The 56261-nt window shown below is 71.1% G+C and carries 50 protein-coding genes and 1 pseudogene (1 of these 51 running past the window's edge); 20 read left to right on the top strand and 31 right to left on the bottom strand.

What is annotated here, in order from left to right; genetic code table 11:
- On the bottom strand, positions 1-405 hold the 5' portion of the coding sequence (locus tag ACZ4NB_RS00255) for a dienelactone hydrolase family protein (protein ID WP_467657260.1). It extends 318 nt beyond the left edge of the window; the window shows 405 of its 723 coding nt (coding positions 1-405); its start codon is at positions 403-405; the stop codon falls past the left edge of the window.
- Positions 406-826: 421 nt separating this feature from the next.
- On the opposite strand from ACZ4NB_RS00255, the gene ACZ4NB_RS00250 reads away from it, so the two are divergent.
- On the top strand, positions 827-1174 hold the full coding sequence (locus ACZ4NB_RS00250; protein ID WP_467657258.1) for an Ig domain-containing protein: 348 nt from the start codon (positions 827-829) through the stop codon (positions 1172-1174).
- A 54-nt stretch (positions 1175-1228) separates the two neighbouring features.
- Here ACZ4NB_RS00250 and ACZ4NB_RS00245 read toward each other — a convergent pair whose 3' ends face one another.
- Positions 1229-1624, bottom strand: coding sequence for a hypothetical protein (locus ACZ4NB_RS00245; protein WP_467657256.1), 396 nt, complete (start codon positions 1622-1624; stop codon positions 1229-1231).
- A 346-nt stretch (positions 1625-1970) separates the two neighbouring features.
- Here ACZ4NB_RS00245 and ctaD point away from each other — a divergent pair, with 346 nt between their 5' ends.
- Positions 1971-3623: an aa3-type cytochrome oxidase subunit I gene (gene ctaD, locus ACZ4NB_RS00240; RefSeq protein ID WP_467657739.1), complete on the top strand. Its 1653-nt coding sequence runs from the start codon at positions 1971-1973 to the stop codon at positions 3621-3623.
- 6 nt (positions 3624-3629) lie between these two features.
- On the top strand, positions 3630-4022 hold the full coding sequence (ctaF, locus tag ACZ4NB_RS00235; RefSeq protein WP_467657255.1) for an aa3-type cytochrome oxidase subunit IV: 393 nt from the start codon (positions 3630-3632) through the stop codon (positions 4020-4022).
- Positions 4023-4054: 32 nt separating this feature from the next.
- Here the strand turns inward: ctaF and qcrB are convergent, their stop codons facing one another.
- From qcrB to kdpB, 3 genes are all read right to left on the bottom strand, one after another.
- Positions 4055-5710 carry a cytochrome bc1 complex cytochrome b subunit gene (qcrB, locus tag ACZ4NB_RS00230; protein WP_467657253.1) on the bottom strand — a complete coding sequence of 552 codons (1656 nt, stop codon included), beginning with the start codon at positions 5708-5710 and terminating at the stop codon, positions 4055-4057.
- A gap of 184 nt (positions 5711-5894) precedes the next feature.
- Positions 5895-6608 carry an N-acyl homoserine lactonase family protein gene (locus ACZ4NB_RS00225; protein ID WP_467657252.1) on the bottom strand — a complete coding sequence of 238 codons (714 nt, stop codon included), beginning with the start codon at positions 6606-6608 and terminating at the stop codon, positions 5895-5897.
- A 25-nt stretch (positions 6609-6633) separates the two neighbouring features.
- Entirely contained in the window at positions 6634-8817 is a 2184-nt protein-coding gene (kdpB, locus tag ACZ4NB_RS00220; protein WP_467657250.1) for a potassium-transporting ATPase subunit KdpB, read from the bottom strand.
- Positions 8818-9249: 432 nt separating this feature from the next.
- On the opposite strand from kdpB, the gene ACZ4NB_RS00215 reads away from it, so the two are divergent.
- A complete protein-coding gene (locus tag ACZ4NB_RS00215; protein ID WP_467657738.1) occupies positions 9250-9759 on the top strand; it encodes a SixA phosphatase family protein in 510 nt (169 codons plus the stop codon).
- 6 nt (positions 9760-9765) lie between these two features.
- Here the strand turns inward: ACZ4NB_RS00215 and ACZ4NB_RS00210 are convergent.
- The 4 genes and pseudogenes from ACZ4NB_RS00210 to ACZ4NB_RS00195 all read right to left on the bottom strand — a co-directional run.
- A pseudogene (locus ACZ4NB_RS00210) lies at positions 9766-9867 on the bottom strand (DNA alkylation repair protein); the annotation flags it as partial.
- 27 nt (positions 9868-9894) lie between these two features.
- A complete protein-coding gene (locus ACZ4NB_RS00205; protein WP_467657249.1) occupies positions 9895-11139 on the bottom strand; it encodes a PP2C family protein-serine/threonine phosphatase in 1245 nt (414 codons plus the stop codon).
- A 149-nt stretch (positions 11140-11288) separates the two neighbouring features.
- Positions 11289-11870: a TetR/AcrR family transcriptional regulator gene (locus ACZ4NB_RS00200; RefSeq protein WP_467657247.1), complete on the bottom strand. Its 582-nt coding sequence runs from the start codon at positions 11868-11870 to the stop codon at positions 11289-11291.
- A gap of 94 nt (positions 11871-11964) precedes the next feature.
- Positions 11965-12735: a class I SAM-dependent DNA methyltransferase gene (locus ACZ4NB_RS00195; RefSeq protein WP_467657246.1), complete on the bottom strand. Its 771-nt coding sequence runs from the start codon at positions 12733-12735 to the stop codon at positions 11965-11967.
- Positions 12736-13167: 432 nt separating this feature from the next.
- On the opposite strand from ACZ4NB_RS00195, the gene ACZ4NB_RS00190 reads away from it, so the two are divergent.
- The 4 genes from ACZ4NB_RS00190 to ACZ4NB_RS00175 all read left to right on the top strand — a co-directional run bounded on the left by ACZ4NB_RS00190 (position 13168) and on the right by ACZ4NB_RS00175 (position 19829).
- Positions 13168-14022, top strand: a complete 855-nt coding sequence (locus ACZ4NB_RS00190) for a sulfotransferase domain-containing protein (RefSeq protein ID WP_467657737.1) — start codon at positions 13168-13170, stop codon at positions 14020-14022.
- Between the two features lie 114 nt (positions 14023-14136).
- A complete protein-coding gene (locus tag ACZ4NB_RS00185) occupies positions 14137-15717 on the top strand; it encodes a GMC family oxidoreductase (protein WP_467657244.1) in 1581 nt (526 codons plus the stop codon).
- Between the two features lie 892 nt (positions 15718-16609).
- Entirely contained in the window at positions 16610-18709 is a 2100-nt protein-coding gene (locus ACZ4NB_RS00180; RefSeq protein WP_467657243.1) for a glycosyltransferase, read from the top strand.
- Between the two features lie 16 nt (positions 18710-18725).
- Positions 18726-19829: an LCP family protein gene (locus tag ACZ4NB_RS00175; RefSeq protein WP_467657241.1), complete on the top strand. Its 1104-nt coding sequence runs from the start codon at positions 18726-18728 to the stop codon at positions 19827-19829.
- A 54-nt stretch (positions 19830-19883) separates the two neighbouring features.
- On the opposite strand, the gene ACZ4NB_RS00170 is transcribed toward ACZ4NB_RS00175, so the two are convergent.
- Positions 19884-21311 carry an FAD-binding oxidoreductase gene (locus ACZ4NB_RS00170; RefSeq protein WP_467657240.1) on the bottom strand — a complete coding sequence of 476 codons (1428 nt, stop codon included), beginning with the start codon at positions 21309-21311 and terminating at the stop codon, positions 19884-19886.
- A gap of 351 nt (positions 21312-21662) precedes the next feature.
- Between ACZ4NB_RS00170 and ACZ4NB_RS00165 the strand changes: the two genes are divergently transcribed.
- Genes ACZ4NB_RS00165 through ACZ4NB_RS00155 form a run of 3 tightly spaced genes read left to right on the top strand, consistent with a single transcriptional unit; the run spans position 21663 to position 25553 of the window.
- Entirely contained in the window at positions 21663-23693 is a 2031-nt protein-coding gene (locus ACZ4NB_RS00165; protein ID WP_467657238.1) for a LodA/GoxA family CTQ-dependent oxidase, read from the top strand.
- Positions 23690-24817 (top strand): NAD(P)/FAD-dependent oxidoreductase, encoded by a 1128-nt coding sequence (locus tag ACZ4NB_RS00160; protein WP_467657237.1) that lies wholly within the window; start codon positions 23690-23692, stop codon positions 24815-24817. Before ACZ4NB_RS00165 ends, ACZ4NB_RS00160 begins: the two co-directional genes overlap by 4 nt.
- 16 nt (positions 24818-24833) lie before the next feature.
- Entirely contained in the window at positions 24834-25553 is a 720-nt protein-coding gene (locus ACZ4NB_RS00155) for a hypothetical protein (RefSeq protein ID WP_467657236.1), read from the top strand.
- Positions 25554-25642: 89 nt separating this feature from the next.
- Here the strand turns inward: ACZ4NB_RS00155 and ACZ4NB_RS00150 are convergent, their stop codons facing one another.
- Positions 25643-27229: a glycosyltransferase family 39 protein gene (locus ACZ4NB_RS00150; protein ID WP_467657235.1), complete on the bottom strand. Its 1587-nt coding sequence runs from the start codon at positions 27227-27229 to the stop codon at positions 25643-25645.
- 82 nt (positions 27230-27311) lie between these two features.
- On the opposite strand from ACZ4NB_RS00150, the gene ACZ4NB_RS00145 reads away from it, so the two are divergent.
- Positions 27312-27932, top strand: a complete 621-nt coding sequence (locus tag ACZ4NB_RS00145) for an L-threonylcarbamoyladenylate synthase (protein WP_467657233.1) — start codon at positions 27312-27314, stop codon at positions 27930-27932.
- A 99-nt stretch (positions 27933-28031) separates the two neighbouring features.
- A complete protein-coding gene (locus ACZ4NB_RS00140) occupies positions 28032-28853 on the top strand; it encodes a VOC family protein (RefSeq protein WP_467657232.1) in 822 nt (273 codons plus the stop codon).
- Between the two features lie 57 nt (positions 28854-28910).
- Here the strand turns inward: ACZ4NB_RS00140 and ACZ4NB_RS00135 are convergent, their stop codons facing one another.
- On the bottom strand, positions 28911-29351 hold the full coding sequence (locus tag ACZ4NB_RS00135) for a GNAT family N-acetyltransferase (protein WP_467657230.1): 441 nt from the start codon (positions 29349-29351) through the stop codon (positions 28911-28913).
- 84 nt (positions 29352-29435) lie between these two features.
- On the opposite strand from ACZ4NB_RS00135, the gene ACZ4NB_RS00130 reads away from it, so the two are divergent.
- Entirely contained in the window at positions 29436-30146 is a 711-nt protein-coding gene (locus tag ACZ4NB_RS00130) for an HAD family hydrolase (protein WP_467657229.1), read from the top strand.
- A gap of 32 nt (positions 30147-30178) precedes the next feature.
- Here ACZ4NB_RS00130 and ACZ4NB_RS00125 read toward each other — a convergent pair whose 3' ends face one another.
- Together ACZ4NB_RS00125 and ACZ4NB_RS00120 are read right to left on the bottom strand one after the other, a co-directional pair.
- On the bottom strand, positions 30179-30856 hold the full coding sequence (locus tag ACZ4NB_RS00125; RefSeq protein WP_467657228.1) for a TetR/AcrR family transcriptional regulator: 678 nt from the start codon (positions 30854-30856) through the stop codon (positions 30179-30181).
- An 81-nt stretch (positions 30857-30937) separates the two neighbouring features.
- Positions 30938-31780, bottom strand: coding sequence for a HipA family kinase (locus ACZ4NB_RS00120; protein ID WP_467657226.1), 843 nt, complete (start codon positions 31778-31780; stop codon positions 30938-30940).
- 149 nt (positions 31781-31929) lie between these two features.
- Here ACZ4NB_RS00120 and ACZ4NB_RS00115 point away from each other — a divergent pair, with 149 nt between their 5' ends.
- The gene (locus ACZ4NB_RS00115) at positions 31930-32157 is read left to right on the top strand and encodes a hypothetical protein (RefSeq protein WP_467657225.1); all 228 of its coding nucleotides are present in this window, start codon (positions 31930-31932) and stop codon (positions 32155-32157) included.
- A gap of 124 nt (positions 32158-32281) precedes the next feature.
- Here the strand turns inward: ACZ4NB_RS00115 and ACZ4NB_RS00110 are convergent, their stop codons facing one another.
- The gene (locus ACZ4NB_RS00110; protein ID WP_467657224.1) at positions 32282-33730 is read right to left on the bottom strand and encodes a Dyp-type peroxidase; all 1449 of its coding nucleotides are present in this window, start codon (positions 33728-33730) and stop codon (positions 32282-32284) included.
- A gap of 268 nt (positions 33731-33998) precedes the next feature.
- Here ACZ4NB_RS00110 and ACZ4NB_RS00105 point away from each other — a divergent pair, with 268 nt between their 5' ends.
- Entirely contained in the window at positions 33999-34646 is a 648-nt protein-coding gene (locus ACZ4NB_RS00105; protein WP_467657223.1) for a ferritin-like domain-containing protein, read from the top strand.
- Between the two features lie 12 nt (positions 34647-34658).
- On the opposite strand, the gene ACZ4NB_RS00100 is transcribed toward ACZ4NB_RS00105, so the two are convergent.
- Positions 34659-35285 (bottom strand): TetR family transcriptional regulator, encoded by a 627-nt coding sequence (locus ACZ4NB_RS00100; RefSeq protein WP_467657222.1) that lies wholly within the window; start codon positions 35283-35285, stop codon positions 34659-34661.
- 139 nt (positions 35286-35424) lie between these two features.
- Between ACZ4NB_RS00100 and ACZ4NB_RS00095 the strand changes: the two genes are divergently transcribed.
- A complete protein-coding gene (locus ACZ4NB_RS00095; protein WP_467657220.1) occupies positions 35425-36270 on the top strand; it encodes a class I SAM-dependent methyltransferase in 846 nt (281 codons plus the stop codon).
- Here ACZ4NB_RS00095 and ACZ4NB_RS00090 read toward each other — a convergent pair.
- From ACZ4NB_RS00090 to ACZ4NB_RS00020, 15 genes are all read right to left on the bottom strand, one after another.
- Positions 36248-37072, bottom strand: a complete 825-nt coding sequence (locus ACZ4NB_RS00090) for a maleate cis-trans isomerase family protein (protein ID WP_467657219.1) — start codon at positions 37070-37072, stop codon at positions 36248-36250. The two genes, ACZ4NB_RS00095 and ACZ4NB_RS00090, sit on opposite strands and share 23 nt — an antisense overlap.
- Before the next feature lie 76 nt (positions 37073-37148).
- Positions 37149-37631 (bottom strand): MarR family winged helix-turn-helix transcriptional regulator, encoded by a 483-nt coding sequence (locus tag ACZ4NB_RS00085; RefSeq protein ID WP_467657218.1) that lies wholly within the window; start codon positions 37629-37631, stop codon positions 37149-37151.
- Between the two features lie 77 nt (positions 37632-37708).
- Complete coding sequence (locus ACZ4NB_RS00080; protein WP_467657217.1) at positions 37709-38563, bottom strand: alpha/beta fold hydrolase; 855 nt, start codon at positions 38561-38563, stop codon at positions 37709-37711.
- 38 nt (positions 38564-38601) lie between these two features.
- Positions 38602-39264: an isochorismatase family protein gene (locus ACZ4NB_RS00075; protein ID WP_467657215.1), complete on the bottom strand. Its 663-nt coding sequence runs from the start codon at positions 39262-39264 to the stop codon at positions 38602-38604.
- Positions 39261-39941 (bottom strand): SRPBCC family protein, encoded by a 681-nt coding sequence (locus tag ACZ4NB_RS00070; protein ID WP_467657214.1) that lies wholly within the window; start codon positions 39939-39941, stop codon positions 39261-39263. The genes ACZ4NB_RS00075 and ACZ4NB_RS00070 overlap by 4 nt, the downstream gene beginning before the upstream one ends.
- A 3-nt stretch (positions 39942-39944) precedes the next feature.
- Positions 39945-40478 (bottom strand): (2Fe-2S)-binding protein, encoded by a 534-nt coding sequence (locus ACZ4NB_RS00065; protein ID WP_384425758.1) that lies wholly within the window; start codon positions 40476-40478, stop codon positions 39945-39947.
- The gene (locus ACZ4NB_RS00060) at positions 40475-42829 is read right to left on the bottom strand and encodes a xanthine dehydrogenase family protein molybdopterin-binding subunit (protein ID WP_467657212.1); all 2355 of its coding nucleotides are present in this window, start codon (positions 42827-42829) and stop codon (positions 40475-40477) included. The genes ACZ4NB_RS00065 and ACZ4NB_RS00060 overlap by 4 nt, the downstream gene beginning before the upstream one ends.
- Complete coding sequence (locus ACZ4NB_RS00055; RefSeq protein WP_467657211.1) at positions 42826-43674, bottom strand: FAD binding domain-containing protein; 849 nt, start codon at positions 43672-43674, stop codon at positions 42826-42828. Before ACZ4NB_RS00055 ends, ACZ4NB_RS00060 begins: the two co-directional genes overlap by 4 nt.
- A gap of 43 nt (positions 43675-43717) precedes the next feature.
- On the bottom strand, positions 43718-45115 hold the full coding sequence (locus ACZ4NB_RS00050; protein ID WP_467657209.1) for an MFS transporter: 1398 nt from the start codon (positions 45113-45115) through the stop codon (positions 43718-43720).
- 106 nt (positions 45116-45221) lie between these two features.
- Complete coding sequence (locus ACZ4NB_RS00045; RefSeq protein ID WP_467657208.1) at positions 45222-46490, bottom strand: FAD-dependent monooxygenase; 1269 nt, start codon at positions 46488-46490, stop codon at positions 45222-45224.
- Between the two features lie 54 nt (positions 46491-46544).
- Positions 46545-47576, bottom strand: coding sequence for a 2,5-dihydroxypyridine 5,6-dioxygenase NicX family protein (locus ACZ4NB_RS00040; RefSeq protein WP_467657207.1), 1032 nt, complete (start codon positions 47574-47576; stop codon positions 46545-46547).
- 849 nt (positions 47577-48425) lie between these two features.
- Positions 48426-49184, bottom strand: coding sequence for a trypsin-like peptidase domain-containing protein (locus ACZ4NB_RS00035; RefSeq protein WP_467657205.1), 759 nt, complete (start codon positions 49182-49184; stop codon positions 48426-48428).
- Positions 49185-49397: 213 nt separating this feature from the next.
- The gene (gene xylB, locus ACZ4NB_RS00030; protein ID WP_467657204.1) at positions 49398-50801 is read right to left on the bottom strand and encodes a xylulokinase; all 1404 of its coding nucleotides are present in this window, start codon (positions 50799-50801) and stop codon (positions 49398-49400) included.
- A gap of 43 nt (positions 50802-50844) precedes the next feature.
- Positions 50845-51843 carry a zinc-dependent alcohol dehydrogenase family protein gene (locus ACZ4NB_RS00025; protein ID WP_467657203.1) on the bottom strand — a complete coding sequence of 333 codons (999 nt, stop codon included), beginning with the start codon at positions 51841-51843 and terminating at the stop codon, positions 50845-50847.
- 75 nt (positions 51844-51918) lie between these two features.
- The gene (locus ACZ4NB_RS00020) at positions 51919-52710 is read right to left on the bottom strand and encodes a DeoR/GlpR family DNA-binding transcription regulator (RefSeq protein ID WP_467657201.1); all 792 of its coding nucleotides are present in this window, start codon (positions 52708-52710) and stop codon (positions 51919-51921) included.
- A 156-nt stretch (positions 52711-52866) separates the two neighbouring features.
- Between ACZ4NB_RS00020 and ACZ4NB_RS00015 the strand changes: the two genes are divergently transcribed.
- The 3 genes from ACZ4NB_RS00015 to ACZ4NB_RS00005 all read left to right on the top strand — a co-directional run.
- Positions 52867-54213, top strand: a complete 1347-nt coding sequence (locus ACZ4NB_RS00015) for an MFS transporter (protein ID WP_467657200.1) — start codon at positions 52867-52869, stop codon at positions 54211-54213.
- Between the two features lie 114 nt (positions 54214-54327).
- A complete protein-coding gene (locus ACZ4NB_RS00010; RefSeq protein WP_467657199.1) occupies positions 54328-55278 on the top strand; it encodes a sugar-binding transcriptional regulator in 951 nt (316 codons plus the stop codon).
- A 146-nt stretch (positions 55279-55424) separates the two neighbouring features.
- Positions 55425-56261 (top strand): ABC transporter substrate-binding protein (locus tag ACZ4NB_RS00005; RefSeq protein ID WP_467657197.1); only part of this gene is annotated, 837 nt, incomplete at its 3' end.

The following is a 56261-nucleotide window of genomic DNA, read 5'->3' as shown; positions in this document are numbered from 1 at the left end:
GCCGATCTCGGGCAGCGAAAGGAGGGCGTCCAGGGTGGTCCGCCATTCCGGGACCGCGTTTTCGACCAGCGGGGAGATGAAGGACTCGAAGATCTCGTCGACCGGCTCGCCGGCCTGCATCGCCCGGCGGAGGTCGGCGCGGGCCTGCTCGTCGGCGGCGGAACGGGGCCGGTCACCGCACCCGGCGGCGTCGATGGTGGCCACCGCGTAGCCGGATGCCGCGGAGTGCCGGGCCCGGGCCACCAGCCGGGGGTCCCGCTTGGGCAGGCTGTTGTTGTGCGCCATCAGGATCAGCGGGGCCGGTGCGGCGGATTCAGGCGTCCACAGGGTGCCGGGGATCTCGCCGAGGGTGAATTCGCGCTCCAGGACCCCGTCGTCGAGGAGTTGTTCGGAAGTGAATTGCATGGTCGTGCCTTTCGGGAGTGCTCACAGCGGCGCTCCCGGACGACCTATCGCCCGGCCGTGACCCCAGAGGGGAGCACCCATGTCGATACTGCGTTCACGGGTACCACCTCCTCGTTCTCTCGCACGGCCTCCGGAAGATTAGCAAGGTCGCCATGGTCTGCCCAACGGGTTTTTGCGGAGGCTCCATGGCCGGACGTTCGCCTCACCACCCAAGGCACGGTCCAAGCCCTGACAAGCGAATCGGCGCGCACGACCCGCCGAGAGCGGCACGGCTCCCTCCGTCACCCCAACGCAGGAACTCCGGGTAAATGGGGAGGTCGCAGGCGAGTCCGGCACGGTGCCCTGCTTAACATCACCGGCATCCCCGGGATATGCAGCCGGGCACCTCGCCACGAACAAGGTCTTTCCGTCAGGAGGCGGCATGAGTGCGGAATCGGGCTCGGCGCAGACACTCGTCATCGAGCCGATCGGGGGCGCGGGCCAGCACGCCGGCCGCCGTGCCACCTTCGCCCAGCCGCTGACGGCCCGGCTCGTCGACCGGGGCTCCCGCAGGCCGGTGCGCCACGCCGAGGTGACGTTCGCCTGGGTGGCCACGAGCGAGCAGGCCCTCTTCGAGGGGGACCGGCAGACCATCACGGTACGGACGGACGACGACGGCTATGCGCGGACGTCGCCGCTCGTGGCCGGGGATTCCGACGGCGTCGCGGTCTTCACCGTCACCGCCGCCGGTGCGGCCCCCGAGCAGGTCGAGGTCACGGTCGACCTGTGACGACCCCCGCCGGCCCGGGTGCGGGCCGGCGGGGGCGTGGCGGCCGGTGCGGACTCAGTGCCGCTTGACGACGCGCTGGATGGCGTTCTTGCTCCCGTGCGCGGCACCATCGACGAAATTGCTGCTGGTGGTGGACCCGTTGGTGTTGGTGACGTTGCCGCTGTCGTTCGGATTGCCGCGGCTGTGGACGTTTCCGCCGTGCACGGTGTTTCCGCTGTGCACCGGTCCGTTCAGACAGGGGCGGGAGTCCCTGGCGGGGATGTGGTAGTTGATGTTGCCGAGCCGGTTGTTGCACGCCACGCCCTGAGGCGCACCCGTAAGGGAGACGAGGTCGGCGCCCAACGCGGTGTCCAGCAGATCCGGAATGGGCTGGGCCCGGGCGATTCCCGCGCTCAGCAGAACGAGGCCGCAGGCCCCGGCGATACTTCCCGCCCGCACAACGCTTCTCACGATGCTCCTTGCCGTTTCCTCTTGTGATGCCGGAGGTATCGTCCTGCCGCTGACAGCCCGTCACGTCGGCAACCCGCTGGAGTCGAAACGCTTGTCGGTCACAATCAGCCGGGTGGCGCAAGGAAATCCCGCGGCCGTCCCGTCGTGCGCGCCGGGGCACCGCTTCGTATTTCACTCCTACGGCCCCCTGCCCACGCGCCACGGCTCGCCGGGGGAGCGGCCATTATGGCGGAGAGGGTTTTCCGCGGCGGAGTTCCTGAAGGTGGAAGGGGCGTAGGTGACGGAGGTAAAGGAGGTCGAACGGGCGGCACCGGCAAAGGACCGGTCGAAGCCGGGCCGGGTCGTACTGGGGTGGCTCACGACGACCGATCACAAGGTCATCGGCAACCTCTACATGGTCACCGCATTCGGATTCTTCCTCCTGGCCGGGGTGCTGGCCATGCTGATGCGGGCCGAACTCGCCGCCCCCGGAATGCAGTTGGTCTCCCACGAGCAGTACAACCAGCTGTTCACCATTCACGGCACGATCATGATGCTGCTCTTCGCCACTCCCATGTTCGCGGGCTTCGCCAACGCGGTGATGCCGCTTCAGATCGGTTCGCCGGACGTCGCCTTCCCACGGCTGAACGCCTTTACCTACTGGCTCTTTCTGCTCGGCGGCCTCATGGTGGTGTCGGGCTTCATCGTTCCCGGCGGGGCCGCGTCATTCGGCTGGTTCGCCTACGCGCCCCTGAACGGCCCGGTGTTCTCGCCCGGACCGGGCGGGGATCTATGGATCATGGGGCTCGTCGTGGCCGGTCTGAGCACGATCCTGGGCGCGGTGAACTTCATCGCCACGATCGTGTGCCTGCGCGCCCCCGGCATGACGATGTTCCGGATGCCGATCTTCAGCTGGAACGTGCTCTTCACGTCCGTCCTGGCGCTGCTGGCGTTCCCGGTGCTGGCGGCCACCCTCCTGGTGCTGGAGGCGGACCGGAAGTTCGGTGCGCATGTCTTCGATGCCGCGAACGGGGGCGCCATCCTGTGGCAGCACCTGTTCTGGTTCTTCGGCCACCCGGAGGTCTATATCGTCGCGCTGCCGTTCTTCGGCGTGATCTCCGAGATCATCCCGGTGTTCAGTCGCAAACCGATCTTCGGCTATGTCGGGATGGTCGGTGCCACGATCGCCATCACCATGCTGTCCGCCTCGGTATGGGCCCATCACATGTTCGCGACCGGGGCGGTGCTGCTGCCGTTCTTCGCCGTACTGTCCTTCCTGATCGCGGTGCCGACCGGTGTGAAGTTCTTCAACTGGATCGGCACCATGTGGCACGGGAGCCTGTCCTTCGAGACCCCGATGCTGTGGAGCATCGGATTCCTTGTCTCCTTTCTGCTCGGTGGGCTCAGCGGTGTGCTGATCGCGTCCCCGCCGCTGGACTTCCAGGTCACCGACAGCTACTTCATCGTGGCGCATCTGCATTACGTGCTGTTCGGCACGGTCGTCTTCGCGATGTTCGGCGGATTCTATTTCTGGTGGCCCAAATGGACCGGGAAGATGCTGAACGAGCGGCTCGGGAAGGTCCACTTCTGGATTCTGTTCCTCGGTTTTCAGGGCACGTTCCTGGTGCAGCACTGGCTGGGTGAGATGGGGATGCCCCGCCGGTACGCGGACTACCTGGCCGCCGACGGCTTCACCGTCCTCAACGCGATCTCCTCGGCCAGCTCCTTCCTGCTCGGTGCTTCCACGCTGCCGTTCCTGTACAACGTCTGGCACACCGCCCGCTACGCACCGCGGGTCCGCGTGGACGACCCCTGGGGCTTCGGCAGATCGCTGGAGTGGGCCACCTCCTGCCCGCCGCCCCGTCACAACTTCCATACGCTGCCGCGGGTCCGCTCCGATTCGCCGGCCTTCGATCTGCACCACCCGGAAGTCGGCGAGCGCCTGCCGGTTCCTGCCGCCGGCGACCGGCCGTCGGTCGACCGGGAGTCCCACCGTCCCCCCGACACCCCGGCCGGGTGAGCGACGATGAAGATCGAAACATGTCTCTTCGCCGGCGTCACGCTGTTCTTCTTCGTGACGGCGATCGGCTATACCTGGTGGTCGGACGCCGAACCGGCCGGCTCGACCGCGCTCACCGTGTCCTTCCTCATGAGCGCCCTGGTGTTCGTCTTCCTCTACGTGCAGCAGCGCAAGCACGGCTCCCGCCCCGAAGACCACAAGGACGCCGAGATCCAGCAGCGGTCCGGCCCGGTGAACTTCTTCCCGCCGCGCAGCATCTGCCCCGTGATGACCGCCGTCGGATACGCCGTGGCCGCGCTGGGCGTGGTCTACGGGGTGTGGCTGCTCCTGATCGGCCTGGGCCTCCTGGCCGGCGGCGTCTTCGGTTTCCTCTTCGAGTACGGGGACCGCGAACCCTGACGCTCCTTCAGGAGGCGCGAGAACCGACGCCCCTACGGGCTCGCAGGCCCTTGGGCGCCATCGGCTCCCGGCCCGCCGGGAACCGCCGCGGCCTGCTGCTTCTGCTGCCGAACCGGCGGCAGGGCGACCTGGTCGCGGTAGTACCAACGGCTCAGCGCGAGGCGCAGCTGTTGCCGCCGGGGAAGGGTCTCGGCGAATTCTGCGGGTGGCGCCTCCAGCGCCCGCGGTGCCTGCCGCGCCAGGATCGTGTAGCGCTGCGCGGCGGGCAGCGGCCGGTGCTCCTCGTGGAGACCGCCGTAGACGGACTGGTGCACCTGCCCGGTCTCCTCGCCCTCGGCCAGCCGCTCCCGATCGCGGTGCTGCAGTGCCAGACACAGCCATTTGGTCACCAGGAACCCGAGCAGCGGGACGACCACCACCGCCGCGCGCAGCACCCATGTCAGGGCGTTGATCGACAGGCCGAAGACGAAGGCGATGACATCGTTCCCGCCGGCCAATTGGAGCACCGCGTAGAAGCAGATCGCCGCGACCCCGAGAGCGGTACGGGTGTGCTGCTCGCGGGGGCGGTCGCACACATGCAGTTCACCGCGGTCGGCGGTCACCCACCGTTCGAAGAACGGGTAGGCGTACAGCACGCCGAAGAGCACTCCGGGAAGGGCCACCGCGGGGATGAAGACGTTCCACATGACGGTGTGCCCCCACAGGTTGCTCTCCCAGGGAGGCATCAACCGCAGCGCGCCTTCGAGGAATCCCACGTACCAGTCGGGTTGTGCGTTGGTGGACACCTGGTCCGCCTGGAAGGGGCCGTAGTCCCAGACCGGATTGATCTGGCCGACCGCCCCGAGGACGGCGAAGACCGCCGACAGGATGAGGAGGAGCCCGGTGGACTTCGTGAGCCACAGCGGGAACATGGGCTGGCCGATCACATTCGTGTTGGTTCTCGCCGGGCCGCGCCACTGTGTGTGCTTGAGATACACCACAAGAATCAGATGGACCGTCACGAGCCCGATGAGGAGGCCGGGTACGAGGAGAATGTGAAGGGTGTACAGGCGCGGAATGATGTCGTTTCCGGGGAACTCGCCGCCGAAGGAGAAGAAGGAGAGATAGGTTCCCACGACGGGAATGGAGCCCATGATGGTGTCCGCGGTGCGCAGGCCGGTGCCGGAGAGCAGATCGTCCGGCAGGGAATATCCGCAGAATCCCTCCAGCAGGGCCAGCAGAAAGAGCGTCACGCCGATCAGCCAGTTGCCCTCGCGGGGCCGGCGGAAGGCGCCGGTGAAGAAGATCCGCAGCATATGCACGCCGATACTGGCCAGGAACGTGAGGGCCGCCCAGTGGTGCACCTGGCGGATGAGCAGTCCGCCGCGCACATCGAAGCTGATGCGGAGGGTGGAGGCGTACGCCTGGGTCATCCGCGTGCCGTGCAAGGGGCGGTAGGAGCCGTGGTAGGTGATCTCGGCCATGCTCGGGTCGAAGAAGAACGTCAGGAAGACGCCGGTGAGCACCAGCACCAAAAGGCTGTAGAGCGCCAGCTCGCCGAGCAGAAAGGCCCAGTGGTCCGGAAACGCCTTGCGCAGGAGTTTGCCCGCCGATGCCGCCGGCAGCCGCTCGTCGAGGCGGCGGAAGCTGTGCTCGGCCGCGCCTTGCAGCCTGCGTCCGAGCCGTTCCGTGCAATTCCGGAAGACCATGCACCGCGCTCCTCACGCGTCGACTGGCCGCTACCGGTTCCCTTCACCGGATGGTGCCAGTCCGTAATGTACTGAGAATTGCACGGGGAGCACGGCAGGACCGACCGCCAGTCGTCGGCAGGTGTTTTCCGGTGGTGAATTCGGTGGTCCGGTGCGGGAGTCGGCGGGCCGCGGCGGAAATCGGCTATCCGCATGTGCCGTGGGACGGTTCCCAGACCGAGCAGTCGTGGGCGAAGAGCACACGGCGCGGGTCGAACGCGGTGAGCCGGTCCAGCCAGGGCCGATAGGGGGGAAGCGGCTGCTCCTCGCCCTCCAGCGCGGCGTGGCGGGCCAGCTGGTCGGCGGCGAACTCGGACGCGAAGTCGTGGGCCTGCCCGGCCAGGACCACGGAGCCGTCGTTTCGACGGACCACCAGCGACTGGTGGCCCGCCGTGTGTCCGGGCGTGGGGATGATCCAGACCCCGGGCCGGATCTCGGCCTCACCGGCGAGTTCCTCATACCTCGCGCCGGGGAAGTCGACGAGTCCGTCGATGGTGTAGCCACCCCGGCGGGCGGCCGCCAGCTCCGCCTCCTGCACCAGGATCGGCACCCCACCCAGCAGGGGGTTGCCTCCGCAGTGGTCGAAGTGGAGGTGGCAGTTGACGACCAGGGAGATATCCGCGAGGGCGACTCCGGCGGCCGAGAGGGCGTCCGGCAGGGCGCGGCGCCGGGGCCGGTAGTGCGCGTCGGTTTCGGGGGATCCGCCGCCGATGCCGGTGTCGAAGAGGATCAGCCCCTGATCGTGCCGTACGAGGTAGCCGAGCACGGGCTCGACCCGCGGGTACGAGCCGCCGGCCTCCGATGCCGGTCGGATGAAGTAGCCCAGGTTGAGCCGGCGTACCGGCGTGTTCGTCCCCATGCGTGTGATCCTTCCACGGCCGTGCTCAGCCGAGACCGGGGATCTGGGAGATCAGCAGGTCGATGAGCTTGATGCCGACGAACGGGGCGATCAGGCCGCCGAGTCCGTAGCGGGTGAGGTTGCGGCGCAGCAGGTCGTGCGCGGAGGCCGGGGTGTAGCGGACGCCGCGCAGGGCGAGCGGGATCAGGGCGATGATGATGAGCGCGTTGAAGATGATCGCGGAGGTGATGGCCGAGGTCGGGCTGTGCAGGCCCATGATGTTCAGGGCCGACAGGCCCGGGTAGGCGCCGGCGAACATCGCCGGGATGATCGCGAAGTACTTGGCGACGTCGTTGGTGATCGAGAAGGTGGTCAGCGCACCCCGGGTGATCAGCAGCTGCTTGCCGATCTCGACGATCTCGATGAGCTTGGTCGGGTTGGAGTCCAGGTCCACCATGTTCCCGGCCTCCTTGGCGGCCGAGGTCCCGGTGTTCATGGCCACACCGACGTCCGCCTGGGCCAGCGCGGGTGCGTCGTTGGTGCCGTCACCGGTCATCGCGACCAGCTTGCCGCCCTCCTGCTCCTGGGCGATCAGGGCGAGCTTGTCCTCGGGGGTGGCCTCGGCGAGGTAGTCGTCGACGCCCGCCTCCTGGGCGATGGCCCTGGCCGTCAGCGGGTTGTCACCCGTGATCATGACCGTCCGGATGCCCATCCGGCGCAGCTCGGCGAAGCGGTCGCGGATACCGTCCTTGACGATGTCCTTGAGGTGGATGACGCCGAGCACCCGCGCCCCGTACCGGTCGTGCACCGCGACCACCAGGGGAGTGCCGCCGGACGCCGCGATCGCGTCGGTGAACATCCGCGCCTCGGACGGCACTTGGCCGCCGAGACCGGTCACCCACGCGACAACCTGAGCCGCCGCGCCCTTGCGGATCCGGCAACCGGACCCGTCGGCCCAGCGCAGATCGACGCCGCTCATCCGGGTCTGCGCACTGAAGTCGACGTACGCGGCGTGCTGCAGCTCCCCTTCGGCCGGCGTCCGCAGCTCGTACCTCTCCTTCGCGAGGACGACGACGGAGCGGCCCTCGGGCGTCTCGTCGGCGAGTGAGGAGAGCTGGGCGGCGTCCGCGAGCCGGAGTTCGTCGATGCCGGGCAGCGGGACGAAGGCGACCGCCTCGCGGTTGCCGAGGGTGATGGTGCCGGTCTTGTCGAGCAGCAGGGTGTTGATGTCGCCGGCGGCCTCGACCGCGCGGCCCGACATGGCCAGGACGTTGCGCTGGACGAGCCGGTCCATACCGGCGATGCCGATCGCGGAGAGCAGCGCGCCGATCGTCGTCGGGATCAGGGTGACGAGCAGCGCGACGAGCACCGCGGTCTGCTGGGCGGCGCCGGCGTAGGAGGCCATCGGCTGCACCGTGACGACGACGAGGACGAAGACGATGGTGAGCGCGGCGAGCAGGATGTGCAGCGCGATCTCGTTCGGGGTGCGCTGCCGGGTCGCGCCCTCGACCAGGGCGATCATCCGGTCCAGGAAGGACTGCCCGGGGCGGGAGGTGACGCGGACGACCAGCCGGTCGGACAGGACGGTGGTGCCGCCGGTGACGCCGGAACGGTCGCCTCCGGACTCGCGGATGACGGGTGCCGATTCGCCGGTGACCGCCGATTCGTCGACCGCGGCCACACCGTCGACCACCTCGCCGTCCGCCGGGATCACCTCGCCCGCCTCGACCACCACGAAGTCGAAGGGCTGCAGATCGGCGGCGGCGACCGGTTCGGTCACGGCGCCCCGCAGATCGATGCCGACCCGCCAGTTGTCCCGCAGCCGCCGGGCGGAGAGGTCCGTGCGCGCCCTGCGCAGCGACGCGGCCTGCGCCCTGCCGCGGCCCTCGGCGACCGCCTCGGCAAGCTGCGCGAAGAGGACGGTCAGCCAGAGCCAGCCGCTGATGACCCAGGTGAAGACGGACGGGGCGATCAGCGCGGAGAGCGAGGTCAGGACGGAGCCGCAGGCCACCACGAACAGGACGGGGTTGGTGGCCAGCGCCCGCGGGTGCATCTTGCGCAGCGCCTCGGGCAGGGCCGTCAGCAGCACTTTGGGGTCGAGGAGTCCGCCCGGCTCCCGACGTCGCCGCCGGCGGCCGCCCCGCGCCGGGGCGCCGTGCGGGGGGAGGGCGGCCGTCCCGTCGGCCTCGGAGGTCGGCGTGTTCGGGGCGTGGGGTGGGGCCAGAGCCATGGGAAGACTTTCTGGGAGCGCGGCCTCCTGCCTGGGCGGGCGGCCGGACGGCCGGGGGACGGTGGCCGAGGACGGCGGCCGGTGGGCGGAGCGAGGCCGCTGCGGGTATCCGTCGGCCGAGACCGAACCTACGGTGGCGCCGGGCGCCACAAGCCCTGCCCCGTAGGGAATTTGCGGCTCTCTTACGGCTCGGCCCGCAAGACCCGGCCCGGCCTGACGCGACCTTGACGCCCGGCCGCTTCCCCGACCCGTCCTCCGTATGTGCTGCCGCTGTGCTGCCGCGACCTTCGCCACGCGGAGGGGCGGCGTGCGGTGCTCGGCCGTTCTCCACTTCGCGCGCGGTATCGTCGAAATCGACCGCCGACCGTGTGGGGTGCCGTCAGCACGCCGTCTGGCCGGGCGAGGACCCTGTGAGGAGGCCCCGTGGCGGAACTGCGCCGACTGGTCGTCCTGCGGCATGCCAAGTCCGCCTGGCCGCCGGACGTGGAGGACCACGAGCGGCCGCTGGCGAAGCGCGGACGGCGCGACGCCCCCGCCGCGGGCCGCTGGCTGCGGGCCGCCGACTGCGTCCCGGAACTGGTCGTCTGCTCCACCGCCGAACGCGCCCGGCAGACCTGGGACCTGGCCGCCGCCCAGCTCGACACGCCGCCCACGGTCCGTCACGACCCCCGCCTCTACGGCGCGACGGCCGACGAACTGCTCGCCGTCGTCCGCGAAACCCCGGACAGCGTGCGCACCTTGCTGCTGGTCGGCCACAGTCCCGGGGTCCAGGACCTGGTCCTGCTGCTCGCCGCGGAGGCGCTCGGCGACGCCCTCGAACGCACCCGGGAGAAGTTCCCGACCTGCGCGATCGCCGTCCTCACCCAGCAGGGCGCCTGGCCCGCGGCCGCGCCGGGCACGGCGCTGCTCACGGATGTCGCGGTGCCGCGCGGATCGCGCTGAGGCCGATCAGGCCACCGTCCCATCGCCGTGTCGGCGCACCATCTCGGTGATCCGGACGGGCGCGAACGGAGCGGTGCAGCCCGGGGAGGTCGGGTAGTCCTTGAGCACCAGGCGGACGTCTTCGCGGCGCACGTATCAGAGCCGCACGATGACCAGGGCGATGTCGTCGCGTGCGCCGGCGCTGACGCCGAGGCGGGCCAGCAGGGCGTCGGCGAGGCGTTCCGGGCTGAGTCTGCTGCAGGGGGCGAGGGCGTCGGTGAGGCGGGCCAGGCTGGCGTCGATGTCCTCGTCGCGGCGTTCGATGAGCCCGTCGGTGTAGAGGACGAGGGAGTCGCCGGGGGTGTAGGGCAGCTGGGCCTGGGGGCGGAGTACGTGTTCGGGGCGGGCGCCCAGAGGCGGGTCGGTGGCCCCGTCGAGGATGTCGTGGCTGCCGTCGGGGTGCAGCAGGACGGGCGGCGGATGACCCGCGCTGCTGTAGACGATCCGGTGGCCGGCGGTGTCGACCAGCGCCTGGACCGCGGTCGTGGCCAGGGCGCCCTCGATGGAGCGGGCGTACAGGCCCAGCACCGTCAGCGCCCGGGCGGGGTCGTGCACGGAGCGGGCGGCGGCGCTGAGGGCGCTGCGGAGCATGCCCATGACGGCGGCGGCCTCCAGACCGTGGCCGACGACATCGCCGACCGCGACGGCGAATCCCTTCTCCGGGAGGTCGATGATGTCGTACCAGTCGCCGCAGACGTTCAGTGACCCGATGGCGGGCAGGTAGCGCACCGCGATGTCATGGTGCCGGGCGAGGTCGGGGGAGTGGAGCATGGCCTCCTGCAGGGTGAGGGCGACCTGGCGTTCGCGGGCGTGCGCCCGGCGGAGTTCCTCGTTGAGCCGTTGCAGCTCGCGCGCCCGGACGTACAGCTCGGCCTCCATCGCCTCCTCGCGTTCGCTCAACTGCCCGCCGGGCATCTGCCGGGCCCGGCGGGAGTGGACGAACGCGGTCACGTCCTCCACCCGGTGGATGATCCACGCCACCGTGCCGTCCGGCCCCAGGACCGGGGTGTTGATCGTCGACCACCACCGCTCCTCGAACACCCCCGGCCGGTCGCGGACGGCGATGTCGTACCGCTGGACCGCCATGGGGTCCGGCTCCCGGGAGACCAGCACCTGGCGCAGCGAGTCGGTCAGCTCCTGCACGCCCGCGGCCTCGGGGTCGGCGGGGTTGTCCGGGAAGGCGTCGAAGACGTACTGCCCGATCAGCTCGTCCCGGGTGCGGTCGGTCGCCCGGAGGTAGGCGCGGTTGACGTCCACGATCATCAGCTCCGGATCGAGGACGAGGCATGCGCTCGGTGTCGCGGCGAACAGGGCGGCGTGATCGAGATCCGGTCTCCTCACGCGCGCCCGCCTCTCTTCCCGCAGCCCACGGACCCGCTCACCCGACCAATCTATGAGCCGCCGGGCACCCGCGCTCGCCGGGACGCGGGCCGTGGGCGGCGCCCTGTCGGCCGGTGCGACCGGCGGCCCTGGCCGTGCCGCGGGACGCCTTAAGGCCAGCCGTCCCCCCAGCCCTGTTCCAGCAGGGTGAACACCTCGTGCAGGGCGCGCCGGGGGTCGTCGTGCCCGCGGACCAGACGCGGGCTCTCCATGACGAAGTGGGCCAGCGCCGCGGCGCCGATATCGCCGTCGGGGGCCCCGGTCGCCTCGGCGATGGCGGCGGCCAGGGCGGTCTCGTGCCGCAGCCACATGCGGTCGACGTACTCCTGGAGTGCGGGGGTCGCGTTCACCAGCCGGATGAAGGCGGCTGCGTCCGGGGTGCCCTCGGGGAGGGACAGGCGGGTGCGCGCCACATGGTCGCGCAGAGCGTGCAGGACGGGCCGGCCCGGGGCCCGGTCGCGCACGGCGGCGACCAGGGCGGCCTCATGGTCCTCGTCCTCGTCGAGGACGAGCGCCTCCTTGCTGGGGAAGTGCTTGAACAGGGTGGTCACCGACACGTCCGCCGCTTCCGCCACGTCCCGGACGCCGACGTTGTCGTAGCCGTGCTCCACGAAGAGCCGCAGGGCGGCGTCCGCCAGGGCCTGGCGCGTCCGGGCCTTCTTGCGCTCGCGGCGCCCCGTCGTCTCGGTCATGCCGCCCACCCTACCCGGCACGGTTGACCTGATGCGAAAGTTTAGCCGTTACACCTGCGAATCCGCGGTGGGTCGCGGGATGCCCGCGGCGGCTTCATGCGGGCAGCTCGTACACGGACACGTGGTAGCTGCTGGAGTCCTTCAAGCGTGTGCCGGACCACCCGCCGGCGCGGTGCCGCAGCCGCAGTCCGGCAGCCTCCGCCATCAGGTCCAGTTCGCCCAGGGAGGCGTAGCGGAAGGTGATGCGCACATGGCGCAGCCGGTCGTCGTCGAGGACCACGTAGTCGGAGACATAGCGCTGTTGGGCCGGGTGCACGGTGCGGGTGCGCAGCACGAAGTCCAGGCCGGAGGTGTCGACGGGCCGGGTCCCGGACGGCACCGACGCCAGGGCCTCCGGCAGATGGGCGTCCAGGACGAAGAGGCCGCCCGGCCGCAGCCGTCGTGCGGCGTTGGCGAAGCAGGCGAGCTGGCCGGCCTGTGTGGTCAGCGCGCCGAACCCGCCGTTGGCGACGTAGACGATGGCGTATCCGCCGGACTCGTCCGCGGCGGGTGGGCCGGCGAAGTCGCCGATGGCCACTGGGATGTCGCGGCCACCGGGTTTGGCGCGCAGCTGCGCGACCAGCTGCGGGGAGTCGTCGACGCCGTGGACGGCCAGGCCGTGCCGGGCGAGGGGCAGGGCGACGCGGCCGGCGCCGATGCCGAGTTCGAGCAGCGGGCCGGGAGGGGCTTCCCCGGCGAGCGCGACCAGGAAGCCGACGGTGGCGTCCGTGGCACCGGCCGCCGCGAACCAGTCGTCGTACCGGTCGGCGATATGCCGGGCGTACCCGGCCTCGGGCGGCACGTCCTGGGGGAGTGCTGGTGGCATGGTGTCCTCCGGTGCGAAGGGGCGGTGGCCGACGTGCAGGGCGGCCGTGCGGCCAGCAGTTACCCCGGCGCCGGTCGGTCATGTGGTCTGCCGGACCGCGCAACCGGAATCCGGTCACCGGCGAGGCGGCCGGCATCCGCGTGGTGCGTCACGGTGCGGAGGTGTACCGGGAATTGCCGGTGGGCGAGGTCGGCGGAGTTCCCTGCCGAGTCGGTACGGCGGGCGCGCGATATCCGATCGGCGCCGGGCATTGCTCATTGCGCCACCGTCGCCCCGGCGCACGGCACGATTACTTGTCCGGTTCCCTCGCGTGCCGAGCGGGATGTGCGCTTATCCGTGCGCCCCGTGCGCTCTTTGTGCTCTCCGTGCCACCGGCGGATTTTCCTGATTCATTGCCATGGTCGCCGGTGACGATCACAATGCAACGCTGTGATGTCCCCTTTTTCCGCTGTTTCCGCTCCTTCTGTCGCACCGCGGACCACCGCGGGAACGGGTGATGCGGACGGCGACGTCCATGTCGTTTCGTTCCCCAAGTGCGGACGGACCTGGCTGCGTGTCCTGATGGCCAAGGCCGTTTCCGAGGCCCGCGGACTGCCGATGGAAATCTGCCGCGATCTGGAACTCACGGAATTCAGCGCGGTCGATTCCGCCGTTCCGCGCATCGTCTTCCGGCACGACGACCGGGTCGGCCGGCGGACCCCGGAACAGCTGTCCTGGGACAAGAGCTTCTACCGCGACCGGAAGGTCGTCCTCGTCCTCCGCGATGTCCGGGACACCGTCGTCTCCTGCTACTTCCAGCGGTCCCGCCGGAAGGACCATCCCTACTCCGGCGGGCTCGGCACGTTCCTGGCCGAGCCGCAGGGCAGCGTGCGGACCTGCCTGACCTTCTGGAACATCTGGCACGCCCGCCAGGACGTGCCGGCGGCGTTCCTGCTCACCTCCTACGAACGGCTGGCCGCCGACACCGCGGGGGAGCTCGCCCGCGTGCTGCGCTTCTGCGGGCTGCCGCCCATCGGCGCGGAGGCGCTGCGTACGGCGGTGGAATTCGGGGACTTCCCCTCCCCGCGCACCACGGAACGCGCGCCGGGCGCGGAGCGGTTGCGGCCGGCGGTGCCCGGCGACCGGGAGTCCCTCACCAGCGGCCACGGTGTCGTCGGGGGCTTTCGCGACCACCTCACCCGCGAGCAGACCGGCCATGTGAACGGCCTGGTGCGTCGCCGCCTGGTCCTGCCGTGGCGTCAGGCCGCCCTGGCGGCGGACCACTGGCGGCCGCCCCGTGCGCGCTGACGGCCCGCACCTCGCCGCGGGTGACCGCCGCCCGCGCCCCGGATGTGACATCGACAATGGCCGGTTTCCCGGTGTGAGCGGGGGTGCCGGTACGGCTTGGCTGGAGGGGTCCGTATGCAGGCCGCACAAGGGGGACGGGTGTACGACTACATCATCGTGGGTGCCGGCTCGGCCGGGTGTGTGCTGGCGTCCCGGCTCACCGAGGACCCGGACGTCCGGGTGCTTCTCGTCGAGGCCGGGCCGGTGGACGACGCGCCGGAGATCCATATTCCCGCCGCCTTCAACAAGTTGTTCCGCACGAAGTACGACTGGAGCTATCTCGGCGAGCGCGAACCGGGGCTGGGCGGCCGCCGCACCTTCCTGCCCCGGGGCCGGATGCTCGGCGGTTCGTCGTCGATGAACGCGATGATCTACATCCGCGGCCACCGGCACGACTACGACGGCTGGGCCGCCGCCGGCGCCGAGGAGTGGAGCTGGGACGACGTCCTGCCGTACTTCCTGCGCGCCGAGGACTTCCAGGGGCGCAGATCGCCCTGGCACGGGACCGGGGGACCGCTCACGGTCAGCGAGGGCCGCTCCCGGCATCCCCTGATGGCCGCCTACGTGGCGGCCGCCCAGGAGGCCGGCCACCCGTACACCGCCGACTTCAACGGTCCCGAACAGGACGGCGTCGGCTACTACCACCTCACCCAGCGCGAGGGCATGCGCTGCAGCACCGCGGACGCCTATCTGCGACCCGCTCTGAACCGGCCCAACTTGGCGGTGCTCACCGGCGCGACCTGCACGCGGGTGCTGTTCGACGGCGACCGGGCCGGCGGCGTCGAGCTGGACAGCGGCGGCGAGCTGCGGCGGTTGCGCGCCGGACGGGAGGTGGTGCTCTGCGCCGGTGCGTACAACTCCCCGCAGCTGCTGATGCTGTCCGGCATCGGCGTGGCCGACGAGCTGGCGGCGCACGGCATCACACCCCGGGTGGACCTCCCGGTGGGGGAGAACCTCCAGGACCACCCGCACGTCGGCCTCTCGTACCTGACCGACACCGAGACCCTGCTGAGCGCCGCCTCACCGGACAACGTCCGCCTCCTGGAGGCCGAACGCCGCGGCCCGCTCACCTCCAACGTCGGCGAGGCCGGGGGGTTCCACCGGACCCGTGAAGACCTCGACGCCCCCGACATCCAGGTGCACGCCGCACCGGTGATGTTCCACGACGAGGGCCTCGGCCAGGTCTTCGACCATGCCTTCATGTTCGGCGCGGTCCTGCTCACCCCCACCAGCCGGGGCAAGGTCTCGCTGCGGTCGGCGCTGCCCAGCGCCCAGCCGCACATTCTGCACAACTACCTGGCCACCGAGGACGATCGCGCGACGATGGTGCGGGCGGTGCGGCTGCTGCTGGACATCGCCGACCAGCCGAGCCTGCGCAAGCACCGCAGGGCCGACTTCCGGGTCCCCGAGTCGCTGACCGACGACGGCCTGCTGGACTTCGCGCGGCGCGAGCTGCAGACCCTGTACCACCCGGCGGGCACCTGCTCCATCGGCCCGGTCGTCGACAGCCGGCTCAGGGTGCACGGTGTGCGCGGACTGCGGGTGGTGGACGCCTCCGTGATGCCGACCGTGGTACGGGGCAACACCAATGCCCCCACCATCATGATCGCCGAGAAGGCGGCGGACCTGCTGCGCGACCTCCCGGCTCCGGCCTGACCTTCCCGGCGCCGAAAACCGCCTGCTCGGCGGCGCGACGGCGGCGCACTCGGCCGTCGAAAGCCGCCGGGCGGGGGGGCGGAAATACCGGGCACCGCGACGTGGACGGGCGCTGCCCCTATCGAGGCTTCTCCGTGTGCACAAGCCGCCTCGGAGTGGCCCGTTCCCGGCCAGTCGGACCAATCCGAACAAGGCCCGCCTAGTAAGCAGTTCAATTACTCGCGCTATCGCCCGGCGCCGTGAGTTACTTCACAGTACAAATCTCTCCGTTAGGGCCCGTTAAGGGGTGCGCGGAGCTGCCCTTTCCTATTCTCATTCGCGGTATCTGGTTACACTCACGCTCCATGCGAACCGCTACCCCCCACAGCATTCGCCCCGGTAAACAGCGCAATCGTCCGGTATTTGTCGACACGTCAGGCAGGCGTCGACGCCTGCTGGGACATGCAGCGCTGACCGCAGGGTGCATGTGCACCGGATATCTCGTACTCCTCGCCGTCGTGTTCGGCGGCCTCCAACAACCGGACGCCGAGCCGGCGTCGGGAAAGGCAGGACCGCTACCGGAGCAGACCGCCCACCACGAGCCCGGAGGCGTCCCGGACGACGCCCGTCCCTCGGCTCCCGACCACACCTCCGGGCCGGCGGTACCCGTCGGCCATCACGCTTCCGGACCGGCGGTACCCGTCGGCCACCACGCATCCCGAGCCCCCGTCGAGACCAGACCCGCTCCGTGAGAAACGCCGGACCGGCGCGCGCCACCCACTGGGTGTGAAGCCCGACCGGTCCGACCCGAGGCGTGTCCGTCCGCGCCCCCCATCCGTGCTCGCCGCTCTGGCGGGCCGGCGCGGACGCACGCCTCGCACGTGGCATGTCTCCTCGACGGAAAGGGCCCATTGTGGCGTTGTCAGGGCAGGCGCGGCACGCGCTGCGCCACTCCCCACGCTGGCACTGGTTACTACTGGTGCTGATCCTCCCCATAGTCGCTACGTCACTGCTCTTCGAAGGCTGGACCACCCACGAGGTCGACGGCGCCCGCACCAGGCGGGCGTGCACCAGCCCCATACCGAAGTCCGCGGACAACGGAGCCCCCGTCCTGCGCGTCACCGGCGGCACCGCCGAGACCGCGCAGATGGCGCACCGGACCGCCGCGCTCACCTTCGACGGCGGGCCCGACCCGGTGTGGACACCCCGACTGCTCGACCTGCTGCGCGCCCAGCACGCGCACGCGACGTTCTTCCTCTACGGAACCCAGGCGGCCCGCCACCCGGAACTGGTGCGGCGCATCCGCGACGAGGGCCATGAGATCGGCTCGTACACCTACACCGGCGGCGACTTGGGCAGTGCCTCCGGGCTCCGCGCCCAACTGGAGCTCTCGCTCACCCAGACCGCGCTGGCGGGCGCCGCGGACGTCAACACCCGGCTGCTGCGGCTGCCGCACACCACCACCGCCGACACGATGTGCGGTGCGGAGTGGTCGGCTGCACGGCGCGCGACCGACCAGGGGTACCTCCTCGTCGCCGCCACGCACCGCTCCCGCAAGCCCCCGCTGGGCGTGGTGCGGCAGTTCAGCCACACCGCCCTGGGGTACCAGGAGGCCAAGCAGCTGCTGGCCGACCCGGAAGTGGGGCGGTTCACCACCGTCACACGCGGGCTCGGACGGCCCTCGCTCACCACTCGGGCCTCCCTGCCCGAGCGCGTGCAGGGAGAGGCGCTGATCTGGATCCAGTCCATCGGGCACTCCTTCGCGCGCTCGATGACCTGGGCGCTGGGGATCGCGGGCGGGCTGGGTGTACTCCGGCTGCTGCTGCTCGCCTTCCTCGCCCGCGTGCACGTACGCCGCCGGCGCCGGCACCGGTCGGGTGCGCCCTGGCTGCGCGCGGTGACCGATCCGGTGACGGTGCTGGTCCCCGCGCACAACGAGGAAGCGGGCATCGAGGCCACGGTGCGCTCGCTGCTGGCGTCCACGCACCGGGACCTGCAGATCATCGTCATCGACGACGGGTCGACCGACCGGACCGCGGAGATCGCCCGCAGCATCGTCGACCCCCGGCTGACGGTGGTGCAGCAGCTCAACTCCGGTAAACCCGGGGCGCTCAGCACGGGCTTGAGCTACGCGCGTTGCGACATCATCGTCATGATCGACGCGGATACGGTCTTCGAGCCGGACGCCCTCTACCGACTCATCCAGCCGCTCGCCGACCCGACGATCGGGGCGGTCAGCGGCAACACCAAGGTGGGCAACCGGCGCAGCCTGCTCGGCCGATGGCAGCACCTCGAATACGTCCTCGGGTTCAACCTGGACCGGCGGATGTTCGAGGTGCTCGAATGCATGCCGACCGTGCCCGGCGCCATCGGCGCCTTCCGCCGGGACGCGCTCATGGCCATCGGCGGGATCAGCGACGACACCCTCGCCGAGGACACCGATCTCACCATGGCCCTGTGGCGGGTGGGCCGGCGCGTGGTCTACGAGGAGACGGCCATCGCCTGGACCGAAGTGCCCAGTACCTTCAGCCAGTTGTGGCGGCAGCGCTACCGCTGGTGCTACGGCACCCTGCAGTCGATGTGGAAGCATCGCCACGCCGTGCTGGAAGTCGGCCCGGCCGGGCGCTTCGGCCGGCGCGGGCTCACCTATCTCGCCCTGTTCCAGATCGTCCTGCCGCTGTTCGCGCCGGTCGTCGACGTCTTCGCCCTGTACGGGCTGTGCTTCGGCGACACCGGGCAGGCGCTCGGGGTCTGGCTCGGCTTCCTCGTCGTCCAGCTGATCACCGCGGCGTACGCGCTGCACCTGGACCGCGAACGGCTCCATGTGCTGTGGGCGCTACCGCTCCAGCTGTTCTTCTACCGGCAGCTGCTGTACCTCGTGGTCATCCAGTCCGTGGTCACCGCGCTGCTCGGCACCCGGCTGAAGTGGCACCGCATGCACCGTACCGGCACCGCCAACCAGCACCTGCTCTCGGAGCCCGTGCCGCATCTGAGCAGCGTGTCGCCGAAGTGACCGAGGAGAGTGAGAAATGAGCGACTCGTCAGGCCGCCGGGCCGGCAGCGGGATATCCGACGACGGTGGCGGCCCGTACCACCACGAGCCCGGAGCGCCGCCGCCACGGCCCCGGTCCCACCGTTCCCGGCGCCGGCGGCCCCTGCTGCGGATGGCCATCGCGCTGCTCGTGACGCTGCTGGCCCTCCCCGCCGGCGCCCTGGCCTGGGCCGGCGGCAAGCTCAACAGCCAGGTCGACCTCGGCGCACCGGAACAGCGTCGGCACACCGGCAAGGGCACCAACTACCTCCTCGTCGGGTCCGACAGCCGCAGCGGGCTGACCGACCGGGAGAAGCGGGATCTGCACACCGGGTCGGCCGGCGGCCGCCGCACGGACTCGATGATCCTGCTGCACACCGGCGCGGGCGGCACCACGATGGTGAGCCTGCCCCGCGACTCGTGGCTGACCATCCCGGCCTGGACCAGCCCCATGACGGGCAAGCGGCACGCCCCCGCGAAGAACAAGCTCAACGCGGCGTTCGCGCTCGGCGGCCCCAAGATGCTGGTGCGCACCATCGAGCACAACACCGGCCTGACGATCGACCACTACGTGGAGGTCGGCTTCGCGGGTTTTGTGAACCTCGTCAACGCGGTCGGCGGTGTCCCGATGTGCCTGGAGCGGGACCTGAAGGACAAGAAGTCCGGCGCCGACCTGCGCAAGGGCTGCCAGACCCTCGACGGCACCGCGGCGCTCGCCTTCGTCCGCCAGCGTCATCAGGAGGCCCAGGGCGACCTGGGGCGTACCCGCAACCAGCAGAAGTTCCTCTCCGCCCTCGCCCATCGGGCCGGGAGGCCGGGGACCGTGCTGAACCCGTTCGCCGTCTTCCCCGCGTTGGACGCGGGGCTGGACACCGTCGTCGTCGACCGGAACACCGGTCTGCTGGACCTCGCCTCGCTGTTCCAAGCCGTCAGCGGGGTCACGGCCGGCCAGGGCAAGCAGGTCAACGTCCCCGTGTCCGCCGTGGGCATCCCCACCTCCAAGGGCAGTGCCGTGCTCTGGGACCGGAAACGGGCGGGACGGCTCTTCGGCGAGCTCAACGACGACCGGCCGGTGAGCCTGAAGAACGGGACGACCCGATGAGGGCGGCGGACCGGCCGGGGACCACCGGCCGGTCCGCCGCCACGGGGCGTGCGCTCACGCCCGGGTCAGCGCCTGGGGGAAGCCGAACACCTCGTCCGGGTCGTAGTCGCGGGCGATGGAGCGCAGCCGATCCAGGTTCGGTCCGTAGTAGGCCGCTGGCCAGTCGGGCAGGGCCGGGTCGATGTAGTTCACATAGCCGCCACCCATGCCCAGGGAGGCCAGTTTGCCCACCACCTGGCCGACGCTGTGCGTCACTTCGGCTTCGGACGCCGCCGTCGCGGCGGCATAGATCTGTGCCGTGGCGAAGGCGTCGCGGTGCGGGAAGGCGGTCTGCTGAACGCCCACTTCGGCCACCGCGCCACCGAGCGGGTCGAGGATCAGATTCATGCCCGCACGGCCGGTGAGCAGGTCGACCACGGCGTCCGGATTGGCGGCGGGCGCGCTGAGGACGCGTGAGGAGGCGACGAAGGACTCCCGGTCGGGCTTGCCGGCGAAGAAGCGCATGGCCTTGAAGTAGTCGCGGTCCTCGACCCGCTTGGTCGGTACGATGCCGCAGCGTGCGATCAGGGCGTCCACCAGCGGATGGCAGGCGGTGCTCGGACCGACGAAGCAGCCGGCCACCGTGCAACTCGGTTTGTTCCCACCCGAGATGTTGCAGTTCGCCCACAGCTCGCGAGGCGCTTCCGTGATCCACGGTTGCCATGCGGTCAGCACCGCCGGCACCGTGTTCTTGGGGAAGACGAGCTTGAAGATCGTCAGCGCCGGAGCCGGGTCGGTGGAGAAGGTGAACTGGGTGACGACCCCGAAGTTGCCTCCGCCGCCTCCGCGCAGCGCCCAGAACAGGTCCGGTGCCCGGGAGGCCGAGACGGTCAGGACCCTGCCGTCCGCGGTGACGACCTCGGCGCCCACGAGGTGGTCGCAGGTGAGGCCGAACTTCCGTTGCAGTACGCCGATTCCGCCGCCCAGGGCCACCCCGGCGATGCCGACGGTGAAGCAGGAGCCCCCGGGCACACAGCGGCCCGCCTGGCCGAGTGCGGTGTAGACGTCCCGCAGTGTGGCGCCGGCGCCGATGGTGGCGGTGCCGTCCGCCCGGACGTTCACGGCCGATATACGGCGCAGGTCGAGGGTGAGGCCGCCGTGCGGCGCCGAATAGCCGACATAGGAGTGCCCGCCGCTGCGGGCGGCCAACGGAACCCGGTGGGCGGCCGTCAGCACCGCCTCGCGGACATCGGACACCGACTCGCACTGTGCCACCGCGGCGGGCACACGGTCGTCGTTGAGCGGATTGAAGAGCTTCCTGGCGTCCTCGAATCCGGGGTCTCCGGGCCGCAGTAACGCTCCGCGCATCCGTTGGCGCAGGCCGGCCCAGTCCACGTTGGCCGCGACGGCGGCCGTTCGTGCCGCGGTCCAGGTGGTGGTCTCCTCGGCTTTCCGGGCCTGGGTGCCGGCCCGGGGCGCATGGAACAGATGGTTCCGCGCCATGGTCACCATCTCCCTCTGGTGGTTCGAGGAAAGCGGGGGAGAACGGGCGAGCGCAGATATCCGCACGTCCGTTCGATGCGGATGGTTTCACGCTAACACGGTGTGATCACCCCCTCCAGTCGAGGGGGAGGTGCCCTTGCGGCTGTCGGGCGGGCGGAGCCGAAGTCCGCCGTCGCGCCGTCGTCATCACGCTCCGTAGGGATTCTGGGGGCGGTTTTCGAGACACGCCGACTCGAAGGGGTGAATCCGTGCACCCATTGTGACGCCTCTGCCGCGCAGCCCGGGTTGGGGCGATCCTACGTTTGAGTCCTTCGGGGAGATATGTGCGTCCGCCCAAGGAAAGGCCCCTAGATGGACAACTCGACGGACCAGATAGTCCAGGTGAAGATCCACCCGGCCATCGGCATCGCGCGCGTCGGCAACAGCACCCAGCCGCCCTTCATCGGCCCCGAGTCGCCGGACGAACCGCCACTGGCGGCCGGCTCCTACAAGGACGCCTCCGGCAAGATCATCCGGCAGGCCGCCCGATTCCGGCTCTACGGCTACAACCAGGCGGGGAAGGTCGTGCGGGAACTCACCCTGGACGACCCGGACGTCACCGAGATCAAGTGGTCGGTGCACGTGGCCAACAAGAAGGCCGCCTGGTACCAGTTCCACATCCCGCTCGACATCCCCGAGGCCGGCAGCCTGACGACCGACAAGCGGAGCCGACGGAACGCCGGCGTCACGGGCGCGGCGCGCAAGGGCCTCGTCAACGACCCCGGCCGCAAGACCCTCCGCGCCTCCGCCCACGAGACCGCCACGTTCGACGGCAAGATCATGCAAAAGCCGGTCTCCCTCGGCTCGGCCTCCACCCAGGACGACGGCCGGCTGCTGGTCGTCGGCGGCGCCGGCACCTCGGCCTCGTGGACCGAACCACCGGGGGATATCACCGGCGTCGCCAACAACGACACCTGGTACGACGACGTCTCCGACGGCCCGGTCACGGCGGAGGTCACCATCGGCGGCGCCACGAAGACGGCGTCCCCGGCATGGGTCGTGGTCGCCCCGCCGCACTACGCACCCGGCGTGAAGACCGTCCGGACCCTCTACGACGTGCTGTACGACGTGTACGTCACCGAGCAGACGCTGCCGGTCGAGCCGAAGCCGTCGTACCCGGACGACATCGAACCGCTGCTGACCCGCTTCTGCGATCTGCAGTGGGTCAACCACGGCTTCGCCACCCAGTTCGGCTGGAAGGGCCCGCACGACTTCCGCGACCCGGAGATGCGCAAGCGGCTCGCCGACCCCGGCGACACCAGCCGCGAACTGCGCCGCCAGATCTACATCCACATGCGCGACTACTGCCGGGACGGGATGTCCCCGCTGCCCTGGCCGTGGCTCTACGGCGACGCGATGTCCAGCAAGCCCAACTCCGTCCGGCAGCACATCAAGCTCTCGTCCGTCCAGGACAAGATGCTGGCGCGGTGGGCCGAAGGCCACTTCACCACCGGCCCGCCCCGCAAGGGCTACCCGGACGTGGACCAGGCGCCCGTCGCCGAACGGCCGGGCCTGCTGGACCGGGGCGCGCTGGAGAACTGCGCCGCGGACGCCTTCCACCCGGGCTGTGAGGTCACCTGGCCGATGCGGCACAAGACCATGTACTCCGAGCCCTTCCGCATCCTGCACCGCGCGCAGGGCAGCGCGGAACCCGACTACGGCGATCACTTCGTGCTCCAGGAGATGCTGGGCAAGAACGGTCCGCTGCACGCGCAGGGGCCGGGTGACCTCACCCGCTGGATGGCCGCCCCCTGGCAGTGCGACACGGCCAGCTGCCGCTCCGGTTATGAGGTGCTCGCCAACCTGGGCCCCCGTTACAGCCCTTACCTGCCGACCTTCTGGCCGGCCCAGATGCCCAACCACGTACTGAAGATGTCGGACTTCACCACCGTCAACACCAAGCCGAGCGGCGGCGACGACACCGCCAGGGAGAAGGCGTTCGAGCACCGGGCGGTGTGGCTGCGCGGCCTGACGGGCACCGATTTCAACAAGCAGCGCAAGCAGATGATCAAGGACTGGTACAAGTTCGGCATCGTCGAGTCCCACGAATACACCGTGGGCGACGGCAAGTTCCCCAAGTACATCCAGGTCGAGTCGGAGCCGGGGTACGGCACGGTCCCCGACCACGCCAACCTGATCAACATCCAGGTGCCCGAGGCCGGCGTACCCCAACTGGCCGCCGTGGCCGGCACCTGGGGCGGCAGCATCCCCGCCGAGGACGTCGAGGCGGACCTCGTCCGGCAGGCGGTCCAGGAGGTCATGGCCGCGACCGGCCAGGACGAGGAGTCGATCGCCGCCGGATACCTGGAGAAGCTCGATCCCTTCCACGGCACCCAGCAGTGAGCCCGCCACCCGCCTACGACGTCGTGGTCGCGGGTGGTGGCCCGGCCGGCTGTGCGGCCGCGCTCGCCCTCGTACGGGCCGGGCGCACGGTCCTGCTGGCGGACGCGGCCACCGGCCCGCCCAAGACGGGTGAGGCACTGGTGTCCGTGGGGCGGCTGGTCCTGGCCGACCTCGGCGTCGCGCAGCCGGTCCTGGGCACCGGCCATCTGCCCTGCCACGGCAACCTGTCCGCCTGGGGCTCCACCGAACTGCAGGCCGTGGACGCCATCAACGACCCCTACGGCCACGGCTGGCACCTCGACCGTCCGCTCTTCGACCGGCGGCTGCGCGCCGCGGCCCGCCAGGCGGGCGCCGAGGTCACCGAGCACACCGCCGTACGGCGCACCTCCCGGCAGCCGGACGGCACCTGGCGACTGGCGCTGTGCGACCGCTCCGGCGGCAGCGGGGAGCGCACGGTCCGCTGCCGCTGGGTGGTGGACGCCACCGGACGGGGCGCCGCGATCGCCGTCCGCTCCGGCGCCCGGCGGCACCGCGGCGACCGGCTGACCGCCCTCCACCTCACCCTCGACCCGGCCCCGCGGACCGTGCTCGACGGCCGTTCGCTGGTCGAGTCCGACCAGGACGGCTGGTGGTACACCGCACTGCTGCCCTCCCGGCGGCGTCTGGTGGCCTACTTCACCGACCCCGACCTGCCCGGCGCCGCCGGTGGCGCCGAGCGGTTCCGCGACCGGCTGCTGGCGACCCGGCACATCTCGCACCGGGCCCGTCCGCACGGACTGCGCCCGCCGCGGCCACCCCGCCGAGCCCCCGCCCACAGCGCCCATCTGGACCGGGTGCACGGCGACGGCTGGACGGCGGCCGGCGACGCGGCGGTCGCCTTCGACCCGCTCAGCTCACAGGGCATCCTCACCGCCCTCTACACCGGGCTGAGCGCGGGCGAGGCGGTGGACGCCCGGCTGCGCGGCGACCGGGCGGCACTGGACGACTACGCGGCCAGGGTCACCACCGCCCGCACCGCCTACCAGCGCGGCCACCGTGCCGTGCACGCCCAAGAGACCCGCTGGAGCGAACGGCCCTTCTGGGCCCGGCGCCGGCGTGACACCCAACCGAACACCCTTCGATGAAAGGCGACAACGCACCATGACCAGCCACCCCGATTCCGACCACGCCGGACACGAGCACATCCACCGCTTCCTGATCCTGGGCAAGGAACAGCTGTTCTTCTACCACCTGGCGCTGTACAACCCGCAGTCCGGCCACAACTACCAGGCCGTGTTCAGCTTCAGCATCAAGGACAGCGGCGAGCTGAAGAAGATGTACCTCGACGACCGGGCCAAGCACGAGGACGAGCGGGTCTTCTACTCGCTGCGCTGTCCGCACCACTTCGAGCTCCCGGAGCTGAAGAACGGCAAGCAGTTCAAGGTCCACCTGGAGCGGGTCGTGGTGAAGCCGGACGGCAGCCGCGACTTCCAGCAGATGACCACGGCCGAGACCACGGTGGACTGCAAGAAGGAGGATGTGCTCTCCTTCCGCGAGCTGGGCGGCATGCCCTACCCCGAGTACCTCACCTACCTGATGTTCGGCGCGGGCGACGAGATCCACCTCGCCCACCAGCTCGCGGAGCGCCCGAACTGGGACGAGGCCCTCACCATCCACCCCATGGGGCCCATCGACGCGGCGACGCTGAAGAAGGTCCCGACCCTGGTCATCGACTCGATCAAGGACGCCCACGGCAAGCTGGTCGAGAGCCCGCTGAAGAAGGGCCAGCAGTACCAGGGCAAGCTCAACGGGTCCGGTGCGACGGTCGACTTCACCGTCGGACGCCAGGGCTGGTGGAACCACACCAGCCTCAACAGCTGACCGCACCCCACCGCTGAGTCTCCCCCTGGCCCGGGTCGCGACGCCGGTCGCGGCCCGGGCCAGCCGGGGGAGGCGCCCAGGGTCCGCGGTCACCGGGTCCGCTCGTACACCGTCACCCGCCGGCCGCCCGCCTCGGTCACGTCGACCGGGGTGAAGTGCCGGTCGAGGACGGCGCGTTTGACGCGGTCGCGTGGCGAGGGCGGCACCGAGGAGGAGGCGCTGCCGCTCTCGCCGTCGGCGTCATCGACGACGACGATGCGCCGATGGGCGAGCATGGCGGTCCGTATGCGTTCGGGGGCCGCCTCGATGCCGTACAACGTCCCGGAGGCGACCGGGCTTTCGGCCAGCGCGAGATCGTCGAGTCCGCGGAACGCGCCGGGCGTGACCAGCGCGGCGTCCCGCCGCTGGTCGGGCAGGAACACCACACCGTCCCCCGGGCGAGCGAGCACCGCGACCTCGCGCGCGGCCACTCGTACGTCGTCCGTCCGGCTCGCCCATGTGCGCAGACCCAGCTCCAGCGGCAGCAGCGCCAGGAAGACCACCGCCATGACCCCGGCGAGCAGCGTCTCGCTCCGCGCCCGCCCCCAGCCGCGGCCCCGCACCCGGCCGTACGCCGGCACCGCTCGCACCGCCCAGGCGACGGTGGAGCCGACCAGCAGCGACAGCCCGATGTACGAGAAGAGCACATAGCGGTCGACATAGAGCGGCTCGACGAGCAAGGAGGCCAGCAGCAGCCCCAGCTGCGGCAGGGCGAGCAGCGGCAGCCCCACCGGCACCGGCGACGGCCGCTTCGGCGCGCGGCGGGGTATGCGCGCGCACACCAGGCCGACCACCAGCATCGCGGTCACCCCCAGCAGGCTGGCGGCGGAGGCGGGCGGTATCCACGCCACCTGCCCCGCCTGCGGCCGGCTGGCGAGTATCAGCGGCAGCGTCCCCGGCACGATCACCGTCGCGGTCAGCAACCACCGTGACAGCAGCGGGCGTCGGCCGCGGCGCCGGGCGAGGACGACGGTCACCCCGTGGGCCGCCCATGCGAACAGCGAGAGCCAGTTGAGCAGTGCGGTGACCAGCATGACCGCCGCGTAGGCGCCCCAGCGCCACCCCCAGGCGTCCCACCACCGGCGGCCGTCGCGGGCAGCCGTGCGCCCCACCGGGTACACCGCGCCCACCAGCAGCCAGGTCGCCACCGCCACCCCCGCCGCCACCAGCGCGAAGGAACGTCCCTCCTGCGCGTAGCGCTGCATCACCGGCAGCAGGGCCAGCACCAGTCCGGCCGAGAGGCCGGCCAGGGGGCCGGCGAGCCGGCGGCCGGTCGCCGCGGTGGCCGCCACGGCGATGACCAGTCCCAGCACCGACGGCAGCCGCAGCGCCGCCAGACTCGCTCCGAAGACCTCGAACACGGTGTGGATCAGCAGGTAGTAGAGGCAGTGGACGACGTCCACCTGCCCGACCAGGTGCCCTATCTCGGGCAGGGACCGCTGGGCCACCTCCCAGGTGGCGGCCTCGTCCCGCCAGATGGCGCCCTGGCGGCGCAGTCCCCACAGACCCAGGGCGAGCGCCAGCAGCGCGGGCGCCCCGCAGACCAGCAGGCCCCGCGTCCGGGTCGCTCCGACGCGGCCGGGGGCGGCGCGTCCCCCGAGGGCGGCGGGGGTTCCCTGGCCAAGATCGAGAGACATGCCGGGCACTCTATACTTGATGCATACATGGCACGCCCCAGCGGTCCACCGGGATCGACGGGACACCGCCTAGACTCGCCGGATGGCGAAGTACTTCGACGTGCACCCCGAGAATCCTCAGCGGCGCACCCTCAGCAGCGTGGCCGACAGCATCCGCTCAGGCGCTCTCGTCGTGTACCCGACGGACTCCTGCTTCGCGCTGGGATGCCAACTGGGAAGCCGTGACGGTATCGACCGGATCCGCTCGATCCGCAATCTCGACGACCGCCACCACTTCACCCTCGTATGCCAGAACTTCGCGCAGCTGGGGCAGTTCGTGCACGTCGACAACGACGTGTTCCGCGCCGTCAAGGCCGCGACTCCGGGCAGCTACACCTTCATCCTCCCCGCGACGAGGGAGGTACCGCGCCAGCTGATGCATCCGAAGAAGAAGACGGTCGGCGTCCGGATTCCCGACCATGTCGTCGCTCAGGCCCTGCTGGCCGAGCTCGGCGAGCCGCTGCTCTCCAGCACCCTGCTGCTGCCGGACGAGGCGGAGCCGATGACACAGGGGTGGGAGATCAAGGAGCGGCTCGACAACGTCGTGGACGCGGTGGTCGACTCGGGCGACTGCGGCACCGAACCGACCACGGTCATCGACTTCTCCGGCGGCGGATTCGAGATCGTCCGCCGCGGCGCGGGCGACACGACGCGGTTCGAGTAGCCGCCGCCCGAAGCGCCCGGACGGTCCCGCGCGGTGTTCCCCGCGCGGCCGGGACGCCGCGCGCCTAGCGTGGGAAGTCGGAGAGGAGTGAGCCACACCATGAGCGATTTCCCCGAAGGCGCCCCCTGCTGGGCGGACGCCATGTTCACGGACGTCGAAGGCGCCAAGAGTTTCTACGGTGAGGTGCTCGGCTGGACGTTCGGCGAGTCCGCCGACGAGTACGGCAACTACACCCAGGCATACTCCGGCGGCAAGGCCGTCGCCGCCGTCGTCCCGCCGATGCCCGGCAGTGAGGACGCGCCCTCCGCCTGGTGCCTGTACTTCGCCTCCTCCGACGTGAACAGGACCGCCGAGAAGATCGAGGGCGCGGGCGGCACGCTGCTCATGGAGCCGATGCAGGTCGGCCCCTTCGGCTCCATGGCGCTCGCCAAGGAGCCCAGCGGTGCCGTCTTCGGCGTCTGGCAGGCCGGCGAGCACCACGGGTTCGAGAAGACGGCCGAGCCCGGCGCGTACTGCTGGGCCGAGCTCTTCACCCGCCGGCCGGAGGCGGCCGACGACTTCCTGAAGAAGGTCTTCCCGTACTCCGCACGGAAGATGGAGCCCGGTGACGACCCCGAGGCCCAGGGCATGGACTTCAAGGTCTTCAGCGTCGGTGGCAGCGACAACCCCGTGCTGGGCCGGATGAAGATGGGCGAGGAGTTCCCGAAGGAGATCCCCAGCTACGTCCAGATCTACTTCGACGTCGAGGACTGCGACGACGCCGTCGCCAAGGCCAGGAAGCTCGGCGGCCGGCTGCACTTCGGCCCGATGGACACCCCGTTCGGCCGCTTCGCCGCCCTGACCGACCCGCAGGGCGCGGCCTTCGCGGTGATCGATATGCGCACGACGGCCGGTGCCATGCCGCGGATGAGCGAGGCGTAGCGGGGGCGGCGGCGTCGGCGGCCTCGCCACGTCTTCCGGGCCGGGGAGGCACCCGGGTCAGGGGAGGCGCAGATCGATCCAGGGAATGGTGTCGCCCGGCAGCAGGTACCGCTCGATCTCGACGAACCCGTGCTGGTGGGCGAACCGCAGACCGTCCTCGTTGGAGGACAGGACCACCGTTTCGATCACCTTGGCGCCCAACTGCCGGGCGCGGTCGAGCCCGTGCGCATAGAGCTGCTCGCCGAACCCCTGCCCGCGGTGCGGAGCGAGTACCCGGGCGATCACCGTGGCCGTCAGCGTGTCGTCCGACGGCGGGCGCACCGTGCTGCAGCCCACGAGAACGCCATCGAGGTACGCGACCTCCAGGTGGTGGCGCTGTGCGCGTTCCCGTACGTCGTCGAGGGACAGCAGGTGCGTAGGGATGATCACGTTGTGGACGTGCTGCCAGTCCTTGAGCGTGGCGTCATCGTCCGGCTGTTGGATGCGAAGATCGGACATCGCAGCAGAAGACCCGAGTACGCCCCGGACGTCAACTCCGTTTTGCCGCGGCACCGGTCGCCCGGCGCCTGGCATGATCGACAGGTGACCAGCGAATCTGTGCGGTCCGGCCGCACGAGGTACGTCCTGTTCGATGTCGACGGCACGTTGATCGACGCCGTGGACAACCAGCGCCGGGTGTGGCGAGCATGGGCGGAGCGCTATGGGCTCGACCCGGACGAGGTGTACACGGTGGCCCTGCGGACCAGGCCCACCGAAACCTTCGCGCAGGTCGCTGCGCGCCACGATCCGCACGAGTGCCTGGCCGCGCTGCACGCACTGGAGGACGAGGACGTCCGGTCCGGCCGCTACGCCGCCTTCGACGGTGCGGCCGAGGTGCTGCGCGGTCTGCCGCCGGGGTCCTGGGCGCTGGTGACCTCGAACTACGAGCATCGGGTACGCGGCCGCTTCCTGCGGACGGGCCTGCCGGAGCCGGGCCTGGTCGTGGACGCCGCCGCTGTTGAGGACGGCAAGCCCTCTCCCGTTCCGTATCTGCGGGCCGCTGCGCGACTGGGGGCCGAGCCGGGAGACTGCCTGGTCATCGAGGACGCCCCGTCCGGAGTGCAATCCGGGCTGCGCGCCGGTATGACGGTGTGGGGCGTGAACGGCGCTGCCGCGGTGGAGGGCGTGCATCGCCACTTCGAGAGCCTGCGCGAAGCGGTTCCGCACATTCTGGCCTTCGCGTCCGGATCCTCGCCGCATGCTGTCGGGGGCGCTCAGGGCCTGTCCGAGGGGTCCTGGCCGGGCCGACCCTGAACCATCGGACAGCCCTTGGCCACCGCGCCGAGTCAGTCCGCGTCCCTGCCCCTGCTCCCCTTGCCCGTGGCGGCGTCCTTGCGTACGGCGTAGCCGAGGGCGGGTGCGCCCAGCATCTCCTCGACGAGGTCGAGGAGTTCCAGCGCGGCCCCGGCGATCTCGTCGGGTTTCTCACCGGCCTCGATGCGCCGGCCGATCTCGCTGTAGAGCAGTGCGTGGAACCAGCCGATCTGGCTGGCCACCAGGCGCGGGGTCTGGTCGTCGGGGGCGGCCGCGGTCTCCTCGGCGAGGAGGTGGGCGAGCGCCTCGGTCATCTGCCGGCCGAGGTCCTCCAGGCGGGCGGTGAGGGTGGGAGCGGCCCGCATCATGCTGAAGACCCGGCCGAAGCCCGCGGTCAGGCCCACCTTGCGGTCACGGCGCCGCAGCTCGTCCCGGAGGTGGTCGAGTACCGCCCGTGCGGCGGACTCGCCCGGCCGCCGATCGCGGACGATGTCGGCGAGCCGCTGCGGTGATGCCTGGTCCGGCGGCAGGACCAGGTCTTCCTTGGCCTCGTAGTAGTTGTAGAGGGTGTTGACCGAGACGTCCGCCGCCGCCGCGACCTCGGCGATGGTGACGTGGTCGAAGCCCCGCTCGACGAACAGGCCGATCGCCACGTCGGAGATGCGCTGCCGCGTCTGCCGCTTCTTGCGTTCCCGCAGCCCTTCGCTCATGCCGCAACCCTAATCGTCCTGCTCCGGCGCACTGCATCGCACTGTGCCGCACCGTTGCCGGGTACGGTGCGCCGGGAGGCGTCAGCGCGCCGGGAGCGGTGCGCGGTCGGGCAGGTCCCGGGGAAGCCACCGGGCCGAGACCCGCGCGCGGGCGGCGAGGTGGGTGACGTAGGCGTCGCGGACCTCGTCCGGCGCGCCGAACCCCGGCTCGTCGAGCAGCCAGACGTCCGGGACGGCGGCGACGACCTCGCGCAGCAGCTCGGGGGTCACCCGGTCCGCGAGTTCGGCGTCCGCCGCCAGCAGGTCGCGGTGGTGGCACCCGAGCGCGTGGTACCGGAAGTCGTAGGCCCTGCCGACCGCGTCCGCCGCGGTCTGCCACCGGTGATGGAAGACCAGTGCGGCGCCGTGGTCTATCAGCCACAGGCGGGGTTGGCGGTGACCGGAGGTCGGCCAGGCCATGAGGTTCGTGCTGTGCACCGTGCGGTCCACATTGGCGGTGAACGCGTCCAGCCAGACGACCCTGGCGCACTCCATCGGATCGACGTTCAGCGCGCCCGGTGCGAAGTCGGCGGCTCCGGGGAGGTGGTCCATGCCGAGGTTGAGGCCCGCGCTGGAGTGCAGCAGGTCCTGGACTTCCTGGTGCGGTTCCTCGGCGGCCACCGCGGGGTCGAAGTCGACCAGCACCAACTCCGGTACGCGCAGCCCGAGTCGGCGGGCCAGCTCGCCGACGACGACCTCGGCGACAAGCGCCTTGCGCCCCTGCGCCGAGCCGGTGAACTTGACGACGTACGTACCCAGGTCGTCGGCCTCGACGACACCGGGGACCGAGCCTCCGCTCCGCAGCGGGGTCACGTACCGGACGGCTGTCACCCTGCGCAGCGCATCCGACGCCGTGGTCATGTCGTCCCGCCCCTCCGCCGTCATGGGGCCGACCTTGGCCCGTCCCGGATAACAATATTGAAATTGAAGTCTACTGCAAAAGTGCAGTGCACTATGGTTTTTGCTCGTGAGGGGCGGCGCACCGCGCGCCCTCACGCGACGGACAACGGATCGCTTCGACGGGAGAGGTGGACATGGCGGCGACGCGGGATGTGCATGAGGCGGCGGTGCGGCGTGCCAATGAGGCGCTGCAGACGTACACGCTCTCGGGCGAGGGCTGGCGCCGCAGCCCCAGCGAGACCTTGCAGTACGTCCTGACCGATCTGCTGCACTGGTGCGACGCCACCCAGCGCGACTTCGACGCCGCCCTGGCGCGGGCGCGTGCCCGGCACGCCGAGGAAGCCGGGCGGGCGGCCGGCTGACGCGGGGGCGCGCACGTCGTCCGAGGTGGCGCCCGGGACCGGTCGTCGGCTATCCGGCCCCGGGCGGCTGCGGACCGCGCGTGTCAGCTGGGTCTTGAGAAGGGTGAGCCGGCCTTCGCGGGGGTCAGCCGGTCTTCTCGACGCCCTTGAGGAAGCCCATGCTGGGCATGAAGAAGTATTCGCCTCCCTTCATGTGCACGGACTGCTTCAGGCTCAGCGGGACCTTCTTGTCGGAGCCGTACTTCGCGGGCCACTGCTGTTTGACCACCTTGCCCTGGCCGACCACGGGGTCCAGGCCGGTGGGCGGTTCCGGCTGGACGAATCCGGGGGCGTTGACCCAGGCCGACTGCATGAACTCAAACTGGTGCTCGATATTGCTCTGGACGCACAGGAAGAGCAGGCCGACCTTGCCCTTGTTCTCATAGCTGATGGCTCGGCGGGAAATCCGGTGGGTCCGCTCCTCTTTGAGCGTCCCGCCCAGCCTGGTGGTGTCGCCGCGCGGGTTCGTCTTGCGGATGTGCGCCTGGAACGGGCACTTGAGCCCGTCGGTGTCGGTGCTGAAGTTGAAATTGTTGGGAATGTCCTTGTCGGCGCCGTCGGGCGTCGCCTTCTCCGCGACCGGGAAACCGTCGGGGAAGCGTCCCACCAGGTAGGCGCCGGCCAGTTCGCGGTCGGCGTGGTTGGGCTCGGTCCGGTTGTCCTGCTTCGCCAGAGCCTTGGCCAACTCGTGCCGGTCCTGGTTGAACTGGTCGACGTTCTGTTCGAGCTTGCGGTACACCAGGAATGTTCCGAAGCCGGTCTTCGCATGGCCGCCGGGGTCCTTCGCCAGGGCGAGCTTGAGCGGCGCCCCGGGGTTCCACTGCTTACTGCTCTTGGGGATGTCCTTGGCGAAGAACAGCGGGTCGCTCACGCCGTCGACAAACCCGAAGTGCTCGTGGACGGGGCCGTTCTTCCCGCGCCGCAGGGCCCGGCCGATCTCGGTGTGCACCACCTTGCCGCCCTTGAGCGAGTCGGCGATGGCCTTGGCCTCCGCGGCGGCCTTGCCGGGGTCGTCGTCCGCGATGATGACGAGGGCGTGCAGGTCCTCCTTGAACGGGGTCTCCCACTCCTTCTTGGGGGGATCGGCGAGCCTGCCCACCGCGCCGGCGGCGCCGCCGCCGAAGATGCTGTCCGTCGGCTTCTTGCCGCTCAGGCCGAGGGCGTCGTACCCCTTGGCCGACAGCATGACATTGACGAAGATGCTGCTGGGCTTCTTGGTCAGTTCAACACTGAGATATGCCTCGGGGTCGTCCTCCTTCTTCGATTTCTCGAAGATTTCGGCGCGGACGCGTGAATCGTCCCACTGCTTCAGTGCGGAGGTCACCTTGGTCTTGCTCAATTGGGCGAGCCAGGCCCTGGCTTCCTTCGCCTTTGCCGTGTCGAAGGTGATGAACAGGTGCCGGCTGTGGTCCCGGCCGTGGCTCTTCAGGATGTTTCCCTGAATATCACCGAGGAGGGCCTTCTCCTCGGGGGTGAGTTTTCCCTGTGGATCGGTGGGGCCGATCCCGGTTTCCTTGTCGAAGTTGACGTCCATCGATGTTCCTTTCGTTCGGGTCGGCGGAAGAGCGGCAACGCCGCGCTTTCCGCATTCCCGGTCGGGAGCCGCCGGCCACGGCGGGGAACGGCAGATCCCCCGTACGTCCGTGCGATTCATCCATATGGCCACGTCATATGACACACGCTGAGGTCGCAGGACTTCCCGGACATGCCGCTGGCATACCCGCAGAATGGCGACGCTGCGCCGCCGATCTGATGGACCTCCACCACACCCGTTCCGTGACACTCTTCGAGAAGGCCGGACGATGACCGACGCCTGGGATGACGACCGCAGGGAACTCACGCTCAAGACGCCCGGCAAGGCTCAGCTGCTGAAGTTTCTGCAGGCCGCGCTGAAGCTGGAACTCACCACCGTCCCGCTCTATCTGACCGGGATGTACACCCTCAAGCCGGGCACGAATCGGGAGGCGTTCCTCGCGATGCGCTCGGTCGTGGTCGAAGAGATGCTGCATATGACGCTGGCCGCGAATCTGATCAACGCGCTCGGCGGACATCCCGTCCTCGACGATGCGCGGTACCTGCCCAGTTACCCGGGGCTGATGCCGTACGGGCACCGACTCCAGTGCGAAACACGGCGGGAGGACCGGACTCCTCGGAAGGACGTCGACCGGAAGAAGCTGAGCATGGGGGCCGCCGTCCGCCTGGACGCCTTCGACCTCACCTACACGAAGCTGCTGCTGCAGCTCCACAAGGCGGTCAACGGGGCGCCGGAGTCGATGAAGGACGCCGTTCCCACCATGCTGGACCTGCACTACCAGGCCGAGGAGATCTTCCGCATTCCGCGCGCGGACGCCGAGGGGCTCCATCTGCACCCCTCGTTCAAGGTCACCGCGCAGCTCATCGAGAGCGTCCGGGAGCACCACCCGGAGCTGAAGCCGCCCTTCAGGCCGTAGGTGGGCGCCGGCTCACCCGGGCGGCGTGGCCCGAGCACCCTCCGCGCCGCCCGAGCCAGGGGCGATGAGCAGGGCGATCAGCCGCTCCGCGGGTTCGCGGGGGTGCGGGGCGCCGGCCCACCTGGTCATCAGCAGATGGTGCAGGGTTCCGACGAGAGCGAGTGCGACGGTCGCGGTGTCGGTGCCGTCCGCGAGGCGCCCCAGCCGCCGTTCGGCGTCCAGGTACTCGGTGATCGCGTCCTGCATCGCCGCGAATCCGGGCGCACCGGCCTCCAGCGCCCGGCGGATCCGGAGGGCGGCGCCGGAGCGCGTCATGGCCAGGCCGATGACCGCGGGTTCCAGGGAGTTGAGCAGGGCGAGCGCGACGGTGACGAGGTTGCCGGCCACCGTTGCCCGACCGGCTCGCCCGGGAAGCTCCGCGGCCTGCCGCGCCGTGCGCGCGAGCCGGTCCAGTGCCAGTTCGGCGACGAACTCGTCCAGGCCGTCGAAGTGCGCGTGCAGCAGCCCCTTGGCGCAGCCCGCCTCGGTGGTGATCGCACGGCTGGTGAGGGCGGCCGGGCCTTCGCGGGACAGGACGCGCTCCGCGGCGGCGAACAGCCGCTCGCGCGGGTCGGGGATCGCTATCCCGCGTGGTGACATGGGGCCTCTCCTGTTACGTGCTCGCGGCGAACCCCCCGACACGCAAAGGGGATTGTGAGTATGGGCGCTCGCCCATACTGTTTGGGCGAGCGCCCATTCTAGGTTCGCGACACACGTCGGAGCCGGCAGGAGGTCAGGGATGCAACACCTCGTCAACACCGATCAGGCGCAGGCATGGAACGGCTACGAGGGCAGCCACTGGGCCCGCAACCAGGACCGCTGGGACGCCGTGAACGGCGGCTTCGACGCGCCCCTGCTCACCGCCGCCGCCCTCACCGAGCGCGACCGCGTGCTGGACATCGGCTGCGGAGCGGGGAGTACGACCCGGCTCGCCGCACGCCGGGCCGCTCGCGGCCGGGCCCTGGGCCTGGATCTCTCCGCCCCGATGCTGGAGCGGGCACGCCGGAGCGCGGAGCGCGAAGACCTGGGCAATGTGGCCTTCGAGCAGGGGGACGCGCAGGCCCACCCCTTCGAGCCCGGCGCGTTCGACGTCATGATCAGCCGCTTCGGAGTGATGTTCTTCGCCGACCCCGTCGCCGCCTTCGCCAACATCGGACGGGCCCTGCGCTCCGGTGGCCGCATGGCCTTCGTCTGCGCGACGCGCGTCGAGGCCAACGAGTGGCTGCGGGCCTTCGTCGCCCTGCGCGACATCCTGCCCATGGAGGACTTCGGCGTGCCGGGAGGTCCGGGCATGTTCTCCCTGGCGGACCCGGACCTGGTGCGCGAGGTGGTGTCGGCCGCCGGATTCCAGGACATCGAGGTGACCGAGATCGAGGCCGACGGGACGTGGGGGCGGGACGCCGCCGACGCGGCCGCCCTGCTGCTGGAATCCGGCCCCGGACGCCACCTGGCCGGCCAGGTCGGACCGGAGGCGCAGCAGCGCGCACGCCAGAGGCTGATCGACATCCTGCGCCCCCACGAGGGCGACGGCGCGGTACGGCTGAGCAGCACCGCCCTGCTGGTCACGGCCCGCCGTCCTCAGTAGCCGGGCCGCCCGACGGCAGCGGCCCAGCGGCGCCGGCGGGCCGGGGGACCCGGCCGCTCAGCAGACTCCCCGCGCCGGGCACGAGCGTCGGCAGATCCAGTGCGGCCAGGATGCGGTACGCCGTGGCGGTGGCCGCCGAGAGCACCGGCAGCCCCGCCGCGTCCTCCACCGGCTGGATCGACGCGAGCGACGGCATCTGGACGCAGGCGGAGAGGACCAGCGCGTCGGCCCGGGCGAGGTCCAGGCGCCGCCAGTGGGTGCGCAGGTCGTCGGGGTCGAGGCGGGCCACCGCCAGGTTGTCCGGCACCTCCAGGCTCAGCGCGTCCACCACCTCGGTGCCCGCGTCCTCGATGTACTCCGCGACCAGGCGGGTCAGCGGCTTCATATACGGCGTGATGACCGCGACCCGCCGCGCCCCCAGGGCCGTGATGCCGTCGAGCAGCGCCCCGGCGCTGGAGACGACGGGGGCCGGGGCACCCTGGTCGCGCAGCACGGTGGTGATCTCGTCCTCCGCGGTGCAGTGGTGGCCCGGGCCCTGCGCCATGATCGCCACGAGGCAGGCCGTGGCGACCACGTCGGGCCGTGCGTCGGCGAGTTCCCGCGCGGCCCGCCCGGTCTGCGCGTTCATGGCGCGCAGCTGCTCGGGCGTGACGTGCCGCATCCGCATCCGGCTGCTGTGGAAGACGAAGCGGTCCTCGGGCAGGACGGACTCCCGCGCATGCAGCATGCGCGGCAGCTCCGTCTCCATGGTGAGGTTCGAGCTGGGCACGATCAGGCCGATGTGGTGGTCGGGGCGGGGCACGGCATCCTCCGGGTTCCGGTGTGGCTACGGTCGTTGACGAGCGGGGCCGGGACCCGTGGCATGCCGCGGCGCGCGGCTACAGGTCCTCGGGGAGCTGCTCCCAGTGGTCGGCGAGCGAGGTGAGCAGCTGCACGATCTCCTCGCGGCGCTCGGCGCCGAACGGCTCCAGGAGCCGCTGGTCGAGCTGCCGCGCACGGCTGTTGGCCTGGTCGAGGGTCGCTCTGCCCTCCTCGGTCAGGTAGAGCAGCTTGCGGCGGCCGTCGTCGGCGGCCGTCTTGCGGACGATCAGGCCGCGGGTCTCCAGCCGCCGGGCGACGTCCGCCATCGTCGAGGTGTCCAGGGCCACCGCCGACGCCATCGACCGCTGATCGTGCCCCGGCGCCGCGTCCACGGTCTGCAGTACCGCGAACTGCGGCCCGGTGAGCGTCGGGTCCACCGCGCGGATCCAGACCGCGAGATACGCCTGGTAGAGGCGCCGGACCTGGTAGCCGGGCGCGGTCGTCAGGGCGGCCGGAGGCCGGGGCGGGGTGGAGGTCGAGGGTGCGGTTTCGTCAGCCATGGGCTCACTTAAGCATGGCTCCGCGTCGGTTCGGCAGCCGGAACGGGACCGTCCGGCAACCGGGCCGCGGACGGGCGTCAGGCCAGCATCGGGCCCAGTGCCGCGCGCAGCGCCGCGAGCGCGGCCGGCGGGTTGTCCCAGAACAGCATGTGCCCGGCGTCCGGAACGGCGACGAGCGCGGCGGACGGGTGCAGCCCGGCCGCCTCCCGCGCGCCCTCGGCGGTGACGACGGGGCTCTCGGCGCCGTACAGCAGCACCGTGGGACCCGGCACATCCGGCCACCACCGGAAGAAGTCCTCGCGCTCGAAACCGCGATGGGTGGCCATGACGGCCTCCCGCCCGCAGCTGGCCAGCCAGCGGGCCCGCAGTTCCTGCTCCGGCCGCGGCCAGCGCGGCCACGACCCGGCCACCTCGTCCGCGTCCGTACCGCGTACGGCCTGCGCCAACTGGTCCAGGAACGCCGTCAGCGCGGTCGGGTAGGACCCGCGCCCCGGCCCGCTCATCGGCGGGTCGCCCAGCACCGTGCCCCGCAGCGCGACCTTGCCCCGCACCGCCGTCACGGCCGCGATCCGCGCGCCCATGGAGTGCCCGAAGAGCACCGGGCGGTCCAGGCCGAGCCCGGTGACGACGGCTTCGGTGTCCTCGGCGTACGCGTCGAGGTCGTAGCGGCCGCCGTCGTCGGACAGTCCGCGGCCGCGGACGTCGAGGACCAACGGACGGACCAGATCGGTCAGTTCACGGACGACGAAGTCCATGGTGATCGCGGGACTGGTGATGCCGGGCAGGACCACGAGCGGGACGCCGGGGCCGCCGTAGTCCAGCACGTGCAGACGGGTGCCGCCCGAGCGCACCCAACGGCTCGTGGCGGGCACGTCGGCCAGGTCGGCGAGCGCGGACTGCGGCAGGCAGCGGACGGGTGGGTTCGGCGGCACGGGAACCTCCAGTGGCGGATGGGGGAGGGGGGACAGGGTCAGCGGGCCGAGGCCGGTAGTCCGGCGAGATAGCCGACGGCGTCCGCGAGGCCGATCACATCGCCGTACTTGGCCTGGATGTCGAAGAGATTCGCCTCGTGCGGGCCGGCCGCCCGGTCGCCGACGCACTCGCGCGGCACCAGCACCGAGAACCCGGACTGCACCGCGTCCACGGCTGTCGCCCGCACACAGCCGCTGGTCGTCGCCCCGCACACCAGCACCGTGTCGCAACCGAGGCCGGTCAGCAGGGCGGTCAGCGGGGTCCCGAAGAAGGCCGAGGCGCCCTTCTTCACGATCAGGTGGTCCGCGGACCGGCGCGGAAGCCGGGGATCGAGAACGACCTCCGCGCTGCCCTCGCGCAGCGCCCGCATGCCCTGCGCCTTGTGCAGCCAGGGGAGGGCCTCGCCCGCCGCCTCCGCCGGTGTGTAGGTGATCGCGGTGAACACGACGGGCACGCCGGCCCCGCGCCCCGCCTCGATCAACTCGCCGGTCGCGCCGACGACATCGGTCAGATCCGCGCCGGACGCAAAGCCGTCCTCGGTGAAACCGCGGGTGAGGTCGACCACGACGATCGCGGGCCGGTCACCGCGGCGCACGGAGCCGCCGAAGCCCGCCCGGGCATAGGTGTGCTCGGTCTGTGGCCCGTACCGCGCGGCGCTCATGACGTCCTCCGCAGGGCGCGCAGCTCCCGGGCCTGGGCACCGAGCCGGCCGAGCAGCCAGCCCTCGAAGAGCCCGAAGGCGAACGCCCCGGCGACCAGGCCGTACTTGGCGGCGGACGGGCCGAGCAGCGCCGCCAGGCCGTCGAGTTCGGTGCTCCGCTCGGGGCCGGGCCGGGGCGCGGCGGGTGCGGCGGAGGCGGCGGCCGCGCCCCGGGGAACCGCCACGCCGGCCCGGTCCTGGTCCAGCAGACTCCCCAGATTCCGGGCGAACTGCTGCAGGATCCGGTCCGACACGGTGGCGATCGCGCCCTTGCCGAACTGGGCGATCTTGCCGCGGATCACCAGGTCCGTGCAGAGCTGGAGCATCGCGCCCCCGGGCGCCTCCACCACCTCCAGCGCGACCTCGGCCTCCGCGTCCCCGCTGCCGTGCGCGTCGGCCCCGCGGGCGTGCACCCGCAGCCGCCGCTGCCGGGCGTCCACGTCCAGGAACCGGACCGTACCCGCGTACGCGGCGCTGACCGGACCCACCCTGATCTTCACCCGGCCCTGCCAGACGTCGCCGTCCTGCCCGTCGAGCGCCGCGCCCGGCATGCACGAGGCGACCCGCTCGACATCGTTCATCAGGGCGAAGACCTCGTCCGGCGGGGCCTGCACCGGCACCTCGTGGGTCAGCTGCATACGTCACTTCTCCTTGCTGTCACAAAGACCCGCGCACGCCCGGCGCCGGGCCCGCGCGCACCCGTCGATCGCTTCGACGATGGTCTGGTAGCCGGTGCACCGGCACAGATTGGCGGCGACGACCTCCCGGATCTCCTCCTTGGTCGCCTCCGGCCGCTCGGCGAGGAACCCCTCGGCGAGCATCAGGAAGCCGGGCGTGCAGAACCCGCACTGCAGCCCGTGGTGCTCGCTGAACGCCCGCTGCAGATCGCTGAGCCCGTCCCCGTCCGAGAGGGACTCGACGGTACGGATCCGGGCGCCCTCGGCCTGCGCCGCGAACATCAGGCAGGCGCGTACCGGCCGGTCGTCGACGAGCACGGTGCAGGCGCCGCAGATGCCGTGCTCGCAGCCGACGTGGGTACCGGTCAGCCGCAGCTCGTGGCGGAGCACGTCGACGAGGGTGCGGCGCGGCTCGGTGATCACCTCGTGCTGCTCGCCGTTGACGTCGAGGGTCAGCAGCTGCAACTCCCGCTGTGTCACGACTGCGTCATCGGTCATCGGCTGGCCTCCTGGTGCAGGGCGCGGTACACGGTCTCCGGGGTGACCGGCGTGTGGTCGAGCTCGACGCCCGTGGGGCGCAGGGCGTCGTTGACGGCGTTGAGGACGGCGGCGGGTGCCCCGATGGTGCCGCCCTCGCCGGCGCCCTTCGCGCCGGTCTCGGTGAACGCGCAGGGCGTCTCCAGATGGTGGATCAGGACATCGGGGATCTCGTGGGCGGTGGGCACCTTGTAGTCCATGAAGCTCGTCGCCGACGGCTCGCCCTGGGCGTCGTAGGTGACCTGCTCGAACAGCGCGCCCGCGATGCCCTGTGCGATACCGCCGCGGCACTGCCCCTCCACCACCTGCGGGTTGATGGCGACCCCGCAGTCCTCCACGCAGACGTACCGGAGGATCTCCACCCGCCCGGTGCCCTCGTGCAGTTCGACGACGACGCCGTGGGTGGCGTTGGAGAAGGTGCCGTCGTTGAAGACGTCGAAGGTGGCGGTGGCCGACAGACCCGGTTCGATGTCCTTGGGCAGCAGCTGTGCCTGGAGGTAGGCGGTGTCGGCGATCTCTTCGTAGGTCATCACGGCGGAGTGGTCGCCGCGGCGGCGGACGCGGCCGCCGGCCAGTTCCACCTCGTCCGGGTCGACGCCCCAGCGGGCCGCGGCGACGGCGCGCAGCTTGTCGCCGAGCTTCGCCGCGGCCAGCCGCACCGCGCTGCCGCCGACGGTGATGGAGCGGCTGGCGAAGGTGCCCCAGCCGTAGGCGACCCGGTCGGTGTCGCCCTGGTGGAGCCGCACCTTGGCCATGTCCAGGCCGAGTTCATCGGCGACGATCTGCGCCATGGTGGTCTCGTGGCTCTGCCCGTGGCTCATGGTGCCGGTGGTGACGGTCACCGCGCCGCTGGTGTCCATCCGCACCTCGGAGATGTCGAAGCCCGGCACGACCTGCATCTTGCGCTGGGCGAAGGTCGCCGAGCCGTAGCCGGTGCGCTCGCTGAAGCACGCGTAGCCGATGCCCAGGTGCCGCCCCTCGGCGGCCGCCGCGGCCTGCCGCTCGTACCAGCCCTCGTCCCTGACGAGCCGCTCGCAGAGGTTCAGGGACTCCAGATAGGAACCGGGGTCGTAGGTGATGGCGTTGACGCCCGTGTAGGGGAAGTCGGTGATGACGTTGCGGCGGCGGATCTCGACCGGGTCCAGCTCCAGTTCGCGGGCGGCCCGCTCGAAGAGCCGCTCGACGACCATCACATATTGCGGCCGGCTCACGCCCCGGTACGGCGCGGTGGGCGCCTTGTTGGTCGTCACCGCCCGGCCGCGCACCCGGTAGGCGGGCACCCGGTAGACGCCGGGCATCTCTGCGGAGGCCATCAGCGGCTCGATCCCCGCCGTGAACGGGTAGCAGGAGTAGGCGCCCATGTCGCACACCACGTCCGCGTCGAGCGCCAGGATCCTGCCGTCCGGGTCGAAGGCGGCCCGCACCCGGTAGTGCTGTTCACGGGCGAGGAACGACGCGGACAGCGCGTCCTTGCGGTCCTCGATCCACTTCACCGGCCGGCGCAGCCGCAGCGCGGCCGCGCCGGCCGCGATCTCCTCCCGGCCGACGACGCACTTCTGGCCGAAGCCGCCGCCCATGTCGGGCACCACGACCCGCACCGCGCGCTCGTCCAGGCGCAGACTGCGCGAGGCCACCGTCCGCACCTGGTGCGGGACCTGGGTGCAGGTCTGCAGGACGAGCTGCTCCTCGCGGTCGTCCCAGTGCGCCACGACGCCGCGGGTCTCCAGCGGCAGCGCGTTCTGCCGGCCGGTCCTGGTGTCGACGTGGACGACGCAGGGCGCGGAGTCGAAGATGCCGTCGATGCCGTCCGTGGCGAACAGCGAGACATCGACGAGGGTGTTGCGGACGGCCTCGGCGTGGACGAGCGGAGCGTCCGGCGCGAGGGCCGCCTCCTCGGACAGGACCGGTGGCAGCGTGCGGTAGGTGACCCGCGCCGCCTCCAGACCGTCCTCGACGGCGTAGGCGTCCCGGGCCACCACGATCGCGACGGGCTCCCCGACGAAGCGGACCTTGTCGCGGGCCAGGACCGGCATCGAGGTCGGGACGAACTCCGAGACGGGACGACCCAGTTGGGCGGTGATATCGCCCAGTGCCAGGTCGTCCGCCGTGAACGCGGCCACGACACCGGGGACCCGGCGCACCGCCGAGAGGTCGATCGAGGCGATCTCGCCGTGGGCGACCGTACTGCGCACGAACTGGGCGTGCAGCATGCCGGGCAGCGCGATGTCGTCGACGAACCGGCCGCGCCCGGACAGCAGCCGCGGGTCCTCGCGGCGGGCCACCGACCTGCCCACCAGCTTCCGTTCCGTCATCGCGCCATCGCCTCCTCACAAGCCCGCCGGACCAGCGTCCGGACCAGCCCCCGGCGGTAGTGCGTGCTGCCGGACGCGTCGGCGGGGGGATCGACGGCCCGTGCGGCGGCGGCCGCGCAGTCCTCGAAGGAGCCGCCGCCGGTCAGCACGGCCTCCGCCTCGGGCACCCGTACCGCCATGGCCGCCACCCCGCCGAGCGCCACCCGGCCGCCGCGTACGGTCCCCTCCTCGACGTCGAGGTCCACGGCGGCCGCCACCAGGGCGAAGTCACCGCGCCGCTCGGCGAATTCGGTGAGGGCCGCATGCGGGGCGGGCCGGGGGAAGACGATCTCGACGAGCAGCTCGTCCGGGTCGAGGGCGGTCGTGTAATAGCCGAGGAAGAAGTCCGCGGCCGGGATGGTGCGCTCGCCGCGCGGGCCGCACGCCACGAACTCGGCGTCGAGGGCCACCGCGAGCAGGCACCACTCGGCGGTGGCGTCGGCGTGCGCGATGCTCCCGCCGACCGTGCCGCGGGTGCGGATGGGCAGATGCCCGATCCAGCCCATGGCGTCCCGCAGGACCTCGAAGCCCGCCCCGAGCACCTCCGCGGGAGCGGTCTCCACCGTGTGGTGGGTGGTGAGCGCCCCGATGCGCAGACCGCCCCCGGCGTCCCGGTGGAGCCGGTCGAGCTCCCGGATACCGCCGATGTCGACCAGGTGCCGGGGGCGGGCCAGTCGGAAGTTCATCATCGCGACCAGGCTCTGTCCGCCGGCGATGGCCTTGGCGTCGTCACCGAGTTCGGCCAGCAGCCGGGTGGCTCCTTCGACGTCGGGGGCCCGGTGGTACCGGAACGGTGCGGGCTTCATAGTTCTCCTGCCGTACGTGGTGTGCTGTGGTGCTGAGGGATCGTCAGAGCGGCGCCTGCTCGGCGACCGTCCGGGACGCCGGAACCGACGGGTCCTCACCGGCGCCGTCCAGGGCCCGGCCCTTGGTCTCCGGAGCCGCCATGGCCATCCATACGACGGCCACCAGCACGGCCACCGCCAGCACCGTGAAGGTCACCGGGAGCCCCAGCACGGGCCACATCACCGAGCCGAACAGCAGCGGTGCGAAGCCGGTCAGCGCCCGGCTGACCGACGAGGCCCAGCCGAAGCCGCTGGCCCGCAGGGGAGTGGGGTACAGCTCGGCGACGTATGCGTACAGGGCGGGGATGGCGAGCTGCATCAGGAAGCCGAACACGGCGATCGTCACGACCGACCCGGTCGGCATCTTCATCACCAGCGCGAAGACCACCAGCGCGAGCGAGGCGATCGGCGCCGAGACCCCGATGAGCCACTTGCGGCCGATGGCGTCGACCAGCGCGGTGGAGACCAGGACACCGAGGATGCCGACACCGCTCATCAGGGTGGTGCTCATGAAGGCGGCCGTGTCACCGAGGCCCTCCTCCTTGAGGATGGACGGCAGCCAGCTCAGCGCCGCGTAGTAGACCAGCATGATGGTGGCGAACAGCAGCCAGGCCGCGGAGGTGATCCGGGGGCTGAACTTCCAGATGCGGCCGAGCTGTTCGGCGGCCGCGGCCACTCCCCGCGGTCCGGACTCGGCGACCGGCTCGGGAACGACGTACGGCTCGGCGGCGGCGCCGGTGCGGGCGACGAGATCGTCGATGACCTGCCGGGCCTCGGTCTCCCGGCCCTTCTTGGTCAGGTAGATCGGCGACTCGGGGATACCTCGGCGCGCCCAGAACAGCAGCAGCGCGGGCAGCACCATCGTCGCCAGCATCCACCGCCAGTTCCCCTCCAGGGGCAGCATCGCCGTCGAGACGAACCCGCACAGCGTCACACCGATCGGCCACCACAGGTCGAGCGCGGTCAGCACCCGGCCCCGGTACTTGCGCGGCGAGAACTCGCCCACCAGCGCGTAGTCGACGGGGATACAGCCGCCCAGCCCCACACCGGCGAGGAAGCGCAGTCCGAGGAAGACCGGGTAGTTCGGCGCGAGCGCGCCGAGCACCGAGAACAGCGCGAAGATCAGCAAGGTCACGCTGAAGGCCCGCTTGCGCCCGATCCGGTCGGCGACCGCGCCCCAGGCGATGGCTCCCACGGCCATGCCGACGAGGTTGGCGGTGGCCACCAGGCCGCGTGCGCTGAGCGAGAGGTCGAAGTGCGCCCCCAGCAGCGGCATGAGGAAGCCGTTCAGGGCGATGTCATAGGCGTCGAAGAGGTAGCCGAGGCCACCGATGATGAAGATCCTGCCCTGGACGGACCATCTCCAGGGGAGTTCCTGAACGATCTGGTCTCCTGTTTTCACGTTCGCTCCACGGTGTTGCGGGTCGGTACGTGCCGCATCATCGCGGACGTGAAGCTCATCGCCCTCGCATGCGGGTGTCGGATGCAGGTTCCTGCAAGAAGAGATTTCAGCGCGCGAACTGGTAGGAGAATGCGCCGCTGTCGGGGTCGTTGAGCGGGGTGCCGCCCCACAGCCAGCGGTACGACAGGTCCGACTCGCCGTCGAAGTTCCGCAGCTTGGCGTCCCTGGCCCGCTGCTCCGGACCGTCGGGCAGGTGGTAGAACGCCTTGTTCTGCAGTGAGGCGTCCTGGACCATTCCGGCGTGTCTGGCGCGCCGGTCGACATAGCGGCGCAGCGCCTCCTCGACGCCGCCGACCGTGACCGCGCCCAGCTCCTCGGCGAGGACGGCGGCGTCCTCCATGGCCTGGGAGGCGCCCTGTGCCTGGTAGGGCAGCATCGCGTGGCAGGCGTCGCCGAGGAGCGCGACGCGCCCGTCCATCCACACCGGGTCGCGCCGCCGGTGGTGGAGCGCGAAGACGGAGACGTCCTCCTTCGCCTTGGACAGCATCGCCGGTACCCGGTCGTCCCACCCCGGGAAGGCGTCGACGAGGTCCGCGGCCGTCGCGGGGCGGGTCCACTTCTCGCGGACCTCGTCCGTGCAGGGCACACACGCCACGATGTTGAGGTACTCGCCGCCGCGGATCAGGTAGTGCACGAGATGCCGGTCGGGCCCGTACCAGATCGTGCTCTGGTAGCGGTCCACGAGCCAGCGCGTCGCGGGGTCGGCCGCGATCAGATCGCCCGGGATCAGCGCCCGGTAGGCCATCTCGCCGGAGAACAGCAGGGTGTCCGGCGCACCCATCAGCTCGCGTACCCGCGAGCGGATCCCGTCGGCGCCGATCAGCACATCGCAGGCGTGGCGCCGGCCGTCCTCGGTGACCGCCACGGGGCGCCGCGGATCGGAGCGGTCCAGCTCGGTGACCCTGCTCGCGGTGTGCACCGCCACGACCGGGCCGGGTCCCGCGGGGTCGAGGCACGCGTCCAGCAGGACGCGGTGCAGATCGGCCCGGTGGTAGTGCCAGTAGGGGGCGTTGAACTCGTCCTTGCAGCGCTGTCCCAGTGGGGTCAGCCCGATGACGCTGCCGTCCTTCCAACGGCGCCGCACCTGGTCGAGCGGCTCGGTGCGGATGGCCTCCATCTGCCGGCGCAGTCCCAGGGCCAGCAGGATCCGGCTGGCGTTGGGCGCGGTCTGGATGCCCGCGCCGACCTCGCCGAGCCGCGGAGCCTGTTCCAGGACGGTGACCCGCAGACCGCGCTGACGCAGTGCCAGCGCGGCGGTCAGCCCACCGAGCCCTCCCCCCACCACGCCGACTTCGTACGACTGACTGGACGCCACTCTTCCTCCAACTCCCGGGCGACTACGGATGGTTCGCGCTGCGACGAGGCGGCCTCAGCGCTCGCTGAGCCGTCCCTCGGTGACCACCTCGGTGCCGTCCACCGCGACGGTGCAGCCGCGCATGGCGATGTCGAGATGGGCGTAGGACTCGCGGCCCAGCACCGGATGGGGCCCGGTCGACCACAGGAAGTTCCCGGCGAAGGCGCGGGCGTCCATGCCCATCAGGTCGTCCTTGCCGTACAGCGCCGTGGCGAACCAGTCGGCCGAGCGCATCAGGCCCCAGCCCATGTGGGAGAGGCTGCGCGCCCACTGGTCCTGGGCGTCCTCGAAGAACGTCGACAGCATCGCGGCCTCGGCGCCACCGGAGACCTTCTCGATGTGCCCGCCGGCGATCTGCAGTGTGACGGGGTCGCGCACGTACTCCTTGAAGGGCAGCAGGATGTCGCCCTCGGCCAGCACGATCTGCCCGTCGGAGATCTCCGGCCAGCACAGCACCATCGTGCTCGGCCAGTGGTCCCAGCGGCCCGGATCGTCGGCGAATCCGCACTGGAACTCGGGCTCGGCGCCCGCCAGCCGCACCGTCAGGTCGGTGCCGGCGTCCGAGGTGACCCGCATGACCGACGACCGCTTCAACAGGTCGACGCCCTCCTGGACCTCGGCCTTGTCGCCCTCTTGGGGCAGATTGCGGATGAGCACCTCGGGGGCGTCGCAGACGAAGAGGATGCGGGTGCCCGTGCGCAGGATCTCCTGCTGGACCGGTGCGTGGATGAAGCCCTCGCGGGTCAGGTCGACGACCAGGTCCGCGGACTTCAGCAGGTCCTGCGCGGTGGTGTCGTTGAGGACGGAGACCAGGCCCGGACCCGCACCGGTGTGGGTGCTGGGCATCGGGGCGGGGCTGCCGCCCGGCACCGTCGCGGCGATGACATGCGCACCGCACGCCTTCGCCGCGCCGAAGGCCGCCGCCACGTAGTCGCCACGGCTGCCGGGCTCCGCGAGGACGACGACATGCTCGCCGCCGCGCACCTTGCACAGCCGCAGCTCGCGGGTGAACGCATCGAGCAGATCGACGGACGAAAGATCGAACACGGGGTTCCTCCCAGGGCTCGCTTACGGGTACCGATCACGGCCTTTCGTGCCGGCCGCGGCATCCGGCGGCCCTGCTCGGGACGCGCCGGTCGCGGGGTACGGGGGAGCGCGGGGCAGCGCGAAGCCGCCCCGCGGCACAGGGGTTGAGCAGCGGATTCGACCCGTTCGGGGCCGCCCCGACGGAGATAATCCGAACACGTACGATCTGCCTTGGCAAGGGGGTGCGCACCGAGTCGTCGCCGTTCTTCTCGGGGTGCCGTCAACGAATGGCGAGGTGCACGGACCGGGGGCCGCCTCCTGCCCGGTGCCGGGGCCGGCGCGGCGCGCCCCGGCGGCGCCAGGCCCCAGGCGCGGCGGGCCATGCGGACGCGGCTGTGGCCGGCCGGTCGGCCCTGTGGTACTTCGGTGCCTGGACGCTGGTGCCGCTGCTGTTCACGGCGGCGGCCCGGGGTTAGGGCCTGTCCGATGGGTCCTGGCCGGGCCCGCGACGCCTGGCACGGCACCTCGCGGCGTTGCCGAATCATCCCGATAGCTCCGCTATCGAGACGCTCCGGCGCCTTGCGATGCACCGCACCAGACGCCGCGGTCTTTCCGACCCCGACCCATCGGACAGGCCCTAGGGCGCTTCCGACGGATCTCCGCGGCGTCGCGGAGCTGCGCGTTCCATCCGGCCGGAGGTGGATCTCTGCTGGAGTGGCGGCTCTGAGCAGGGGACCTCCGGCATGGTGACGTCCCGACGGGAGGACCCGTCCTCCGGGGGAATCGGCGCAGGGCCTGGGCGTCGCGGCAAGACCGTCCCCCGGCCCCGCCGAGGAGGCAGGACCGGGGGACGGGAGGTGTGGGGGTGGTTCAGGTGGCGAGATGGAAGCCGGCGCCCACTCCGCCCTGGGCGTTCATCGCGTCGATGATGCTCAGGATCGGCGAGCTGTGCTGGGCGCCCCAGGCGTTGCCGACCAGCGTCTGACCGGAGACGACGGGGGAGCCCGAGTCGCCGCCGTCGGTCCAGATGAGGTGGGTGAACCAGATCCCGTTGGTCCCCAGCTTCTTTCCGCAGGTGAGGCCGGTCCGGTGGCCTTCCTTGCACATACGGGTGCCGTTGGCGGGCGGGGCGCCGATCGAGGTGATGGTCACCTGGCCGACGGTGCTGGTGGGGGCGACCCGGCTCTCGTCCAGCTTGATCACCGCGTAGTCCAGCCCCTTGGGGCCGGAGTTGAGCAGGTTGTTGGGCGTGCTGACGTACGTCACCGTGCCGATGGCGCCGGTCTCCAGGTCGGGGCGGCTGTCGGCGATCGGGGCGGGGGAGAAGGCCGTGCCCGCCGGCGAGGTGTCCCGGTAGACCCGCTCGCCGACCAGCTTGTTGCCCTGCTCGTCGATGAAGCAGTGGGCGTTGGTCAGCCCCACCAGGTTGCCGGCCGAGTCCCGGCCGACCGCGGTGAGGGTGCAGATGTAGTAGCTCGTGGGCGTCTCCGGCGTGGGCTTCAGCCGGAAGATGATGCCGGTGCCGCCTCCGACGGCCGTGCGGGTGTCGGCGCTCGCGGACGGGGCCGCGGCGATGGTCGTGGCTGCCAGGAGGACGGCGACGCCAAGGGCGCGTAACACACGTAACATGCGATCACTTCCCGTGTGGGCTCCAGCAGTCGGAACAAGGACTGCGTCCTCAGCCAATCGCGGAACCGGCGCCTCAGGAGCGTCATCGTCTCTTTTGGACTATGTGATCCGCGTCACCTGCCTGGCGGTTCGTGCGGAGGGGTGTGAACCTCACGCGGAATGCAGATAGTTGACGCGGCATCAGATATTTCGAGGTCGCCGGCGCCAGGCCGGTCAGCCGTACACCAGCGACCGCGCCTGCGCGTACGCCTCGCGGATGCGGCGGCCGGCCGAGCCGTCGGACGGTACGGGGATCTCCCGTGCCGCGGCGAGCGGCCAGTGCGGCGGCTCGGGCGTACCGGCCAGGGCCCAGGCGGCCTGCCGGGCGGCGCCCAGGGCGACGTACTCCCCGGGTTCGGGCACGGTGACCGGGGTGCCGAAGATCTCGGCGGCGATCTCGCCGACCACCGGGGCCTTGGCCGCTCCGCCGATGATCAGGACACGTCGGGCGCTGACGTCCTGGGCGCGCAGCCGGTCCAGGGCGTCGGCCATGTTGCACAGCATGCCCTCGACGGCCGCCCGGGCGAAGTTCGGCGGGTGCATGTTCGCCTTGCGCATGCCCATCAGACTGCCCGCGGCCTCGGGGAGGTTGGGGGTGCGCTCGCCCCCGAGATAGGGCAGCAGCACCAGGCCGCCGGCGCCGGGCCCGGCCTCGCGGGCGAGGGGGTCGAGGTCGTCGAGGGCGATACCGAGCATGCGGGCGGTGGAGCTGAGGACCCGGGCCGCGTTGAGGGTGCACACCAGCGGCAGGTAGCGGCCGGTGGCGTCGGCGAAGCCGGCGACGGCGCCGGTGGGGTCGCCCGCAGGGTGCTCGGAGAGGGCGAAGGCGGTGCCGCTGGTGCCCAGCGAGATCACCACATCGCCCGGCTGGATCCCCAGTCCCAGGGCGGCGCCCATGTTGTCGCCCGTTCCCGCCGCCACCAGGGCCCCGTGCGCGGTGCGGCCCGCCGCCTCGTTCGGGCGCAGCACACGGGGGAGTTCGGGAGCCCGGCCGCCGAAGGCGAGGGCGAGCAGATCCCGCCGGTAGGCCCCCTCGGCCGGTGACCAGTATCCGGTGCCCGAGGCGTCCCCCCGGTCCGTGACCGCTTCGGCACCGCTGCCGGGGCCGCCGCACAACTGCCAGGTCAGCCAGTCGTGCGGCAGCAGCACCCGGTCGGTGCGGTCCGCGAGGTGCGGCTCGTGCTCGGCCAGCCAGCGCAGCTTGGCGACGGTGATGGCCGCGACCGGTACCGTGCCGACCGCCCGCGCCCACTTCTCCGGCCCGCCGAGGTCGGCGACGAGATCCGCGGCGGCCCGCGCGGAGCGGGTGTCGTTCCACAGCAGCGCATCGCGCACCGGACGGCCGGCCCCGTCGAGGGCCACCAGGCCGTGCTGCTGGCCCGCGACCGCGATGGCGTCGGTCTGTTCCAGCAGACCGTCGCCCGCTTCGAGCAGGGCCCGCCACCAGGACTCGGGGGAGACCTCGGTGCCGTCGGGATGGGCTGCGCGGCCCTGGTGGAGGACCTCCCCGGTGTCGGCGTCGCAGACGACGACCTTGCAGGACTGGGTAGAGGAGTCCACCCCGGCAACAGTGGGCATGGCGATGTCGCTTCCGTGCAACGAGACGGGACGGTAAGGGGGTTCAGACCTGCGGACGGAGCTGGATCTTGCGGCCGGACCCGTCGCGGAACGTCTGCAGGGCGGCGGCGAAGTCGTCCAGCCCGAAGCTGTGGGTGATCATCGTGTCGGCGTCGATGACCCCCTTGGCCATCAGGTCCACGGCCCGCCCGAAGCTGTGCAGGACGGCCATCGACCCGACGATGGTGATCTCGTCGTTGTACACGCTGAACGGTGAGAAGGACGCCTTGGCGGCGGACGGCGCGACCCCGAACTGCTGGAAGGTGCCGCCGCGGCGCACCCGGCCGAGTCCGTCCTCGATCACCGGGATGACGCCGGTGCAGTCGATCACGGTCTCCCAGCCCTGCGGCCGGTCCAGCGCCGCGGAGTTCACCGCCGTGGCGTCCGCCCCCAGTTGCCGGGCGATCTCCAGCCGGTCGGTGTTGAGGTCGACGACGGAGAGGGAGGCCGCGCCGGCCGCCTTGGCGAGCTGGAGCATCATCAGGCCCATGGTGCCCGCGCCGTAGATGAGGTAATGGTCGCCGAGGCGGCGCGGCAGGACGTCGAAGCCGCGTACCGCGCACGACAGCGGTTCGATCAGCGTGCCCTGCGCGACGTCGATGCCCTCGGGCAGCCGGTAGCAGTTGGCCGCCGGGACCTTGACGTACTCGGCCATCGCGCCGTCCACGGTGTCGCCGATCGCGCCCCAGTTCTCGCACAGGTTGCCGTGCCCGATCGAGCAGTAGTGGCAGGCGCCGCAGAACAGCGACGGGTCGACGGCGACCTGCTCGCCGGTGCGCAGCCCGGTCACCCCCGCCCCCAGCGCGACGATCTCGCCGGTGAACTCATGACCGGGAATGATCGGGTACGGGGTGGGTGCGAACTCCCCCTGGACGATGTGCACATCGGTGCCGCAGATGCCCACCGCGGCGGGGGCGACGATGACCTCGCCGGGGCCCGGGGCGGGGTCGTCGACGGTGGTGACCTCGTGGTGCCCGGGGGTGTGGATGACGACAGCGCGCATGGATCGGGGCCTTTCTCGGGGCGGCGCTCGGGGGAGGGCGCTCGGGGACGCGGGGAGCTGCGGCGCGGGGCCGGCTCAGCTGTGGGGATCGACGGTGCGGACCTCGACGCCGAGGTCGCGGACGGGCTTGAGTTCGCTCTCCGGCGTCCGGGCGTCGGTGACCAGCAGGTCGTAGCCGCCGACATCGCCGTACGGGTAGGTGGCGGTGCGGCCGAACTTGCTGTGGTCGACGGCCAGTACGGCGCGGTCGGCGGCCTGCAGATACGCCTGCTTGTTGTCCGCGTATTCGCGCACCGGATGGAAGAGGCGGCCGCCGCTTATCGAGGTGGCGGTGACGAAGGCGACGGTGGCGCGGATGTCCTGGAGCTGCCGTCGGGTCTGCGGACCGGCGCAGGACTCGAAGTCCTCGTAGAAGCGGTCGCCGAGCAGCGTCACCTCGGCCGGCGACGCCGCCAGGAGGTAGGTGATGCGCAGCGAGTTGGTGATGACGCGGATGCCCTCGACGGTCGCGAGCCGGCGGGCGAGCGGGAAGAGCGTGGAGCCGCAGTCGACCAGCACCGTGTCGCCGGGGGAGATCTCCGCCATCAGTGCGTCCGCGATGGCGCTCTTGACCTCGACGTTGGCGTTCTCCCGGAAGCGCAGCGCGCTCTCCATGGCGACGTTGGAGAAGGCCGTGGCCACTCCGCGGCCCTTGCGCAGCAACTGCCGCTCATGGAGGTTGTCCAGGTCCCGATGCATGGTCATCACGCTGACGCGCATCCGCTCGGCGAGGTCGGCGATGCGGATCTCGCCTTCCTGGGCGACGTGACGCAGCACCGTCTGGCGGCGCTCCTCCACCTCTGCCTCGGAGCCGCGACTCGGTCGCATCGTGGGTACCCCCGTTCGTTTCCGCCGGCGGTCGCCGCCGTGCCCTCACCCTAGAACATCACACACTTTATGTGAAGCTCTTGAAATTCTCTGTGAGGTTGTTCAGTCTGATGGCCATGTTCGGGCGAACGCCCGGCCCCTCAGGAGGTCCCCGCCGTGCTGCGCACACCCCTCAAGCGCGATCTGCCGCTGCCCCGCCCCGCCGTCCTCGGGATTCCCCGGGCCCTCATATGGGGCTATGTCGGCGTTCTGCTGTTCATGATCGGCGACGGTGTGGAGACCAGCTATCTGCCCGCGTACTTCAAGACCGACCTCGGCTTCGCGGAGGCCGGTGTCGGCGTCGTCTTCACCGTGTACGGGGTCACCGCCGCGGTGGGCGCCTTCCTGGCGGGCGGACTGTGCGACCTGTGGGGACCGCGCCGGGTGATGATGGCCGGGGCGGCCTGCTGGGTGGTCTGCCATGCGCTGATGCTCGCGGTCGCCGTCCCCGCCCACTCCTATCCGCTGATCCTCGCCACCTACGGCCTGCGCGGCTTCGGGTATCCGCTGTTCGCCTACGGGTTCATGGTCTGGATCATGGCGGGCGCCCCGGAGCGGCAGCTCGGCAAGGCGCTCGGCTGGTTCTGGTTCTGCTTCACCATGGGCTACCCCGTCCTCGGCTCCGCCCTGGTCTCGCTCCTCAAGCCCTCGATCGGCTTCTACCGCACGCTGTGGGTGTCGCTCGCGATGATCGTCGCGGGCGCCCTGGTCGTCCTGCTCCTGCTGCGGGAACGCACCGGATTCCAGGGCCTGTCCAGGGGGCCGGAGCGGGTCGGCCTGCCCCGTACGTTCCTGGGCTGCTTCACCGTCATGTTCGCCGAACCGCGCGTGGGCATGGGGGCCCTGGTCCGGCTCATCAACACCACCTCCCAGTTCGGCGTGTGGGTCTTCATCCCGCTCTTCCTCGTCGACCGGGTCGGCTTCCGCCCCGAGGAGTGGGCCTCGCTGCTGATCGTGATGATGGTCAGCAACCTCGCCTGCGTGGTGACCTTCGGTGCGCTCGGCGACCGGTGGAGCCGGCGCAAGACCGTCGCCTGGCTCGGCGGCGTGGTCTCGGCTGTCGCCTGCCTGGCGCTGTACTACGTCCCCGAGGCCGTGGGGCACGACTACCTGTTCGTCGCGATCGCCGCGGGCGCGCTGGGCGTCGGCATGGCCGGATACGTCCCGCTGCCTCCGCTCATGACCGCGCAGGCCCCCGAGCGCAAGGGCCAGATCATGTCGGCCTACACGCTGGGCGCCGGCGCCAGCATGGCCCTCGGCCCGCTCATCGGCACGCTCTTCATCGGCTCGCTCGGCATCGGCGGCGTCATGTGGATCTACGCCGCCCTGCATCTGCTCAGCACCGTCCTCGTGCTGTGCATCAAGACGCCGGAGCCGCGCACGGACGCCGGAGCGCCTGCCGTCGTGCACCAGGCGGAGCGGCCGGAGCCGGAGGCGTTGACAGTGCCTTCTCGGGGGCTTTAATGGAACAAAGGTGCATATGAGACGTATGTGCTCACGTGAGCGGTGGCATGGGACGACACGTCGTGGTGTGACGTGACGTGACGTGGCGTCCCGCCCCGGAAGGCCAGGGCTGTTATGCGCACACACCACACCGGCCCGGAATACCTGGTGCAGACCGCGGCGATGGCCAAGAGGTTCTACCTTGAGGGCAAATCCAAGATGGAGATCGCGGAGGAGTTCGGGATCAGCCGGTTCAAGGTGGCCAGGACGCTGGAGTCCGCCCTCCGCGACGGCCTGATCCGGCTGGAGATCCGCCTGCCCGCCGAACTCGACGCCGGTCTCTCCGACGCCCTGCGCACGCGCTACGGCCTGCGGCACGCCATCGTCATCGACTCCCGTCAGGAGGACCCGGACGACACGGTCCAGGCCACCCGCCGCCTCGGTGCGGTCACCGCCGACCTGCTGGCCGAGATCGTCACCGAGCACGACGTCCTCGGCCTCGTCTGGGGCCCCGAGGTCGAAGCCCTCGGCCTGGAACTGACCACGCTCGCCCGGTGCACGGTCGTCCAGCTCTGCGGAGTCACCCCGCTGCGTCCGGTCAATGTGTCGGCCGTCGAGGCGGTGCGCCGGGCCGCGACCATATCGAGGGGCGTGGTCTACCCCATCTACGCGCCCCTGCTGCTGCCCGATGCCACGGCGGCCCGGATGCTGCGCGAGCAGCCCGGTGTCGTCGACGCGGTGCGCCGCTTCGGCGATGTGACCAAGGCCGTCGTCACGGTCGGCGGCTGGGGCCCGGGGCTCTCCACCGTCTACGACGCGCTCAGCGACGCCGACCGGGAGGACTACCGGCGCCGGGGCGTATGCGCCGAGGTCGCCGGCCGGCCCCTCGATGCCGAGGGACGCGACATCGTCCCCGAACTCACCGAACGGATCATCGCCATCAGCTTCGACGAACTGCGCGAGGTCCCCGACGTCATCCTCATGGCCGACGGCGTCGAACGGGCCACGGCCACCGCGGCGGCACTCAAGACCGGCCTCTTCAACGGCGTGGTCACCGACGCCGGGGTTGCCGAGAGCCTGCTGTGAGCCGGCGCCTGCTCTGAGCCGGTGCCCGCGCGACCAGTGATCCGCTCGCCGCGTCCGTGGGCGCGGGTTCCTTGCTCCGTTGGGGGGAGCGCGGAGGAAAACCGGCATTGTTGCCGCGGGCGGGTGAAAGGTGAAAGGTGCCAGCCGTGAGAGCACGACGCCGTGGAAGGACCGGCCGTGGCCGCTTCGGTCGCGCGGTCGGTGGCGCCGCTGTGGTCCTGGCCGTGACCGCGGCGGCCGGCGGCTGCTATCGGGGCGCCGGAGACGTCGGCAACCGCGGCCGCGACACCATCAATGTGCTGATGGTGAACAACCCGCAGATGGTGGATCTGCAGCGGCTGACGGCCGAGTACTTCACCAAGGAGACGGGGGTGAAGGTGAAGTTCACCGTGCTGCCGGAGGACGATCTGCGCGACAAGATGAGCCAGGACTTCTCCAGTCAGGCCGGGCAGTACGACGTGGCGAGCGTGAGCAACTACGAGACGCCGATCTACGCCCGCAACGGCTGGCTGGCCGAGCTGGGCACGCGTGCCGCCGAGGACCCCGAGTTCGAGCAGGGCGACATCCTGGCCCCGGTCCGCAAGTCCCTGACGGCCGCGGACGGGAAGGTGTATGCGGAGCCGTTCTACGGCGAGTCGTCGTTCCTGATGTACCGCAAGGACTTGTTCGAGGAGGCCGGGCTGGACATGCCCGCGCATCCCACGTGGCAGCAGGTCGCTTCGATGGCCGGGAAGCTGGATGGTTTCCGCAAGGGTATGAAGGGCATCTGCCTGCGCGGTCAGCCCGGTTGGGGCCAGCTGGCCGCGCCGCTGACGACCGTCGTGAACACCTTCGGCGGCACTTGGTTCACCAAGGACTGGCAGGCGCGGGTGGACGGCCGGGAGTTCGCCAAGGCCACCCGGTTCTACGTCGATCTGGTGCGCAGGCACGGTGAGGCGGGGGCGCCGCAGGCGGGCTATACGGAGTGCCTGAACGATATGCAG

It is taken from the genome of Streptomyces sp. NPDC026575, from assembly GCF_055567415.1.
Note: the sequence above shows the minus strand (reverse complement) of the source record. Positions and strands in the feature narration are given on the sequence as shown.

Bases quoted from the DNA above. Each gene is read 5' to 3' on its own strand.
- ACZ4NB_RS00250 (WP_467657258.1), top strand. From the start codon at position 827: ATGAGTGCGGAATCGGGCTCGGCGCAGACACTCGTCATCGAGCCGATC.
- ctaF (WP_467657255.1), top strand. From the start codon at position 3,630: ATGAAGATCGAAACATGTCTCTTCGCCGGCGTCACGCTGTTCTTCTTC.
- qcrB (WP_467657253.1), bottom strand. From the start codon at position 5,710: ATGGTCTTCCGGAATTGCACGGAACGGCTCGGACGCAGGCTGCAAGGC.
- ACZ4NB_RS00225 (WP_467657252.1), bottom strand. From the start codon at position 6,608: ATGGGGACGAACACGCCGGTACGCCGGCTCAACCTGGGCTACTTCATC.
- kdpB (WP_467657250.1), bottom strand. From the start codon at position 8,817: ATGGCTCTGGCCCCACCCCACGCCCCGAACACGCCGACCTCCGAGGCC.
- ACZ4NB_RS00200 (WP_467657247.1), bottom strand. From the start codon at position 11,870: ATGACCGAGACGACGGGGCGCCGCGAGCGCAAGAAGGCCCGGACGCGC.
- ACZ4NB_RS00195 (WP_467657246.1), bottom strand. From the start codon at position 12,735: ATGCCACCAGCACTCCCCCAGGACGTGCCGCCCGAGGCCGGGTACGCC.
- ACZ4NB_RS00190 (WP_467657737.1), top strand. From the start codon at position 13,168: ATGTCCCCTTTTTCCGCTGTTTCCGCTCCTTCTGTCGCACCGCGGACC.
- ACZ4NB_RS00185 (WP_467657244.1), top strand. From the start codon at position 14,137: ATGCAGGCCGCACAAGGGGGACGGGTGTACGACTACATCATCGTGGGT.
- ACZ4NB_RS00175 (WP_467657241.1), top strand. From the start codon at position 18,726: ATGAGCGACTCGTCAGGCCGCCGGGCCGGCAGCGGGATATCCGACGAC.
- ACZ4NB_RS00170 (WP_467657240.1), bottom strand. From the start codon at position 21,311: ATGGCGCGGAACCATCTGTTCCATGCGCCCCGGGCCGGCACCCAGGCC.
- ACZ4NB_RS00165 (WP_467657238.1), top strand. From the start codon at position 21,663: ATGGACAACTCGACGGACCAGATAGTCCAGGTGAAGATCCACCCGGCC.
- ACZ4NB_RS00155 (WP_467657236.1), top strand. From the start codon at position 24,834: ATGACCAGCCACCCCGATTCCGACCACGCCGGACACGAGCACATCCAC.
- ACZ4NB_RS00150 (WP_467657235.1), bottom strand. From the start codon at position 27,229: ATGTCTCTCGATCTTGGCCAGGGAACCCCCGCCGCCCTCGGGGGACGC.
- ACZ4NB_RS00145 (WP_467657233.1), top strand. From the start codon at position 27,312: ATGGCGAAGTACTTCGACGTGCACCCCGAGAATCCTCAGCGGCGCACC.
- ACZ4NB_RS00140 (WP_467657232.1), top strand. From the start codon at position 28,032: ATGAGCGATTTCCCCGAAGGCGCCCCCTGCTGGGCGGACGCCATGTTC.
- ACZ4NB_RS00135 (WP_467657230.1), bottom strand. From the start codon at position 29,351: ATGTCCGATCTTCGCATCCAACAGCCGGACGATGACGCCACGCTCAAG.
- ACZ4NB_RS00125 (WP_467657228.1), bottom strand. From the start codon at position 30,856: ATGAGCGAAGGGCTGCGGGAACGCAAGAAGCGGCAGACGCGGCAGCGC.
- ACZ4NB_RS00120 (WP_467657226.1), bottom strand. From the start codon at position 31,780: ATGACGGCGGAGGGGCGGGACGACATGACCACGGCGTCGGATGCGCTG.
- ACZ4NB_RS00115 (WP_467657225.1), top strand. From the start codon at position 31,930: ATGGCGGCGACGCGGGATGTGCATGAGGCGGCGGTGCGGCGTGCCAAT.
- ACZ4NB_RS00110 (WP_467657224.1), bottom strand. From the start codon at position 33,730: ATGGACGTCAACTTCGACAAGGAAACCGGGATCGGCCCCACCGATCCA.
- ACZ4NB_RS00105 (WP_467657223.1), top strand. From the start codon at position 33,999: ATGACCGACGCCTGGGATGACGACCGCAGGGAACTCACGCTCAAGACG.
- ACZ4NB_RS00100 (WP_467657222.1), bottom strand. From the start codon at position 35,285: ATGTCACCACGCGGGATAGCGATCCCCGACCCGCGCGAGCGGCTGTTC.
- ACZ4NB_RS00095 (WP_467657220.1), top strand. From the start codon at position 35,425: ATGCAACACCTCGTCAACACCGATCAGGCGCAGGCATGGAACGGCTAC.
- ACZ4NB_RS00085 (WP_467657218.1), bottom strand. From the start codon at position 37,631: ATGGCTGACGAAACCGCACCCTCGACCTCCACCCCGCCCCGGCCTCCG.
- ACZ4NB_RS00075 (WP_467657215.1), bottom strand. From the start codon at position 39,264: ATGAGCGCCGCGCGGTACGGGCCACAGACCGAGCACACCTATGCCCGG.
- ACZ4NB_RS00070 (WP_467657214.1), bottom strand. From the start codon at position 39,941: ATGCAGCTGACCCACGAGGTGCCGGTGCAGGCCCCGCCGGACGAGGTC.
- ACZ4NB_RS00065 (WP_384425758.1), bottom strand. From the start codon at position 40,478: ATGACCGATGACGCAGTCGTGACACAGCGGGAGTTGCAGCTGCTGACC.
- ACZ4NB_RS00060 (WP_467657212.1), bottom strand. From the start codon at position 42,829: ATGACGGAACGGAAGCTGGTGGGCAGGTCGGTGGCCCGCCGCGAGGAC.
- ACZ4NB_RS00055 (WP_467657211.1), bottom strand. From the start codon at position 43,674: ATGAAGCCCGCACCGTTCCGGTACCACCGGGCCCCCGACGTCGAAGGA.
- ACZ4NB_RS00035 (WP_467657205.1), bottom strand. From the start codon at position 49,184: ATGTTACGTGTGTTACGCGCCCTTGGCGTCGCCGTCCTCCTGGCAGCC.
- xylB (WP_467657204.1), bottom strand. From the start codon at position 50,801: ATGCCCACTGTTGCCGGGGTGGACTCCTCTACCCAGTCCTGCAAGGTC.
- ACZ4NB_RS00025 (WP_467657203.1), bottom strand. From the start codon at position 51,843: ATGCGCGCTGTCGTCATCCACACCCCCGGGCACCACGAGGTCACCACC.
- ACZ4NB_RS00020 (WP_467657201.1), bottom strand. From the start codon at position 52,710: ATGCGACCGAGTCGCGGCTCCGAGGCAGAGGTGGAGGAGCGCCGCCAG.
- ACZ4NB_RS00010 (WP_467657199.1), top strand. From the start codon at position 54,328: ATGCGCACACACCACACCGGCCCGGAATACCTGGTGCAGACCGCGGCG.